This window comes from Pseudarthrobacter sp. NamE5 (assembly GCF_005796225.1).
GTDB lineage: Bacteria > Actinomycetota > Actinomycetes > Actinomycetales > Micrococcaceae > Arthrobacter.
The window spans coordinates 1-57,474 of sequence record NZ_VAHO01000011.1 but is presented as its reverse complement, the minus strand read 5'-3'; the positions used below and the strand labels follow the sequence as shown (position 1 = coordinate 57,474).

Below are 57,474 nucleotides of genomic sequence, written 5' to 3'. Positions count from 1 at the left end.
GGCCGAGGTCTTCCTGATCTCCGCGGTGGTGGCAGTGGTGGCGCTGGTCTCCGTGCTTTTCATCAAGGAGAAGCCGCTGCGGCGCACGGTGGACATCCGGCCTGAGCAGGCACCGGGACAGGTAAGCGTGGCGCCGGAATTTGCCTCCGCGGGTAAGTAACGGAGCGGAGTACTCCCCTCGGATGATCTTTTACGGGTCTGTTTCACGGCCGGGTCGAGTTTCGTAGAGTGGGAAGGCTAAGGGTGTCAGCCCCGGCTGCTACTACTTAAGCGCCAGGCTTTGCGAACTCATCCGCGAACAAACCTTAAGGACCCGTGGGCATGCTCCTCACCTTGATACGGCGGTTTTCCAAGCCGTATATGCCATACATCGTGGCAGTCGTTGTGTTTCAGCTTGCGTCCACGATTGCGGCGCTGTACCTGCCCAGCCTGAATGCCCAGATCATCGATGAAGGCGTGGCGCGCGGGGACACCGGCTTCATCTGGCGGACGGGCGCTGTGATGCTGGTGGTGGCATTCATCCAGGTGGGCACTGCCATTGCCGGTGTGTATTTCGGTTCGAAAACGGCCATGGCCATGGGCCGGGATCTGCGGCGCGGCGTTTTCCGGAAGGTCACCGGCTTTTCCGCCAAGGACGTCAATGCCTTTGGTGCCCCCACACTCATTACGCGGGGCACCAACGATGTCCAGCAGGTGCAGATGCTCGTACTGATGGGGCTGAACTTCATGGTGGCCACGCCCATCATGTGCGTCGGCGGCATCATCATGGCCCTGCGGGAGGACCTCAATCTGTCCTGGCTGGTCTGGGTCTCGGTGCCCCTCCTCACCGTGGTGGTGGGGTACCTGGTGGTCCGGCTCATGCCGCTGTTCCGGTCCATGCAAAAGAAGATCGACCGGATCAACGCCGTGCTCCGTGAACAGATCATCGGCATCAGGGTGGTCCGCGCGTTCGTCCGGGAGCCATACGAAACGGAGCGGTTCGGCGAGGCCAACAAGGAGCTGACCGATGTGTCCCTGAAGATCGGGGCCCTGTTCGTCCTGATGTTCCCCGCGATCAGCATGATCCTCCACCTGTCCACCGCGGCGGTCCTGTGGTTCGGCGGGCAGCGGGTCGATTCGGGCGAGATGCAGGTGGGAGCACTGACGGCCTTCCTGCAGTACCTGCTCCAGATCCTGGTCGCCGTCATGATGGGCACCTTCATGGCCATGATGATTCCGCGTGCCTCGGTGTGCGCGGACCGCATCGGCGAGGTGCTCGACGTCGAGCCCTCCATCAATGATCCGGAACGCCCCGAGAAGCCGGGCACGCTGCGCGGTGTGGTCGAGTACCGGAACGTCACCTTCGCCTATCCCGGGGCCGAGTCGCCGGTGCTGAGCAACATCACCTTCACTGCCCGTCCGGGGCAGACCATCGCGATCATCGGCTCCACGGGCTCGGGCAAGACCTCGCTCCTGTCCCTTCTGCCCCGACTTTACGACCCCGCAGAGGGGGAGGTGCTGCTGGACGGTGTTCCCGTCAGCAGGATGGACCGCGCTGAGATCACCAGGCGTGTGGCATTGGTGCCGCAGCGGCCCTACCTCTTTTCCGGCACCATCGAGCACAACCTCCGGTTTGGAAAGACCGAAGCTACGGAGCAGGAACTGTGGGACGCCCTGCGGGTGGCCCAGGGCGAAGAGTTTGTGCGGGCCAAGAAGAACGGCCTGCACTCCCGCATCGCTCAGGGCGGGACTAATGTCTCCGGCGGCCAGCGCCAGCGCTTGTGCATCGCACGGGCCCTGGTGACCAAGCCCCGGGTGTACCTCTTCGACGATTCCTTCTCGGCCCTGGACGTGGCCACGGACGCCCGGCTCCGGGCTGCGCTAAAGGGAATCACCGCGGACGCCACCGTGATTATTGTGGCCCAGCGGATCTCCACCATCACCGAGGCGGACCAGATCCTGGTCCTGGACAACGGGCGGATTGTGGACCGCGGGACCCATGAAGAGTTGCTGGAGACCTCGCCCACCTACCAGGAAATCGTCGAATCCCAGCTGAGTGTCGAGGAGATGGCATGAGCCCCCGCAGGAAAGACTCCCCGGACGTCGACAACAAGGGACCGGCCCAGGACAAGCTCGACGTGGAGCTGGTTGACGAACCGCTTGAGGACGACGGGTTTATCGAGGAGGAGTACAAGCCCTCCGAAGCCGACGGCGACATGTTCGGCGGGATGCCGGCCAAGAAGGCAGAGCACTTTTGGCCCTCGGCAAAGAGGCTGATGGGGCTGCTGAAGCCCGAAGCCCTTGGGATCTACGTGGTGGTGGCCATGGTGGTAGTTGCCGTGGTCCTGAACGTGATTGCCCCCAAGATCCTGGGCCAGGCGATGGACGTCATCTTCGCAGGCGTGGTGGGCAAGCAGCTTCCCGCGGGCGCCACCAAAGAACAGTTCGTGGCTGGCCTGCGCCAGCAGGGCCAGGACAACTTCGCGGACATGGTGGCCCGGATGGAGCTGGTACCCGGCGCCGGCATCAACTTCGACAGGCTCACCGGGCTCATCGCAGTGGTCCTGCTGATGTACTTCGTGGCCAATATCTTCCTGTGGCTGCAGGGCTACGTGCTGAACCGCATTGTGATGAAGGTGATCCGGCAGCTTCGCGACGACACCGAGAAGAAATTGAACCGGCTCCCGCTGAACTACTTCGATACCCGCCAGCGCGGCGACGTCCTCTCCCGGGTGACAAACGACGTCGACAACATCCAGCAGGCGCTCCAGCAGGCCTTCGCCCAACTGATCAACTCGCTGCTGACCGTCATCGGCATCGTGATCATGATGTTCATTGTTTCCTGGCAGCTGGCCCTGATCGCGCTCGTTGCACTTCCGCTCTCCGGCGTGGCAGCGGGCATGATCGGCGTGCGCAGCCAGAAGCTCTTCGCAGCCCAGTGGAAAAATACGGGGGCGCTGAACGGGCAGATCGAGGAATCCTTTTCCGGCCATGACCTGGTGCGCGTGTTCGGCCGGGATGCGGACATGCTGGAACGGTTCGAGGAACGCAACGAGGCCCTCTACAAGGCCAGCTTCGGAGCGCAGTTCGTCTCCGGCATCATCTTCCCGGTCATGCAGTTTGTTTCCTACCTGAGCTATGTGGGGATCGCCGTGGTGGGCGGACTCAGGGTGGCCTCCGGCTCCATGTCCCTGGGGGACGCCACGGCGTTCATCCAGTACTCCCGGGAGTTCACGCAGCCGCTCGGCCAGATGGCGGGCATGGCAAACATGCTGCAGTCCGGCGTGGCGTCAGCCGAGCGCGCCTTCGAGTTCCTGGACGCCGACGAGCAGGAGGTTGAAACCGCAAGCGAGCACCTCCCGGCCAGGACCGACGGCCACGTGCATTTCAGGAATGTCACTTTCAGCTACACCGAGGACAGGCCGCTTATCGAGAACCTGTCCTTCACCGCCGAACCGGGAAACACCGTGGCCATCGTCGGGCCCACCGGGGCGGGAAAGACCACCCTGGTCAATCTGGTGATGCGGTTCTACGAGCTCAATTCCGGCGCCATCATGCTGGACGGCGTGGACATCACCCACCTCAGCCGTTCCGAACTCCGGTCGAAAGTGGGCATGGTGCTGCAGGACGCCTGGCTGTTCGGCGGTTCCATCTACGACAACATCCGCTACGGCAACCTCGACGCCACTGAGGAACAGGTGCTGGCAGCAGCGAAGGCCACCTTTGTGGACCGCTTCGTGCGTGCCCTTCCGGACGGCTACAACACGGTAGTTGACGAAGAAGGCAACAACGTCAGCGCCGGTGAGAAACAGCTGATCACCATCGCGCGCGCCTTCGTGGCGAACCCGTCGCTGCTCATCCTGGACGAGGCAACAAGTTCCGTTGACACCCGCACTGAGCTGCTGGTGCAAAAGGCGATGGCCGCCCTCCGCACCGACCGCACCAGCTTTGTAATCGCCCACCGGCTCTCCACCATCCGCGACGCCGACACCATCCTCGTGATGGAAAACGGCAGGATCGTCGAACAGGGGAACCATAAGGTCCTGCTGGCCGCAGAGGGCGCCTACCGCCGCCTGTACATGTCCCAGTTTGCCGGGGCGGACGCCGGAGAACCCGCAGTGGATGATTCGACGGCGGTGCACAGCTGAGCGCGCACGGTGGACAGCGGATCGAGGTTCTTGTCCCCATGCGCTGGGGCGACATGGACGCCTATGGCCACATTAACAACGTGCAGATCGTCAGGATGCTGGAGGAAGCCAGGATTGCCGCCTTCGGACCGCCCCGGGGTGCGGGACTGCCCGGCGTCGAACCGCAGGTTTCCCTGTTCAATGATGTCCCCGATGGCATCATGGCTTTGGTGGTGGACCACAAGATCCGCTACGTCAGGACCCTTGAATACCGCAACGTGCCGGCCGTGGTGCAGGTGTGGATCGGTGCTGTCAAGGGGGCCAGCTTCGATATCCACTATCTGATCCAGGACCCGGTCACCCGGGAGGACTGCGTGAAGGCCAGCAGCCACTTGGCGTTCGTGGACGAAGCCACCGGCGGGGTCCAGCGGCTGACGCCCGTCCAAAAGGACCGGCTGGCCCCCTATAGGCACTAAGCCCCTGTACAGGACAGACTGCACATACTGGACTGGAACCACCACCACTACGAAGGGAAATCCGGATGGCCAAGAACAAGACCCGCGTCGCGAGGAAGAAGAAGACCTGGAACGAGATGTCGCCATCGTCCAAGGCCGGCACTATCCTGGTGGGCATCGCCCAGGTGTCGCTGCTGGTGGCAGCACAGCGGGACATCTCCAAGCGGCCGGCCTCCCTCGTCAACGGGCCCAAGGCCGCCTGGCGCGCCGCATCCTTCATCAACTTCATCGGTCCGATGGGGTACTTCATCTTTGGCCGCAAGCGGGGGACCGGAGCGCCGTAGCGCAACCCCGGGTCACAGCCGCGCGCGGGCTCCGGGCAAAGTGGTGCAGGGACGCTTGGAGCGGCCGCCCAGCTTGACCCTGTAAATTTGAGTCCATGACCCCCGCCTCCACTGCTGCCATGACCCGCGCCCTCGGCATCTCACGGGAGATCGAAGATGCGGCGTGGTTCGTGCTGGCACCAGGGCTGCTGGGCAGGCCCTCCGCCCTGGACGGCCGGACCCTGACCTGGACGTCGGAGGCTGCGGGACAGCTCCTGGAGAGGCTGGAACGGGGGACGCCGGACCCCAAGGCGCCCATGATGACCAACCTTCGCCAGAACCTCGAGGGCGCCTCCCGGGAGGCGAAGCTGCTGGCCGTGGAACTGCTCTTCCTGCAGTCCCTGCCCCTTGCCCACGAGGTGAAGTCGCTGAAGGTCAAGCGTGCCCGTGTTGCAGAGGCTGCTTCCTGGCTTGAGCCTCCGCTTGAGCTGCCCGAGGAGCTGTACCAGGGCATGACGGACCACGGCGTCATCCGAGACCGGACCGCGGAATTCAACTGGACCATCTGGGACCACCTGAAATGGCTGTGCCGGTTTGTGCAGCACGTGGACCAGCATCCTCCCACAGTCATTTCAGCAGCACTGCAGGACCCGCTGAAATTCCACCGGCTGGTGGCCGCCACCCCCGGCGATCAGCCCGCCATCCGCCGCAGCATCGAGTTCCTTGCCTGGCCCAGCTACTTCGAGCCGGTGGTGGCTGATGTGGAACGCCAGGAAATCCGGGATGCCTTCGCCTCACTGGTGGGCGGCGCCAAGGGTGACAGCGAAGAGGACATCACCGCGGACATCCACCGAATCCGGCTGCACCTGGACGAGCAGGCCGGCCAGCGCATTGACTGGTACGCGCGGCAGCTCGTCAGCCAATGGCGGAAAGTGGGCGACCCGGGGCACCGGGCCTGGCTTCTGCGGACCCACGGCGACAACACGGAACTGCTGACCACCTGGCAGACCGGGGAGAAGGTGACGCTCGACGTCGAACACCTCCGCCTGCTGGACCCGGGCGTGACGGCCGGCCTGGTGCAGCATGCCGTGGACGAGGACTACAAGCATCTCGGGTACGTGGAGCGTGAGGACACCAAGACGGCGGTTTTTGCCTTCCTCACTGTCATGAAGCCCGGCGACCTGGTGCTGTACCAGCACGCCGGCACGGTCCGCCTGGGAGGGGTGCTGGGCGAACCGGACTACAACGATGACAACCGGCGGCTGCGCCGCAAGGTTCGCTGGTTCGATGAAGGACACGCCACCGCCAGCCTGCCGAGGCATGTCCAGCGGCAGCTTGCCACCGCCGGCATCGTTGTGGACGTGACCCGCGTGCTGCAGGCACTGCAGGCCCTGCTTCCTCCGGAGGCGGAAACCGAGCCCGACGGCGACGCTGAAGCGGCCGCCGTCGTACCTCCCGTCCAGGAAGGCTTCCGCCCGCTGACGCGCGAGTTCGCTGACTCGCTGCACATGGACCTGGAGCCGCTGCAGGAGATCGCAGACCTGCTGGAGGAAAACCGGCAGCTGGTCCTCTATGGCCCGCCCGGCACCGGCAAGACCTTTCTGGCCAAGCACCTCGCCGCGGAACTGGCGGATGACACCACTGACGAGCGCGTCAAGCTGGTGCAGTTCCACCCGTCCTACGCCTACGAGGATTTCTTCGAGGGCTACCGGCCTGACAAGACGGATGACGGACAGGTGTCCTTCAAGCTGGTGGCCGGGCCGCTGCGGCGGCTCGCGGAGGAAGCCGCGAAGCCGGGCAACGAGAAGAAGCCGTACTTCCTCATCATCGACGAGATGAACCGCGCCAACCTGGCCAAGGTGTTCGGCGAGCTGTACTTCCTGCTCGAGTACCGGGACGACCGGATCTACCTGCAGTACAGCCCCAACGAACCGTTCACCCTGCCGGACAACCTCTACATCATCGGCACCATGAACACCGCGGACCGCTCCATTGCCATGATGGACGCAGCCATCCGGCGCCGGTTCTCCTTTATTGAACTGCACCCGCAAACTGAACCGGTGAAGGGCTCGCTGCTGCGGTTCCTGCAGGCCCGCCAGCTGGACACCACTCCCGCACTGCTGCTGGACGCGCTGAACAGTGCCATGGACGAATGGGACCGGGACCTGATGATCGGCCCGTCCTACTTCATGAAACCGGCGGCCCAGACGCCGGCCGGCCTGCGCCGGATCTGGAAATACGAGCTGATGCCGCTTTTGGAGGAGCACTACCACGGCCAGCTGACCCGGGCGCAGCTGGAGGAGCGCTTCGGCCTGGACCAGCTGCTGGGACGCCTTGCAGGCCGCTGACCCCGGAGCCCCTGTCCGGCACCTGGTGCTGGATGAGCTGTCCCGGGGGATCGTGGAGCGGCTCGATCCGGTCAGCGCCTCTTTCCTGAGCTCCAGCGGCCTGGCCAAGGCGTCGCCCATGGGCATGGGCCTTTACCGAATTGAGGCCGTGGGCAAGGTGGGCTCGGTCCGTACGGCCACAGTGCAGCTTGATGTCCGTCCCAAGGATCGGCTGGGGCTCAGCCGACTGCTGTTCCTGCTCAGCTACGCGGGGGAGCAGGGTTTCCGGGCCGACACCGTGGCCGCCGTGGAGGACCGTGAGCTGTGGAGTGCCCTGGCCGAGTCGCTGGCCCAGCTGGCCGAGCGGGCCCTTGGCCGCGGCGTGCTGCAGGGCTACCTCACCGTGGACGAGTCATTGCGGACGGTGAAGGGGCGGATCAGGATCTCCGACCAAATCTCCCGGCGCCCGGGCATGCTGGTGCCGCTCGAGGTTTCCTATGACGAGTTCAGTGAGGACATCGCCGAGAACCGGATCCTGCGCGCGGCGCTGGAGCGGATGGCGCAGGTGCCGCGGGTGCGCCCGGAGGTGCTGGGCCGGCTGCGTCAGCTCAAGGGAAAGCTCGACGGCGTCACGCGCCTACCAGCCGGAGCTCCCCTGCCGCCGTGGATGGCCACCCGGATGAACGTCCGCTACCACGCCGTGCTGCGCCTGGCGGAGCTGATCCTGCGCAACGCCTCGGCTGAGGCCGGCAAGGGCCCGCAGCAGACAGCCTCCTTCGTAGTGGACATGGCGCAGGTCTTCGAAGACTTCGTGGGTGCCGCCCTGCGGGAAGCGATGACAGCTTATCCGGGAGAGCTGAGGCTGCGGTACGGCGCACTCCTCAGCGAGGCCGTCCACGATGCTGACCGGCTGTCGGTGCGCCCGGACGCTGTGCATCTCCTGGGCGGGCGACCAACGGTGGTGTACAACGCAAAGTACAAGGCCGCCACGGACCAGGGCGCGTCCCTGACGGCGGACCATTACCAAATGCTGGCTCACTGCACCGCGCTGGCTGTGCCCACTGCCTGGCTCGTCTACGCGGGGTCCGGCGAGATGAAACTCCGCCGCATCCTCAACACGGATATCGACATTGTGGAGTTTCCCCTGGACCTTTCCCGGCCGCCGTCGGAAATCCTGGCGTCAGTCCGGGAACTGGCCCGGCAATCGTGGGGCGAGGTGGTCCGGCAGCATTCCGCCGGTTAGCTGGACCCACGCGTCGTCAAAGGGGCGGGTGGGGACTAGACCGGCACGCGGAACGTGAAGGTGGTCCCCTCGCCCAGGCTGCTGTCCACCGCTATTGTGCCGCCGTGGGCTTCAATGATGGCCTTGCTGATCGGCAGGCCGAGCCCCACCCCGGGGATGGCGGTCCGCCGGACGCTGCTGGAGCGGAAGAACTTGGCGAAGATTTCGGAGGAGTCTTCGGGGCTCATCCCCATGCCGGTGTCGGCCACGCGACATTCGAGGTGGCCGTCGTCCTGTTCCAGGGAGACCCTAATTTTCCCGCCGCCAGGGGAGTACTTGATGGCATTGGAGACGAGGTTGTCCAGGACCTGGGAAATGCGTGCCCCGTCCACTTGGGCCTCAAGCCGATCCGGCGTCTCCGCCTCCAGGTCGACCCCGGACGCTGCTGCCCGCGGCATGGCCGAGGAAACACTGGAGCGGACCAGCTCTGCCACGTCCACTGCTTCGGGCTTCACGATCAGCTGGCCGTTCCGGCTGGAGAGCAGATCTGAGACCAGTGTCAGGAGCCGCTCAGAGTTCCGGCGGATAATCTCCAGCATTTGGCGTTGGGACTCTTCCGGTTCGTCGGCGAGCAGGATTTCCACGTAGCCCAGGATGGAGGTCAGGGGCGTCCGGAACTCATGGGAGACGCTGGAAACGAAGTCGTCCTTGGCCGCCAGCGCGTTAACCAGGTCTGTCACATCGCTGAAGGCGATGACGGAACCGATGGCCGTACCATCGGGGTCTTTCATGGCCCGCGCAGTGGTGACAAAAGCGCGCTGCCCGCTGCCGACGCCCAACCAGACCAGGTCGTCGGTGAAAGTTTCCCCCAGCACGGCACGCCGGACCGGGCGCTCCTCAACCGGAACCAGCGTTTTCCGGTCCGGCCCGAAGACCAGCAACTCGGCTTCGGTCGGGTCCGCAATATCCTTGGGCCGCGCCAGTTCGTGGTTGATCCGCTGCTTCCGGTTCATGAGGACGTCGTGCCCGTTGCCGTCCACGGCCAGGACGCCCAGATGGACGGTGTCCAGGACTGTATTCAGCAACGCCTCCTGGCGCTGACTGGTGCGCAGGTTCGCCTGGAGCTGGGCGTCCTTTTCCTCCAGCGCCCGTTGCTGGCGCATCATGCTGAGCGTCAGCACGCTCACGGATACTCCGATGCCGAGCATGATCACCGGCAAGAGCAGGGCACGCGTGAACTCCTGGATGGTGGAAGCACCCTTAAGCAACAGGGGCACCCAGATGATGGCCAGCGGCCCCAGGAAGGACATCGACAAGGCTGCCCGCGGGTAGTATCCGGACGCGCACATCCAGATCACCGGGAACACGGAAAGCAGGCCGAGGGTTGTCAGGCTTTCCTGTCCGCCCTCCCTCGCGAAGCCGATGGAGACGAAGTCCAGCAGCGGGATCACCAAAAAGCTCGTATACGGCAGCTTCTCCCACGGCACCAGGTAGCAGAGGGCCATCAAGGCGAGCTGCGAGACGAGGAAGGTGACGAACAGCGGGTTGTCCATGGTTTCGCGGAAGAACGCCCAGACGAGGAAGGCGGTCAGGAGCGTGGTCACGAACAGCGGCATCTGGCTCAGCACCACGCGTTGCGTCAGCGTGTACTCGTGGAAGGGCCGCCGAAAAAACTTCAGCCGGCCCGCAGACCACGCTATGGGGTCAGTCATGGCGTGGAGTCTTGTGCGAGCAGGGTGTGCGGGCCATACCAGCAGGATATCGGCAGCCAGCTATACTTCTGACGTTGGCTGCTGAGGGGGCGCTATGAGTGATGCACGAGTGGGACTTGTCATTGAGGATGACCACGACATCCGGGAACTGGTACGCACGGTGCTGTCCCAGGCCGGTTTCGATGTCAGCGTTGCCAGCAGCGGCGCGGAAGGCGTCCTGGCCGCCAAGAACATCAACCCTGATGTCATCACCCTGGACCTTGGCCTGCCGGACATTGACGGCTTTGAGGTTTCCCGACAGATCCGCGAATTCTCCGACGCCTACATCGTGATGCTCACCGCGCGTACCGAGGAACTGGACACCCTGATCGGTCTGGAGTCAGGGGCGGACGACTACCTCACCAAACCCTTCAGGCCCCGGGAGCTCCGGGCCCGGATCGCCGCAATGATGCGCCGTCCGCGTTCCGTCAGTGATCCCACCGAGGTCCCGGCCGCAGACACCCACGCGGACGGGGGAGCCAGCTCTCCCGAACGGGGAAACTTCAGCCACAACGGCCTCGAGTTGAGCTACGCCTCCCGGACCGTGGCTGTTGACGGCAAGGAAATGAACCTCACCCGCACGGAGTTCGAGCTCCTGCACGCCCTCCTTGAGGCCGGGCGGACCGTACGGACCAAATCGGACCTGGTGCGCCGGCTGCGGGACGAGGACTACGACGTCGGAAGCTACATCAGCGAGGCCGACGAACGGTCCGTCGAGGTGCACATGGGAAACCTGCGCAAGAAGCTGGGCGACTCGCCTCAGAAGCCGCGCTGGCTCCAGACTGTCCGCGGAGTGGGCTACCGTTTGGCGCCGGAAGAGCACTGAGACTGCAGGCGGTGCATGGTCTGCCGGCTGCACTGGTGGATCGGCCGGAGGAACTCGGCAGCAAGCTGCGGCAGGACAACGGTTACGTTTGCCCGCCCGGACCCGGTACGGATCTCGCCCTCCAAGTCCATGGCGAGGCTGGCCAGGCGTTCGGCGCCCACCATCTGGCTGGAGGTTTTCAGGCTCAGGACAGCATCCACTGCGCCCTCCAGGTCTCCGGTGGTCAGCGCCAGGCGCAGGCGCCCGATCCGGTGCGGCAGATATTCGATGAAGTTCCCCACGAAGAGCCGGCAGTACCCCTCGTCCTCCTCCAGTTCTTCCCGCAGCCTGTTGAGGACTGACTGGTCAACCAGGGGCCGGGGGGCATGATCTGCGGCGCTCAATCTCGGTCCTCTCGGCGCTGGCTGTCCATAGCTGGACGGACAGTTATGTGGGGCATCAGGTTCACATCAGGTTAGGTGCGATGCCCTTGCTCAAAGAGGCCCGGAGAGGAAGATTGTGGTTTTCTTGATGAGACTGCGGGTTTCGCTGCTGCCGGATGATGCGCGTCGGTGCCGTGAGCACGTCAGTGGCCGGCCTCCAGGAACTGCACCAGCTCATCTTCCAACGCAGAGCTGTCCTTAAGCTCGCATTCCCATACCGTCAGCACGTCCCAACCGGCGTCCTCGAGCAGGCGGCGCTGGCTGGCGTCGCGTTCACGGGTCCGGGTTCGTTTAGCGGCCCAAAAGTCGGCGTTGGCCTGAGGCGCATGCTGGCCAACACGGCAGTCGTGGAAATGCCAGAAGCAGCCGTTGACGAAGATGACCTTGCGGCGGGCGGCGAAGACCAGATCCGGATTTCCCGGGAGCCGGGTACCGCCGGACCTGCCGTGCAGGCGGTACCGGTAGCCCCTGGCATGAAGCAGCCGCCGCACCAGCAACTCGGGCTTGGTGTTCTTGCCCCGGATGCGGGACATGTTCCAGCTGCGCTGCTCCGGGGTGAGCTTGTCCGCCATGCCTCCAGTCTAGGAGGGCGCTAGATGGCCCGTTCCGGCTGCTGCCCGCACTGGAAGTGCCGGCCGCTGACGCGGGAAGAAGCTGCACGCCGTTTCCAGGTTGTGGTTGTAGCGGTGGACTCCCGAGCTGGCCAGTTGGTCCACCTGCCGCTGGGTGAGCATGCCCAGAGAGCGGGCGATGTTGATGTCGACCTTTTTATTAATGCGGTCGATGGCGAACTTGATGATCAGGCAGGCGGAGGACCTCCACCAACTGGCTTCTGAGAGGCCAGCCCCTTGCTCCAGCACCTGGCGCTGGGCTGTCTCGAGGACGGGGTACTGCTGAAGCTCCTGCTGTCCTGCCATGGCCGTCCTTTTTTTGTGGCTGATATGTCCTTTTGACCGCCATTGCATGGAGGAATGACTTTTTGTAGAAGGGCAACAATGCGCTGATGCCGCATTTGTTTACATATGCAGTCAAGGCTTAACGCCTTCGAAACATCGTCGTGACCGGCGTGTCGATCTTGCTGGATAGCGTCACAGCAGATCCCTCAGAAATGAAAGTGACGCCCTATGAGCAAGGACAACGAGACAACCCAACTGCTGGAGCCAGCGGCACCGCCAGGCGCCGCCGTCGTCGGAAACCCTCCGGCGGCCACCAGTGCGGGCAACGCCGCAGCGCTTAGCGCCACCAAGGAAAGCCTGGAGGATTACACGCTCCGGTTTGCGCCGCGCTCGTACCGGAAGTGGAGCGCCGGCGTGGTGGCCACCAGCGCGCTGGGCGGCATCGCCTACCTGGCCGATTTTTCCATCGGTGCCAACATCGGCATCTCCTACGGCACCGTCAACGCCATCTTCGGCATCCTCGTGGCGGCAGTCATCATCTTCGCCACCGGCTTCCCGCTGGCCTACTACGCGGCCCGGTACAACATCGATCTGGACCTGATCACCCGCGGCTCAGGCTTCGGCTACTACGGCTCGGTGGTCACGAACGTCATCTTTGCGACGTTCACGTTCATCTTCTTCGCCCTGGAAGGCTCCATCATGGCCCAGGGCCTTGAAGTCGGCCTGGGAATCCCGCAGTGGCTGGGCTACGCCGCCTCCACCGTGATCATCATTCCGCTGGTGATCTACGGGATGAACACCCTCGCCAAACTGCAGGTTTGGACCACCCCGCTGTGGCTGCTGCTGATGGTGGTCCCGGTGGGTTACCTGCTGGTTTCGCACCCCGAGAGCATCAGCACCTTTTTCGCCTACACGGGGGAATCGGGCGACGGCGGGCCCAACCTCGCATCCGTGATGCTCGCTGCGGGAGTGTGCCTGTCCCTGATGGCGCAGATTGCGGAGCAGATCGACTACCTGCGGTTCATGCCGCCGCGAACCGAGGCGAACAAGGGTGCGTGGTGGCGGGCGGTGATCCTGGCGGGACCGGGGTGGGTGATCTTTGGTGCGATCAAGCAGATCGTGGGTCTGTTCATTGCCATCTACCTGATTGCGACGCTGGATCCTGCGGCTTCCGCCACTGCCAACGAGCCGGTGCACCAGTTCCTGGGTGTCTACCGCGAGATGATGCCCGCGTGGCTGGCGATGACGCTGGCGGTGGTGCTGGTGGTCATTTCGCAGATCAAGATCAACGTCACCAACGCCTACTCCGGCTCGCTCGCGTGGACCAACTCGTTCACGCGCATCACCAAGACCTATCCGGGACGCATGGTGTTCGTGGTGGTCAACCTGGCCATCGCCCTGGTCCTGATGGAAGCCAACATGTTCGACTTCCTCAACACCATCCTGGGCTTTTACGCCAACTGCGCCATGGCCTGGGTGGTGACGGTCGCGTCCGACATCGCCATCAACAAGTACCTGCTGAAAATTTCCCCCAAGGTTCCCGAGTTCCGCCGCGGCATGCTGTACGCGGTTAACCCGGTGGGCTTTGTCTCGATGCTCGCTTCCGCTGGGATTTCCATCGCGGTTTTCTTCGGTGCCTTTGGGTCTACCATCCAGCCGTACTCGCCGATCTTTGCTGTGGGCCTGGCGTTGGTCCTTCCGCCGCTGCTCGCCGTGCTGACCCGCGGCCGGTACTACCTGCGGCGGACGGACGACGGCATCGACCTTCCGATGTTCGACGCCGACGGAAACCCCAGCGACGCCAAGCTCCTGTGCCATGTGACCGGGATTGAGTTCGAGCGTCCGGACATGCTCCGTTCGGCAAAGGACGCTCCCGACGGCGGCCCGCAGTATGTCTCGTCGCTCGCCTTGTCGACGGACAAGACGGGGGAATTGGTGTTGCCGGCGCAAAAGTGAATGCACCCTTATCAGCGGGTCATAGGGGAAGCCGGGGCAATAGGAGCGCCGGCTTCCCTTATGGCTTTTTCTTTGAGTTTCCCCGGTGGTACATGCGTGGCGGGGCGGCTGTGGATAAGTTTGATCGCCAAGTTGTGACGTGGGCTACCCTTAAGTCACTGTCCGGAGCTTGCCGTCTTGAAACTACTACTGGGGGAATAGCGGCCCATGACATCACAAAAGGTCTCTAGTTTTTCTCGCGAGCGTTTTTCTGACCGGCCTTACCGGGCGGCAGCCCTGCTGATTCTTGCGGGACTGGCACTTGCGGGCTGTGCAGGCGGCGCACCGGCAGATCCAGGTACAGCATCCTCGGCGGCTGCGGAATCACCCAGCCCGTCGCCAAGCAGCCCTTCACCGACGCCGACACCCAGCGCTGTTTACAAGCCGGCGGACGCATCCGGCCCCGCCCAAAACGTCCCGGTCCCCGTGCTGCCGGAAGTGGCAAAGACGGAGACGAAGGAGGGGCTTGAGGCGTTCGCGAAGTATTGGTTCCAGCTCCTCAGCTATGGATACGAAACTGGTGAGGTCGGTCTGTTTGAGGGTGTTGAGCCGCGGTCATGCGGCGCTTGCCAAAAGGTCAAAGAAGTCATTGTAAATTGGCATTCTGAAGGGCGCTGGCTGGTAGGCGGTAAGCTCACGACACCGGTTGTAGATACGACCTTCGTGAAGGACCAGCAAGGCCAGTACAAAGTTGCGGTTCAAGTTCACCAAGAGCCTTTGTCTTATATGCGAGCCGATGGGAGCACGGCACGGACGGATCCGCAGGCGCCCGACCAAGGGAACCTACTTTTGGTTGCTTACGAGAACGACAGATGGGTCGTCACCGAACTCGGAAGCATTGTTGGCTAACTGTGGATAACAAACGCCTGCTCACTATCATCCTTGCAGCAGCCGTGGCGTTAAATTTGCAAGCTTTTCCGGTACTGGCGAGCGAAAATGATGACCCGGAATTCGGTGGCGAATGGAATCCTGGACTCCAACTCAATGGATACATCTGGGATTCAGTAGCAAAGGATTTCATTAGAGCTGATCCCAGCATGCCGAGCACCGACCCGAATGAGTACAAATACGAGCTCCAGTGCCATCTCGGCGGGGGAGACTTCGATACGCCCTGTCTCACCAGGCAGCTCGAGTGCAAGGACGGGCCCGACGGTGAAGATGGTATCCCAGTCACTTGGCTCTCGCGGCCGAGAGGTGTCCCCGGCGCTGTCTGGGCGCACCACTCCGGCCCCACCTGCCTTTATGACGCGAAGCCTGAGGACCTGCTGCCCCGAATCGCGGCGGAGATCCAGCGCCAGTTCCAAAGTCTGCCGGTCAACCCGGGAACGGTTGCGGCGCAGCCGAGCCCGCACACCCTGAGGGGTGCCGAAACCAACTTTTACGCCGAGGCCGGCGAGCAGCAGTTCGACGTCACCATGTTCGGCCAACAGGTACACATCGTCGCCACACCTGTCCAGTACACCTGGAACTACGGCGACGGCACGGTTTTCGGTCCGCAGCCCTCGATGGGTGGGCCGCTTCCGCAGGACCGCTGGGGCGAGAAGACCAGGACCAGCCACGCCTACGGAACCACCGGTGACTACCAGGTGGTGCTGACCACCACCTTCCAGGGAACGTACTCGGTCAACGCAGGCCCGCCGCTGCCGATCCCCGGGCAGGGACAGTTCAGCGCGCCTCCGCAGACCATCAGCGTGTGGCGATCGCTCACGCGCAACTACGCTGATGACTGCAACGCCAACACCCAAGGCCAAGGCTGTCCGGGCGCCCCACGGTAGCTGGGGCACCGGCAACAGGGACGCCAGGAAGCGGTTGTGATCCCTATCGCAACAGGAATAGTTGCAGGTGATTGCCGGTTGCCCAAGGCAGTACGTCTTCACCTTCGAAAGGAACCGCGCATGCTGTTTTCCCCCCTCACCCTCGGCGAACTTGAGCTTCCGAACCGCCTGGTGATGGCACCGCTGACGAGGCTACGTGCAGGCGAGGAAGGAATCCCGGGACCCCTCGTCGTCGAGCATTACCGCCAGCGTGCATCCCTGGGACTCATCGTCAGCGAAGGAACGTACCCCAGCCCTGCCGGCCGCTCCTACCCCGGCCAGCCGGGCATCGTCACCGTGGAGCAGGTGGCCGGGTGGAAGAAGGTCACCGACGCTGTTCACGCCGAAGGCGGGCGGATGTTCGCACAGATCATGCACGGCGGCCGGGTATCGCACCCCCAAATCACCGGCGGCCTCGAGCTGGTGGCTCCCAGCGCGGTCGCCATCGACGGCGTGGTCCGTACTCCGTCAGGAAAGCTGCCCTACCCGGTCCCGCACGCCCTCACCACAGACGAGCTGCCCATGGTCATGCAGGAGATTGTCAACGGGTCGCTGAACGCGATCGAAGCCGGCTTCGACGGCGTCGAACTCCATGCGGCCAACGGGTACCTGCTGCATGAGTTCCTGGCACCAAACTCCAACATCCGCACCGACAGCTACGGCGGCTCCCCGGAGAACCGCGCCCGGTTTGTCATCGAGACAATCAACGCAGTGGTGGCAGCAGTTGGCGCCAACCGCGTAGGTATCCGCATCTCTCCCGAACACAATGTCCAGGGCATCGCCGAAACCGATGCCGCTGACGTCCGCGCCACCTACGAAGTACTGGTGAACAGCATCGCCCCGCTCAATCTGGCGTACCTGAGCATCCTGCACCACGAGCCCTCCGGCGATCTGGTCCAAGACCTTCGCGCGCGCTTCGACGGGACCTTCCTGGTTAACACGGGCTTCGGCGTCGTCACCACCCGGGAAGAAGCTGTGAACCTCGTGGCCGATGGACTTGCCGACGCCGTCGTAGTGGGCCGTCCCGCCATCGCCAACCCGGACCTCGCCCGGCGCTGGAAGGAAAGCCTTCCCCTGAACGAGCCGGACGCGTCCACGTTCTATGCCGAAGGCGCCACGGGCTACACGGACTACCCCGCCTACCAGAACTAAGGCAGCGTAAGCACATACAAACGACGACGGCGGCACCTGCTTGGGTGCCGCCGTCGTTTGCTGCGCGGTGTCATCTCGGCAACAGGTGCCGAAGGCCATCCGACGACCTTCAGCTCACGTTCTGAAATTTGGCCCGCCGGTTCTCGGGGAAGCCGGCGGTGATCAGATGCTACTCCAGCGAATTGCCTTTCACTAGGCCTTTGCGGCGCCACTTTTTTCTGCCTGCCAGGCCGCTACATCAACGCCTCACGCCCGGTTCCTTCCGTCATCACCAGCTTGCCGTCCACAATTGATACCAGCACGCTCTTCGGCTTGCCGCTCACCTTGGTGATTGCCTTCAGGCCCCGGTTAGTCACCTCCACGCCCACGTGTGCGCCCTTTGCCGGCAGCTCCACCGACACCTCGTTGGCAATGCCGAGAATCGGGTTTGTGGACACCCCGAGGTCCCGCCGGGCCTGCTTGCCGTTGACCGTCACGGTAATGTTGGCTTCCTCGAACCCCTCCTGAAAGACGATAAGCAATTCCTGCATGGTTGCCTCTTCCTCGAGCACTGGGCGCCTGTGACGGCATCTCAACTACAGCACTTTGCCGGCCGGAGCGGAATACCCTTGCCGGCGGTGGAGCCGGGCAACGCGGTAGGGCAAAATGTTCTGGTGAACCAACTGCCGCACGCCCCTTCCGCTCCATCCGTTTCCGTGAGCCCGGACGATGCCATCTATACGCAGATCGCTGCGGAGCTGGGCGTCAAGGCCTGGCAGGTGAAAGCAGCCGTTGAACTGCTCGACGGCGGATCCACCGTTCCTTTTATCGCCCGCTACCGCAAGGAAGCCACCGGGACGCTGGACGATGGGCAGCTCCGTGAGCTCGACGAGCGCCTCCGCTACCTCCGGGAGCTGGCCGACCGCCGTCGTGCTGTCCTCGACGCCATCGAGGCGCAGGGCCTGCTGACTCCCGAGCTGAAAAAGGCTGTCCTCGCCGCGGACACCAAGTCCCGGCTGGAGGACATTTACCTGCCCTTCAAGTCCAAGCGCCGGACCAAGGCGCAGATCGCACGCGAAGCCGGGCTTGAGCCATTGGCCGATGCCTTGCTTAAGCGGCCGGAGCTGCATCCGGAACGTGAAGCCGCGAAGTACCTCAACTCCGGGCACGCCATCGCTGATCCAGCCGCCGCGCTCGCGGGCGCACGGGCCATCCTGGTTGAGCGCGCTGCCCAGGACCCCGATCTGGCAACAACCCTGCGCGAGCGACTGTGGACCCAGGGCCGCATGGTGTCACGTGTGAAAAAGGGAAAGGAAGGCGACGGACAGAAGTTCGCTGACTACTTTGAGTTCGCCCAGGCGCCGGCAGGGATGCCTTCCCACCGTGTGCTCGCGCTGCTGCGCGGGGAGAAGGACGGCGTCCTCGAGCTCGATCTGGCTGAAGCAGATCCCACGGACGACGACGCCCTTGCCGCCGCCCGTTCACGCTACGAGTCGGCGGTGGCCAGGTGTCTCGGGGCTGCCGACCGCGGACGTCCCGCTGATGCATGGTTGATGGAGACGGTCCGGCTGGCATGGCGGTCCCGCGTGTTGGCCAGGCTGACGGCCGACCTGCGCGGCAGGATGTTTGCGGCCGCCGAGGACGAGGCCGTCCGCGTCTTTGCAGCCAACCTGCGTGATGTGCTGCTCGCCGCTCCGGCCGGAAACCGTGCCACACTCGGCCTTGACCCTGGACTCCGTACCGGCGTCAAAGTGGCAGTGGTGGACGGCACCGGCAAGGTGATGGCCACCGATACTGTCTACCCGCACGCGCCCGCCCGGAAATGGGACGAGGCGCTGGCGACGCTGGAGCGCCTGGCGCGGAAGCACGCCGTCGAACTTGTCGCCATAGGAAACGGAACCGCTTCACGGGAGACGGACAAGCTCGCCGCTGAGCTGATCAAGCGGCTGCCGGAGGTGGACCGCAAGCCGCAGAAGCTGGTCGTTTCCGAGGCCGGGGCGTCCGTGTACTCCGCTTCCGCCCTGGCTGCCGCCGAACTGCCCGGAATGGACGTTGCCCTGCGCGGAGCAGTGTCGATCGCCCGGCGGCTGCAGGACCCGCTCGCTGAGCTGGTGAAGATCGATCCGAAGTCCATTGGCGTGGGCCAGTACCAGCATGACGTCACGGCCTCGAAACTGGACCGCAGCCTGGACGCGGTGGTGGAGGACTGCGTGAACGCGGTGGGCGTGGATGTGAACACCGCCTCGCCCGCGCTGCTCAGCCGTGTGGCCGGCGTCGGACCCTTGCTGAGCGAAAACATTGTGGCGTACCGAAACGAACATGGCCCCTTTGCCAGGCGGGCGGACCTGAAGAAGGTGCCCCGGCTTGGCGCCAAGGCTTTTGAGCAGTGCGCCGGCTTCCTCCGGATCACCGGGGGAGCGGAGCCGCTGGATGCGTCGAGTGTCCACCCCGAGTCCTACGCCATGGCCCGGAAGATCCTGGTTGCTGCCGGTTCGGCGCCCGCTTCCTCGCTGGACCCGCGTGACTTCGTGAATGAGACCTTCGGGCTGCCCACCGTCACGGACATTTTGTCGGAACTCGACAAACCGGGCCGGGACCCGCGTCCGGCGTTTGTAGCGGCAGCGTTTTCTGAGGGAATTGAGAAGATCTCGGACCTCAAACCCGGGATGGTGCTGGAGGGTACGGTGACCAACGTTGCCGCCTTCGGTGCGTTTGTGGACGTGGGCGTCCACCAGGATGGTTTGGTCCACGTCTCGGCCATGGCAAACCGGTTCGTCTCCGATCCCCGGGAAGTGGTGAAGTCAGGCCAGGTGGTGCGCGTCAAGGTGCTGGAGGCGGACCCGGACCGGAAGCGGATTTCGCTGACGCTTCGGCTCGACGACGATGCCTCCGAGGGGCCCTCCGCCAGGTCCTCCGCCCGGCCGTCAGCGGGGAATGTGGGAGCCGGTGCCAGCAAGGGCCGGCCTGGTGGCCGGCCGCAGAACGGCGACAGGGAGCGGGGCAGGAGCCAGGAACCGTCCGGACGCCAGGAGGCGAAGACAACGGGAGGTAGGACTTCGGGTGGCCGTCCGGCGGACCGGAGTCCTGGTGCAAAGCCGGCTCCTGTGAACACGGCCATGGCGGAGGCGTTACGGAAGGCCGGCTTGGGTAAGTAGTCTGGCGGCGGAGGGCTCAGGCGAGCGAGAGCACAAACGCCAGGACGAATCCTCCCGCAGTGCTGAGTGCCACGGCGGGGCCGCCGTGCTCGTAGGCTTCCGGCATCAGGGTGTCCGCCAGGGATGCGATCACGGCACCGGCTGCAAATGCGAGCGGTACAGAGATGGCTTCCGGGTCGGTGCCGGACAGCGGCCCTGCGCCGATGACGACGGCGATGACCAGCAGGGCCGCGCATCCGAGCCAGAGTCCAACAATGCTGCCTGTTGAACGTCCTTGGCTCCGCATTGAAGCCGATCCCACCAAAGCCTCCGGGAAGTTCGAGACGAAGATCGCAGCAAGCAGTGCCAGACCTCCTGTTCCTTCGCCCAACGAGATACCCAGGGCAAGATTCTCGGGCACGCCGTCAAGGGTGACGGCGGCCAGCAAGGCCAGCCCGGCGGCTCCGCGTGTAGATGCCGTGGTGGCGCGTTTGTCGCTGGCCGCTGCATCGGTATCGAGCTTGGCGCTGCCCTGGAAGTCATCCGCTGCTTTAGCCTGCTTTTGCTCGCCTGCCTGTGCCCACCGGTCCAAAAAGGCGCTGAGTACTGTGAAGACTACTGCTCCGGCCATCAGGCCGATTGCGGCCCGAATAATACCGCCGTGTTCGTAGGCGTCCTCGAAAAGTTCAAAAGCCAGGGCGGTCATGAGGGAACCGGCTGCAAAGGCGAGCAGCATCGCCAGAAGGCGCTTGGGAAGTTCGAACCGGACGCCGATGATGGCACCCAGGACCAGTGCGCTGGATGCTATGACGCCAAACCAGAGCGACATCATCATCCCGCAAGTATAGGAGCGGCGGGTTGACGTGGGAATACGCTGTTTTCGCAGCCCGTGGCGTCTACCGGTTTTTCGGGGCCAACTTTCCGCTTCCATGGGTTTCTGGAAGGGTGGGCTCATGACTTATTTCCTGGAGTACACGATTCCCGCTGCGTCCGACGATGCTGAGTTTGAGTTTCCCCATGATGAGATCAATGCAGGCACCACCATTCCGCTTTCCGAAACTGACGCGGAGATCGTCCACACGCCCGAACTTCCGGCGCGGACGGGAATCATCGGCGCCACGGTGCCGGAAGCAAAGCTGGAAGCGGAGCAGCTGATCGCCCACAGCCGCGCATCGGAGGGTTCCCTCTACTTTGACCCTTCCAATTCACTGCAAGCAGGAGTGGGAACCCTGGTGGCTACGTTCAGCGAAGGCCGTGGCTGGCAGGACGCCTAAGTGGCCAGCTGACGGCCGGGGCTGCTGACCAGTCTTGGCCGTCCGAACTGGGTCCGCACTCCGGGCGAGTACAGCACCGATTCAGGCGGCCCGCTGGCGCTGATCCCCGCGGACGCCACCAGATCATCCTCCAACTGGTGCAGCTTGGCGGAGCGCAGCAGCCACGGTTGATGGGTGTTTGGCATGTAGATGCTGCGTCCCCTGAATGTCCCGTGCATTCCAAACCGCGCCGTGAGGAAGACCGAGAGCGGGTCGTCGACTGTGGCACCCGACTGGGGAATGACGGCGAAGCTGCTCCTTGCTCCCTGTCTGAAACGCCTGACCGAGTAGCCGATCGTTTCATCCTTTGCAGAGTCCGGCATGGGCTGCTGGGAATAGTCGATCCGCGACCACACGTAGGGAACTTCTGCTGCCCGGGCGGCCAGGACGACGGGGAGCCGGTTCGCGTCCAAGCTGAGGAAAACCACGCCCCTGGTTCCGTTGGGTTCGCGTGAGTAGAGGCGCACGTTGACCTCGTGGAAGCGGCCCAGGTAAGGGATTCCTGGGCCGCGCCCAATTCCGGCATTCTTCATGCGGAAACCTATAAGTCCCACCCACGAACTGCCGTCGAAGACGTCGGGCTGTACTCCGGGCGGCAGGAAACCCGCCGCTAGATTTTCCGCGATGCGCCAGTGCAGGAAGATGGCGTCGGTCCAGCGCTGGTCGAACATGGCGGGCGCCGGCAGTTCAGGCGGATCAGGCCAGATGGCTGCTGCCTGCTGGTGCTTATCTCCCTGTGAGGCCTCCACGTATGAAGCCTAATGGAGGACCTCCCATTCAGTCGGCTGCCGCCACGGCAGACCCGGACTGGGGAGTTTCCTTCTGCCACGGCCAGCGCCCGGTAATTTCGAGCTCGAGGGAAAAGCTGAGGAACGTCCGGATAAGCACGATGATGGCCAGAACCCCGACGCTTTCGAACGTCGGCGTGACGGCAACGGTGCGGATGATGTCGGCGGCGACCAGCAATTCAAGACCCAGGAGTATCGACCTGCCCAGCAACTGCCGGTAGGAGCGGTAGAGGGTCAGCTTCTCCGCGCCGGCGGGAAGCTTGCGTGGCTGGTGTCCGCGAAGGGCCAGGGGAATGGAGACGAGGGCGCCGATGACCATGACGGCGACCCCCACAAAGTCAACAAATTCTCCGACCGTTTCAATGATGTGCCGAAAATCCATGTTTTATGCCTTCCCCGGGAGAGTGGAGGTCCAAACGGCCAGCCTAAACGCTGACGCGTGGATGCCGCCGTCTCCTAGGGATGCCGTACTCCGTTGCCGGTAAGGATGTCCCGGTACCCTTCCCGAAAAGAAGGGAACGCAAACTCAAATCCGGTGCCGCGCAGAAGCTGGTTCCGGCACCGTTTGTTGCCGCCCCGGGCTGGACCGGCATCCCCCACTGGGGGTTCCGGGAGGCCCATCTCAGCGGCAAGGAAACGCAGCACGGTGCCAAGGTCGGCGGGGTCGTTGTCCACACCAATGTAGGTCGGGGCCGGTGTTGACGGCATGCCGGCCAGATGGACAATGGCGGCGGCTGCGTCGTCACGGTGGATACGGTTGGTGTACCGGGGATCTTCAGGGATGACGGCGGTGCCTCCGCGTACCTGGTCTATCAACCGGGTCCTGCCGGGCCCATAGATGCCACCCAGCCGCAGGGATGTCGCTGTGGTGGCCGTTCCGTTGAACCGGTCCTGAAGGAGTTGTTCGGCCTCCACCAGGATCCGCCCGGAGAATCCGCCGGGAGCTGGCGAGGTGTGTTCGTCCACCCAACCGCCCTCTGCATCCCCGTATACAGCCGTGGAAGAGACGAAGAGCACCCGCCGGGGCACGACGCCGTCGCGCGCCAGGGCATCGAGAACATGGGTCAGGCCGTCCACATAAGCCGCGTGGTAGGCCTCCTCCGACGGCGAGTCGGCAGCTACGGCTATAACGACGGCGGTGGTGTCAGCCGGCACCGGCGGCAGGTTGGGTGCGCGCAGGTCCGCCGCCACGCCTTCGATGCCTGTCGGCAGTTTCGCAGGTGACCGGCGCCAGCCCACCACGTGATGGCCCAGCGCGTTGAACCGTAGTCCGGCTTCGGTCCCGAGATCGCCGCACCCGGCTAAGAGGATGGTCATGGTTTACGGGGCCTCGACCGGGAAGAATACCCGCGGGTCCTGCAGGAGGGCCGGGTAGGCAAACGCAGACCGGTCGATGATTTCCGTGACAGTGAAGTTTCGGCCGAACCTGCCGTCCGCCAGGGTGATGGGTCGGCCGACCACCTGTCCCACTACAAACTTTTCTCCATGCTCGAACGGGACGGCCAGGGGCGTCTTGCCCGGAAGTGTGGAGAAGGCTTCCTCCTGGGCCAGGCGCTTGCGGGTTGGCTTCTTCACCTGCTGCTTAAGCGGCGCCTTTCGCGGCTGCCTGGACGGGCGGCGTGAGCTGTCCTCAAGGTAGACGGGGGAGTAGTCGTCGTCGCCGGCGAGGGAAGCAGCAGCGCTGCGGCTCACAGGCGGCAGTGCCACGGTGTCCAGTGTCTGCGGATCGATGTCGCCGTGCGGGGAACGCAGGATCCACAAAATGTCACCCTCGGGTTCCTGCGGCAGGAACTCGTGCCTGGGTTCCGGCCAGACGTAGTCCATGTCCGGCACTGCGTCCGGGAAAACAGAACCATAGAACTTGGGTTCCTTGCGGAGCAGCTTGGAGCGGTGGCTCAGGTGGAATTCAGGATCTCCCAGCCAGGGCGGCATGGGAATTTTCGCCGCATAGTCGGGGTGGGCGGCCTGCGGCGCAAACTCCATGATGTTGGCGCGCGTGCTGTCCGGGTGTCCCCGCTTGGTCCATTCATCAACCATCGCCAGCCCGTACATAGTGAGGGCCGGCACGTAGCCCATCCACATACGGATCGCCGGGTGGGTCTGCCATCCGTAGCCGGGGATCACCAGGGCGCGCAGCGTCTGCAGCGCCTCTACCCGCTGCTTGCCCAGCCTGGCAGTGTCCAGGGCGGCGGCGCTTTGCCGGAAGTCGGGGTACGGAAGGAAAGTTTGCATCCATTCAGTCTGACGGCACCTGACGGATGTGCCAATTGCAGTGCCGCAGACCACTCGCCCTGACCGCCGCGGACGGGGCCGTTGTTCACATAGTGGACTCATGCATACGCAGATGACCTTGACCCACTAAGATCACCGCAACCACCCCCGCGTTTTGGAAGCCCTCTCATGACATCTACACCTGAAGAAACCACCGGAACCACCCCCGCGAGCAAGCCCCGTTACGGCCAGATGCTGAGTCCGGAAGCAAAGGGCATCCTGGTCCTTGATGAGTTCACCATCGATCCCGCCGCCGCCCGCAAGGAGCAGCACCGCTTCCGCGACGGCATGGCCGCCGTGGCCCGGACGATGCGCCGCATTGCGGCCCTCCGCGTGGTGATCGCACTCGTGGCGATCGGGAACCTGCCGCTGTTCCTGCTCTCCAGCGGCTGGTGGATTTACGGCGTTTCGCTCACCTTGGTGGTGGCAGTACACGCCTCCGTCACGTGGTTGAACCGCCACGAGCCGCGGCTCAAGCAGCGTTCGGCCCTGGAACTGCACTTGCACCGCGAACGCAGCGCCAACTACCGCAAGGTCCGGGACGCGGTGAAGTACATGATCGACACCCCAGCCCGGATGAACGAACACCTTTACCTGGAACTGCTTGCGGTCAAGCGGGTCGCACTGAATCTGACCCACGGCACTGTCGCCCTGCTAGATACCAGTGACGAGTCCGCGTGGCGGGTTCGGATCGTGCGGGAGCTTCCCGCCGCCCGCTAACTGCCCCGCCCGCAGCGGCCACAGTGGCGGGCAGGGCTGCACCAGTAATTGAAGAACGACGCCGGCACATCCCTTCTGGGGCTGTGCCGGCGTCGTTTGTGGTCAACGGAATTTGTCTATCGCCGACCTGTTATGGACCCCTGAAGGGGGCGACACTGTCCTCGTTACCAGGCGGGAAGCTGGAGGACCTGTCCCTCGAACACGAGGTTGGGATCGGAGATGGTGTCCAGGTTGGCGTCGGCAAGGTGCTGCCAGCCGCCCTGAATGCCCAGCTTCTCGGCGACGATGCTCAGGGTGTCACCGGCCTGCAGGGTGTACGTCTCACCGCTCAAGGCAACCGCTGTGACGTGCTTGGCGGCAGGCGCCTGGGTGACCGGCGCGGGGGGCTGAAGCGGTGCAGCCTGGACCGGTGCAGCCTGGACAGGTGCGGCCTGGACCGGAACGTTCTGGACCGGTGCGGTCTGCACGGCGCCGCTAGCGCCTCCGCTCAGGCCCAACTGGGCGGAACAGGACGGCCACGCGCCCCATCCCTGCGCAGCCTGGACCTGCTCGGCCACGGCAATCTGCTGCTCGCGGCTGGCGTCAGCGGCCGAACCGGTGCCACCATAAGCAGCCCAGGTGCTGGGACTGAACTGCAGGCCGCCGGCGTAGCCGTTGCCGGTGTTGATTGCCCAGTTGCCGCCGCTCTCGCACTGCGCAAGGGCGTCCCAGGTGGAGGTGCTGGTGGTTGCGTTCGCTGCCGTGGCGGAGAGGGCCAGGCCCGCCGCGGAGATGGCAGCTACGGTGACTCCGCGGCGCGCGGCAGTACGGAATTTGGTGTTGTTCATGATAGATGCTCCTGAAGGCCACCTGCGCTGGTTCCGTCCCCGGAGATCATCGCGCCACTGCCCGCCCCCGACGAATAGAGGTCAATTTCGGTGGCTGCCTGCTGGGCAGTTGTGGTGAAGGCAGCACCGGGCATGCATTGGCCCGCCAGCAGCGGGCATGGGTTTCACGCTAGGACATCAGGGCGTCGTTATCAAATCGAGATCTATCTGGGTGTTTGCTGGTGATTCCCTCGGAGGGCTGCGGACAGGTAGGGGGCGGTGCGGCTTGTGGGAGATGTGGCGACTGCGGCAGGTGTACCGGCTGCCATAATCCGGCCCCCTTTGTCTCCTCCGGAGGGGCCGAGATCGATGACCCAGTCGGCGGCGGCAACCACGGCCATCTCATGCTCAACAACCACCACCGAGTTTCCGGCGTCCACCAGGCCGTGGAGCTGCGCCATCAGCAGCTGTACATCCGCCGGGTGCAGGCCGGTGGTGGGTTCATCAAGCAGGTATAGGGTGTGGCCGCGCTGTGCGCGTTGCAGCTCGGTAGCCAGCTTGATTCGCTGCGCCTCCCCGCCTGAGAGCTCGGTGGCCGGCTGCCCGAGGCGCAGGTAGCCAAGGCCAACATCCTGCAGGCTCCTAAGGCTTCGTGCCGCGGCCGGGACGTGGGCCAAGAAACCTGCGGCGGCATTGACGGTCATCGCCAGGACCTCAGCGATGCTCTTGCCCCGGTACTCCACCTCAAGGGTCTCCGGGTTGTAGCGGGACCCCCTGCACTCAGGGCACGGGCCGTAGCTGCCGGGCAGGAAGAGCAGTTCGACGGCGACGAAGCCCTCGCCCTGGCAGGTTTCGCAGCGCCCGCCCGCCACATTGAAGGAAAACCTTCCGGCGGCGAAACCGCGCACTTTGGCCTGCTCCGTTGCCGCGAAGACTTTCCGGACGGCGTCGAAGAGGCCGGTGTACGTTGCGAGGTTGGAACGGGGAGTCCGGCCGATGGGTTTCTGGTCCACGGTCACCAGCCGATCGATCCGGTGGTTGCCCATAACGGACCCCAGCGACAGGGCGGCCGCGGGTTCATCCGGCTCAGCAACAGGCAGCTGAAGGCCTGCCCCCACCACCTCACCGAGGACCTTGCCCACAAGCGTGGACTTTCCCGAGCCCGAAACACCTGTGACGGCAGTCAGCACACCCAAGGGAAAACGGGCATCCAGCCCGCGCAGGTTGTGCCGCCTGATGCCGTTCAATTCCAACCAGTCCTCCGGCGCCCTGAGGGGGCTGGTTCCGGCACCGGTATCGGTGGCCCGTCCGCCGTCGTCGAACAGGAACGGCCGGGTGACTGATGCCTCTATCCCGGCCAGGCCCTCAACGGGTCCGCTGTACAGCACCTTCCCGCCGCCTTCGCCGGCGTGCGGTCCCACGTCCACCAGCCAGTCGGCCCGGCGCACCACGTCCATGTTGTGCTCCACCACGAACACGGAGTTGCCGGACGCCTTCAACTGCTCCAGCACCTCCAGCAGGGGCTCCGCATCGGCCGGATGAAGCCCCGCAGACGGCTCATCCAGGACGTAGATGACACCGAACAGGCCCGAACGCAGCTGGGTGGCGATCCGGAGCCGCTGCATTTCGCCCGGCGACAGGGTGGGGGTGGCCCGCCCCAGGGCCAGGTAGCCGAGCCCGAGGTCCAGCAGCACTGTGATGCGCTGGAGCAGGTCCCGGGTGATAGCCACCGCCACTTCGTTCACTTCCCCGGAAAGCTGCGTGCGCGAGGCCACCGCGGCTTCGTTCAACTCGGCAGTGGGACGGATGATTTCCGCCAGCTCCACCATGGGCAGCCGGTTAAGGTCTGCAATGGTCCTGCCTGCGAAGGTGACAGCCAACGCCGCCGGCGTCAGTCCGGTACCCAGACAGCGCGGGCAGGGGCCGGATTCCATGTAGGCGAGCACGCGTTCCCGCATGGTGGCGCTCTGCGAATCCGCCAGGGTATGCAGGACGTAGCTCCTGGCGCTCCAGAACCGCCCCTTGTACGGCTTGGCCACACGGTCGCGCTGGGGAGTTATCTCCACGACCGGATGTTCCTCCGTAAAAAGGATCCAGTCCCGGTGTTTTTTCGGCAGCTTGCGCCACGGGACGTCAACGTCGTAGCCCAGGTGGGTGAGGATGTCCCGCAGGTTCTTCCCCTGCCAGGCGCCGGGCCAGGCAGCGATGGCCCCGTCCCGGATGGACAGGGACGGGTCCGGGACCAGCGATGATTCCGTCACGGTATGGGCGGAGCCCAGGCCGTGGCAGTCGCGGCAGGCGCCGGCGGCAGTATTGGGCGAGAAGGCGTCCGAATCAAGTTGCGTGCTGTCGGCGGGGTAGGTTCCGGCGCGGGAGAAAAGCATGCGCAGGGAGTTGGACAGCGTGGTGACAGTACCCACCGTGGAACGGCTGCTGGGAGCGCCCCTGCGCTGTTGAAGGGCGACGGCGGGCGGCAGCCCGCTGATCAGTTCCACCTTGGGATTGTGGCCCTGCTGGATGAGGCGGCGGGCGTACGGTGCCACTGATTCAAAGTACCGTCGCTGAGCCTCTGCATAGATGGTGCCGAACGCCAGGGACGACTTGCCCGATCCTGAGACGCCGGTGAAGGCGACGATTGCATCACGGGGGACATCCACATTCACGTTGCGAAGATTGTTTTCCCGCGCGCCCCGGACCCGGACAAAACCGTAGTTTGTCGAGGGGAAAGCCGGGTCCTGCAGGTTATCAGCGTGCTTGGCGTTCTGCATTGGGTCGACTCTAGTGGTGATTCCGCTGTCGGGCATTATCCTGACCCGATGGAGAACTTTGTGGGCGGCACTGCCGAGCCTGAAACAGAACCGGACGCAGTTCGTGCGGAAGTGCTGGCCATTCCGCTCCCTGTGGCGGAGCTGCACCTGCACATCGAGGGGACCCTTCAGCCCGAGCTGATCTTTGCCTTGGCGGAGCGGAACGGCATCGAGCTGCCCTACGCAGGCCTGGACGAGCTGCGGGAAAGGTACGAGTTCACCGACCTGCAGTCCTTCCTCGACCTGTACTACGCGAACATGGCCGTGTTGCAGACGGAGCAGGACTTTGCCGACATGACCCGCGCCTATCTGGAACGGGCGGCAGTTGCGGGCGTGCGGCACGCCGAGATCATGATGGACCCCCAGGCACACCTCTCGCGCGGGATCCCGCTGGAAACCTGCGTCAACGGCGTGGCTTCGGTGCTGGCCACCTCACAAGAGGACTTCGGGATCTCCACCCTCCTGATCGCCGCCTTCCTCCGGGACCTGCCGGAGGAATCTGCACTTGGGGTGCTGGACGGCCTACTGGCCATGAACGCGCCGATTGCCGCGGTTGGCCTGGACTCTGCTGAGGTGGGCAATCCGCCGTCGAAGTTCGAGCGGCTTTATGACAAAGCGCGGGAAGCGGGTCTCCGGCTGACGGCGCACGCGGGCGAGGAGGGGCCGGCGTCGTACATTGTCGAAGCCCTGGACATCCTTGGGGTGGAGCGCATAGATCACGGCATCCGCTGCATGGAAGATCCGGACCTGGTGGAGCGGCTGGTGGATGCGCGCATCCCGCTCACCGTCTGCCCGCTCTCCAACGTCCGGCTCCGCGCCGTGGACACCCTCGCGGACCACCCTCTGCCCGCGATGCTGGCGGCGGGCCTCAATGTCTCCGTCAACTCTGATGACCCGGCGTACTTCGGCGGCTACGTGGATGACAACTTTGCCCAGCTTGGCATGGTGTTCGAACTCTCGGATTTCGACAAGGCCAGGCTGGCAGCCAACTCCATTCATTCATCCTTCGCTTCGGAGGAACGCAAGGCCGAACTGCTGGATGAACTGAACGGCAGGGAAGTGACGCACCCTTAGCGAAGTCCTGCCGGGCTCTCCCTCAAGCCCAAAGGTCCGGGGTACATGCCCATCCTGCAACGTGTCCCAAACAACAACCGCCCGGTCATGCCGCTAAACTGGGTGCCGCAGGCGTGTCTGGGAAGTGCGGAGCGGCACCCATGTCAGCGCTTACGGGTTGTGCAGTCAGCCCGTTTTCCCGAGACTTAAGCCTCAATTGTTGGGATGTCCGCTTCATAGTCGGTCACGACACGCAGTGTTAACCATTTCAAGTCGCGCGATTCAACCGGCAATTGGCAAGATGCCTAAGACCGATCGCTTTTTATAAAGGGGAATCATGGCCAAGTCCACCGCAGAAAACACCTTCCTCCGACTCAAGACCGTCCTGGATGTCCTGACCGAAGGTGTGTGGTCCGGTGAAACATTGAACGCCGGCCAGGTCCTTGCGGAGGCAACGGCCCGCGTGCCGTTCAACGAGCATGAGGCCGAGCTCCTCAGCGGCGGCATTCCCCGCGGCCATAAGACGCTCACCTCTGCCAGCGCCAAGCTGGTCAAGGCCGGCTGGCTGGTCAAGGGCCGCTCCGGCTGGACCATCACCGAGGAAGGCATGCGCGCCACGGTCGCCTTCCCGGACGCAGTTTCCTTCGCCACCGCCCTCGACGCCGGCGCTCCCGTCCCCGCCGAGGTTCAGGTTCCCACTGCTCCCGAAGGCTTCGTCCGCAAGACCACCGCCGTCCCCGCCCCTGCGCAGCCGGCTGAGAAGACGGAAGCCAAGAAGAGCGCCAAGAAGACTCCCGCCAAAAAAGCCGCCTCCGCGGTGGGCAAGGCAGCCAAGGCGCTCGAGGACGCCGTCGAGCCCGTTGTAAAGGCCGTCCGCAAGGGCAAGACGCCTGCCAAGACTGAGGAAGCTGCCGCACCGGTTGCTGCCGAATCCTTCGAGGGCCCGGACGTTGAGACACATCCGCAGCCTGAAGCTGTGGCTGTGGCCGGCGACTTCAACACGATCCTTGGTGCTCCCGAGAACTGGGCGCCGCAGTACGACGAAGCCCAGATGGAGTTCGACTTCCTGGACCAGCTCTGGAAGAAGAGCGCCGAACTGCCCGCCGGGCACTACACGTTCAAGATCGCCCTGAACCGTTCCTGGGATGAAAACTATGGCGCGTTCGGCACGTTCGACGGGCCCAACCACGAGCTGCACCACGCCGGCGGCACGGTGACGATCCGCTACAACCACAGCACCCGGGACATCACCATCAACTGAGTCCCGCGCCGCCTACCCAACTAGGTAGCAGTAACTGTCGTTTTGGACGCCCAAAACGACATCTGCTGCTACCTAGTTGGGAGGGGCGGCACTGACGGAGGGGAGGCACCATGGCCAGGCACGCAGGTTCGGGGTCTGGTTCGGCTGGTCCACCCGATGCGGAAACGGTGCGGCTGGATGCACGGGTCTACGGCATGGTGCAGGGCGTGGGCTTCCGCTACTGGACCATGGGCAAAGCCGAAGAGCTAGGCCTCACCGGGGAAGTCAGGAACCTCAATGACGGCTCCGTCGCCCTGGTTGCCGAGGGGCCAAAGTGGAAAGTTCACGAACTCCGCGAATGGCTGAACTCGGGCGGGACGCCCGGCCGGGTGGAGCGGGTGGAGGACGCGCTCTCACCGGCAGAAGGTAACTACCGGGGCTTCAGCGCCCGTTGAACTTACCTGCCGGATTGAGCCGGACGCTTCGTCCCCTCCGCTTCCGGCCGGGGGCTCAGCCCGATGAACGCCCCCAGTTCCTCCAGCGCAGCAGGCCTGTGCGGCATGTAGCTGGTGAGTTCGGGGGAGCGGATAATTACTGCCCGCCATTGCCCGCGTGACACAGCAACATTGATCCGGTTCCGGTTCAGCAGAAACTCGGCGCCCCGCGGCGCCTCGGCCACCGCTGAGCAGGCCATGGACACGAGCACCACGGGCGCCTCCTGGCCCTGGAACTTGTCCACCGTCCCTACCCGCACCTCCGGCAGACCCGCTTCTTCCAGCGCTTTCCGGATCAGGTGGACCTGGGCGTTGTAGGCGGCCACCACCAGGAGATCCTGCTGGTCCAATGGCCGGGATTCGCTGTCCGCGCCCGGCTTCCACTTCAGTCCGAGGTGCCGCCGAGCCTGGTGCACTACCTCAGCGGCTTCCTCCCTGGAGGCGGTGGTGTTGCCGGTGTGCTCAACGAACACGGTTTCGACGCCGGGCGGCAGGTCTTCGAGGCTGCGCAGGGATGCGGCGGGCGCGGACTGCAGCTTTCCCTCGTAGCTGAGCCGGGAGACGGCGCGGCAAAGCTCGGGATGCATCCGCCAGCTGTCCGCCAGGAAGTAACCCAGCGTCGCGGGCAGGGTTGCGTGCCCGGCGGCCAGCCAGCCAAGGGCCGACTCGTCCACCGGTTCGGGGTGCGCACCTTGGCTGACCTGGGGAAGCTGCTGCGGATCACCCAGCAGGAGCAGGCGCTTGGCCGCACGGGACACCGCCAGGGTGTTGGCCAGGCAGAACTGTCCCGCCTCGTCTATCACCAGCAGGTCCAGTGAGCCTGCTGGGACCTCTTTGCCGGTCATGGTCCATGCAGTTCCACCCACCAGGCAACCACCGTCGGACTCGAGAAGTTGCGCAACATCACCATCTCCGGCCAGGCTCCAGGGGACATAGTGTGGGGTGTTCAGCTTCTTGGCCACGACTGCCGGATCAACCCCGCCGGTGGCGATGGCACAGCAGAGCAGGTTCTCCACCACGTTGTGCGACTGGCCCACCACGCCGATCTTCCAGCCCTCGGCCACCAGCCTGCCGATGACGTGGGCGGCCACGAACGTCTTCCCGGTTCCGGGAGGGCCCTGCACCGCCAGGTAGGAGCAATCCAGGTCCCTGAGCGAGGCGGTGATGGCGGTTGCATAATCCGCCGTGCCCCCGTTGCCATGCAGGAGGTCCGCAGGGCCCGGCAGACTGCTGAACCGTGGCGGCTGTTTGCGGAGGATATCCAGCCCGGGCTGGGCGGGCAGGGACGGCAGAGTTGAACCCACGGTGCGGGCGATCTCGGCGATGGCAGTTTCGATGCTGGCGGTGGCGAGATGCTGGTCCTCCGTCAGTGCCACCGGCAGGTGCGGGTACGCGGCAACCTTGCCTGACTCACGCTCGGCAATGGTGATGATCGTGTGCTCAGGGTTGTCAGGCGCCGGCGCCACTTCGCTGATCCTTGTACCGAAGGAGAAGGCCCGGGCGCCGGGAGCAGCGTCAGGGGCGGCCATGCCGTCCGGCGGCGGAGCGTCGTAGAGCCGGCACCACGTGGAGTCCGCGCGAAAATCGGAGCCCTCGGTCATGGTCCCCCGGAGCCGAAGGACGCGCGTGCGCATGCGTTCACGGGGCTTCGCCAGGGCCCAGTCCGACGTGACCTCGGCCGAGGACACCAGGAAGACGTTCCGCTGGTCCGACCAGGTGTCGACGGGTGCCTCCACCCGGTCGAAGTGCTGCCACCAGAATTGCTTGCGCTCGCGCCGGTGGTAGCCGGTGGCAGCGGCCACCAGGGCGATGGCGCGTTCGTCATCGGTCCAGGGCCGGTCGTCCGGCAGGTCCGCCAAATATTCGCGCAGCCTGCTCTCCTCCGGAGTTTCCTCTGCGGGCGCAGGGCGCTCAGGGTGACCTGCCGGCATGGACCCGGCAGGACCCCCGGCAGCAGCTTCATCTGCCAGGGGTTCTGAGGCAGCCGCGCCGCCGGCGGCTGCCTCCACCTCCAGAAGCCAGTCCCGGAGGCGAAGGGTGGAGAGGCAGTCGTACTGGTTGTAGTCCGAGATGGAAGCCAGCACCTTGTCTGCTTCGGCATGGTGGCCGGCGTCCCGGGCCGCACAGTACGCGGCGTATGCCACCACGGACGCTCCGGCATCTTTAACGTCGCCGGAGCGCAAATTGCTGCCCATGTAGAGCGGTTCGAGTTTCTTGATGGAGTAGGAGGACTCCGAGATCCTCAGCGAATGCCGGACTGTGGCGTAAAGGTCCACCAGCAGCCCCTGCCGCAGCCAGTTGTCCACCGTCTCTTCCCCTGCCTGGTGGGCCAGGGAGAGGTTGCGCAGCGCCGTCTTTTCGTACGCGGCATAGTGGTAGACGTGCATGTCCGGGAAACGGGACCGCCGCTCCTCCACATACTCGAGGAAATTGAGGAAGGCGCGGCGCTCTTCACTGCGGGAGTGCGCCCAGAATGGACGGAACACCGGTTCCCCGGCGTCACCGGCAACGGGTGCCTCCACCACTCCAAACAGGTACTCGATGCCCCAGGCGCCGGTCGCAGGATCCTGCCACAGGGGGTCGCCCTCGAAGTCGAAAAAGATGTCACCGGGGCTGGGCGGCGGGAGTTGCCCAATGGTGTTCTCCGGCAGGACCGTGAATGACACTGTGTGCGGCTTGCCGTCCTTGGTGAAGGTCCGGGAACCAGCCACGGCGTCCAGGCCCAGCTGCATCCTCGCCTGCGCCCGCAACCGGACCACGGAGTTCCTGGCATCTTCGGCGGGCATGGCGGCGAGCTGGTCGATGGTGGTGATGTCCTGTTCGTGGAGTTTCCTCCGCTGAACCACGGACATTCCCGCCACCATCAGCAGGTCCCGGTGCACCTGCACCTGCTCGGCGCAGTAATCACACCGGCCGCAGTGAACCACTCCGGGCTGCTGCCACTGCACACCGGCATCCGCAGCCCGGTGCTGCGCAGTCAGCTCGCGGAAGCGCCGGCGTCGCTCACGGAACACGGGCCACAGGTCCGGAAGCGAATGGCTGCTGCGGAGCCAGTCCCCGCCCACGCGGGTGCCCAGGACCAGGGTCACCACCGGCGAGGGCTGGAGCCCCATCCCCAGCAGCTGGTCGCCGTAAGCCGCCAGCTGCAGCAGCGCGCCCACCTTTGCATGGCGGGCGAGCTTTGTGTCCCAGACCTCGTAACGGCCGGGGTCTCCCGTTCCAGCGGCTTCATTGACCAGGAAGTCCGCGTAGCCCAGGAACTCCCCGTCGAAGAAGGTTGCCTGGAACACCACGTCAGCGCCGGACCGCAAAGCAAGCTCGGTTTCCGCATGCTTGGCCTGCAGATCCGCGCGCAGGTTCTGGCCGCGCTCAAGCGAATAGACGCCACCGCCGCGGCTTGCGTCCCATTCGCCATACTTGTCGATCAGGCTGGCCAGCACCGTTTGTTCGTGCCGGTCGCCCAGCTGGCCGGCACGGACCTGCATCTCGTCGGCCGGGAACGCGGCCCTGGGAGAACGGCCAAGCTTTTCGTCCAGGATCCGAAGCGTGCGGTACTCACATTCGCTGGCGGCCACCAGATCACTGGCGGAAAAGACCAGGTCCGGCGGCGCACCGGCATTTGCAGCATCAAGCAGGAACACGGAACCTCCCCATCGACAGCCGGGCTGTAAAGACCAGAGCCTGAAACGTCAGGCCGCGGGACGGTTTCCCTGGCCATGGTTCAAACGTAGCAAGGGGCACCGACAAAACCGCCGGGCTCCAAAAGCAGCCAGCAGCAAGTGTCGTTTTCGCGGGTCAGTTCTCCGCGGCCGCCCGCACCTGGGCTTTGTCGTGCTCTGCATGGGCCTTGCGCAGCTGGTCCAGGAACTCGGTTTCGTTTCGGATGAGCTTCTTGTACTTCTCGGGGAGCTTACGAATCTGGTCCTCCTCACGGCACATCGCGGCGAAGATCTTGTCCCGCTCGTTCATGTCCGTCTCGTAATTGAGGTCCAGGTATTCGATGGCGTGGCGCCGGGCGCCGGAGACGGCGTTCTTGGCCTTGCCCTTGGGGCTGAAGATGGACGCCAGAACCGTGACCACCAGGACGCCGAGGATCACGCCGAGGGAAACGCCGGTACTGACTTCCACCACGTTGACGTGCTGGCCGTCGTTGATGAACGGCAGGGTGTTTTCGTGCAGGGCGTGCAGAATGAGCTTCACGCCGATGAAGCCCAGGATGGCGGCCAGGCCGTAGGACAGGTAGATCAGCCGGTCCAGCAGGCCGTCAATCAGGAAGAACAGCTGCCGCAGGCCCATCAGTGAAAACGCCGTGGCCGTAAACACGATGAACACGTTCTGGGTGAGGCCGAAGATCGCCGGAATGGAGTCCAGGGCGAAAAGGATGTCCGTGCCGCCGATGGCCACCATCACCAGGAGCATCGGGGTGAGGACGCGCTTGCCGTTCTCCACGGTGAAGAGCTTGTCGCCGTCAAAGTGTGCCGACGCCGGAAGATACTTCTTGGCGAGCCGGACCACCAGGCCTTCGGAGTCGTCGTCGTGGCTGTCCGGTTTGAGCAGGTTGCCGGCTGTGACCAGGAGGATCAGCCCGAAGATGTAGAACACCCACGCGAAGCTGTTGATCAGCGCGGCGCCGAGGAAGATGAAGCCGGTGCGGGCAATGAGCGAAAAGACGATGCCGAACAGCAGCACCTTTTGCTGGTCAGCGCGGGGCACTCGGAAACTGGCCATGATGATGAGGAACACGAACAGGTTGTCCACGGACAGCGCCTTCTCCGTGATGTACCCGGCAAAGTATTCCGCGCCCATGGTGGTTCCGCCGAACACCAGCACGCCGAGCCCGAAGAGCAGGGCAATGCCCACATACAGGGCCGACCAGATGGCTGATTCCTTGAGCGACGGCGTGTGGGCCTTGCGCACATGGAAGAAGAAGTCGAAGGCCAGCAGGCCAACGATCCCAATGACGGTCAGGGTCCAGACAAACGGAGATACTTCCACGCGGCGGGCCTTTCGTTGGAGTCTCCTTCCAGAGTACCCACCTATGCAGGCTTGAGGAGTTCGTTTTCCACGACCGCGGTACGCGAGAGGGTCTTGTATCCCTCATGCTCAAACAGCACCGTGATCACGTCGTCCTCGTGCCGCATCACCAGCCCAGGGCCCCACTCTTTATGGACCACGGCTGACTGGAGCGGGAACTGTTCCTCCGCTTCGCCGGCCCCGGCCGCCCCGCCGTCGTCGGCTGCAGGGTAGGCAGGCTGCTTCCCCTCGTTATCGGTGCAGGCATCACAGTTGCCGCAGGGCTCGGGCAGGTCCTCGCCAAAGTAGCCCAGCAGGAACTGGCGCCGGCAGCTGTCCGTTTCGGCGTAGGCGCGCATCATGGTGAGCCTGGACTGGTCCACGCGCTGCCGGGCCTCGGCGAGTTCGACGGCGTCCTGCACCAGGGTGGACAGCTTCGCCTTGGAAGCCAGGCGGACGCCGCGCCTGCCGGACGTGACGGCGCTGGTTTCCTCCAGCTGGTTCACCAGTGAGGTGATGCGCCGGGCCGGCAATCCCGTGAGCTCCGCCAGGGACGCCTTGGGGGCGGGCGTGCCGGCTGACTTGAGTACGTTCAGCACGGCAAGGAGTGAATCAGGATCGGGGGAGTGCGTTGCGAAGAACTTCCGCAGGCCAAGGTCCTCGGAGCGGTAGTGCAGGACGGCGGATGCCGGCTCCCCGTCCCGTCCGGCCCGGCCGATCTCCTGGTAGTAGGCATCAAGCGACTCGGGGATGTCCGCGTGGACCACGAAGCGGACGTTCGGCTTGTCGATTCCCATGCCGAAAGCGGTGGTGGCAACAACGACGTCCAGCTGGTTGTCCAGGAACTGTTCGTGGATGTGCTCCCGGTCCCCGGCGGAACGGCCGGCGTGGTAGGCCTCGGCGCGCAGCCCCTCCTCGCAGAGTTTTGCCGCGTACTTCTCGGTGTCCTTCCGGGTGGCCGCGTAGAGCAGGCCCTGTCCGTCGCGACCCATTGCGGCCACTTGCTCCAGCAAGGCGTTTCGTTTGCCTTTGTCCTCCTGGTGGCGGACAACGTCCAGGCTGATGTTGGGCCGGTCGAAGCCGCGCACCAGCACCAGCTGGTCCTTCATCCCCAGCCGCTCCACGATCTCATCCCGGACCGGGGGCGAGGCTGTGGCGGTGAGGGCGGCGACCGGAGGATTGCCGAGCCGTTCCCGGACGTTGCCGAGGCTCAGGTAGTCGGGGCGGAAGTCATGGCCCCAGGATGAGACGCAGTGTGCTTCGTCCACCACGAACAGGGAAATGTCCAGGGCTGCAATGCGTTCCACGGTTTCCTGCTTGGCGAGCTGTTCGGGGGCGAGGAACAGGAAGGTTGCCTTGCCGGTTTCGGCTGCCTGCCACGCGGCCTCCACCTCCGAATCGCTGTGGGAGGAGTTGACGGCGACGGCGGCGTTCTCGCCGAGGTCGCCGGACAGCCCGTCCAGCTGGTCCTCCTGGAGGGCTATGAGCGGGGACACCACGACGGCGGGCCGTCCGGTGGTGTTGTGCAGGTGCTGCGCCGCGACCTGGTAGATGGCGGACTTGCCGTAGCCGGTGGGCATGACGGCCAGGACGTCGCGGCCGTCCACCAGGGCGGACATGCCGGCCAGCTGGCCGTTACGGAGACTGGGCAAGGAAAAGGAGGACGCCGCAAGGGCGGCAAGGGCACGATCGTCGGACATTTGAAGGGCGGCTCCGCACTGTGGGTCCTGCGGCCGCTTGCTTCAGCCTAGTTAACCAGCTTACGCCAGCCGGGGGCCGCCGTCGTCCGTCTGGCCGGCGCTGGCCCACATGGAGGATGTGCGGGGACGGCAGGGGAGGCCACCTCCTTGACTTACCAGGCGCCCTGAACAAGTGTGGAAAGTGACCGATCCGCCGGTGTGCCGGCACCTGATCGGGCCGGAGGAACCCGAGGAGACCAGCCGTGACGCGAAAGAATCCTGAAGTCGAAGAGGCCGACGAATCCGAGATTGAGGTCAGCGGACACCCCAAGACCTGGGCAGCCGGCGTGCCGGGTGTCTACCACTCCATGCAGCCGGCGCTGAAGCACATGGGGCTGGAACGGTCCCGGAAAACGCTGCTGGCGCTGAACCAGAAGGACGGGTTCGACTGCATGAGCTGCGCCTGGCCGGACCCGGGCCACCGCAAGACCTTCGAGTTTTGCGAGAACGGTGCCAAGGCGGTCACCTGGGAGGCCACCCCCGTGGTGGTCGGCTCGGAGTTCTGGGCTGAGCATCCGGTCAGCGAACTGCGGGAGCGCTCCGAGTACTGGCTCGGCATGCAGGGGCGCCTGACGGAGCCGGTGTACAAGCCCGCCGGCGAAGACCACTACCGGCCAGTCGGCTGGGACGAGGCTTTCGGCATCATCGCGGACAAGCTGAACTCGCTCCCCAACCCGGACCAGGCGGCGTTCTACACCAGCGGCCGAACCTCCAACGAGGCCGCGTTCCTGTTCCAGTTGTTCATCCGCGGCTACGGCACCAATAACCTCCCGGACTGCTCCAACATGTGCCACGAGTCCTCCGGCTGGGCGATGGGCCAGACCATCGGCGTGGGCAAGGCCACCGTTTCCTACGACGACTACGCCAAGGCGGACCTGATCATCATCATGGGCCAGAACCCGGGCACCAACCATCCGCGGATGCTCACCGCCCTGGAGGATGCCAAGGAAGCCGGTGCCAAGATTGTTGCGGTCAACCCGCTGCCCGAGGCCGGCCTGATGCGCTACAAGAACCCGCAGAAGGTCAAGGGCATCATCGGGCACGGCACAGACCTGGCGGACCAGTTCCTGCAAATCCGGATCGGCGGGGACATGGCGCTGCTGCAGGCGGTGTCCAAGCGGGTCCTTGACGCAGAGGCCGCCAACCCTGGAACCGTGCTGGACCATCAGTTCCTCGAAGAGCACTGCGAGGGGCTGGAGGAATTGAAGGCGCACCTTGCCACGCTGGACGAAGCCACCGTCCTTGAGGCCACCGGGCTGCGCCCGGAGGAGATTGACGAACTCGCAAGCCGCTACCTGAACGCCGACAAGGTGATCATCACCTGGGCCATGGGGATCACGCAGCACAAGAAGGCCGTGGCCACCATCAAGGAGATGATCAACCTGCTGCTGCTCCGCGGCAACATCGGCAAACCCGGCGCCGGTGCCTCGCCGATCCGCGGCCACAGCAATGTCCAGGGCGACCGCACCATGGGCATTTGGGAGCAGATGCCGCCCGCGTTCCTCGATGCGCTGGGCAAGGAGTTCAGCTTCGAACCGCCCCGGACCCATGGGGCCGATGCGGTGGAAACCATCCGGCAGATGCGCGACGGCGGGATCAGGGTTTTCATCGCCATGGGCGGCAACTTCGTGGGCGCCATGTCGGACACCCGGGCTGCCGAAGCGGCAATGGCGAACACCGAGCTCTCCGTACAGATTTCCACCAAGCTCAACCACTCCCACACCGTGACCGGCGCCGAGGCCCTGATCCTGCCCACCCTGGGCCGGACGGAGATCGACCGGCAGGAGTCCGGTCCGCAGTTCGTCTCCGTGGAGGACACCGTCTGCGCCGTCCACCCTTCCCACGGAACCGTTGAACCGGTGGCACCGGGGCTGCTGTCCGAGGTGGCGATCGTGAGCCGGCTGGCGCAGCGGGTACTGGGCGACCGGATCACGGCGGACTGGGCAGGATTCGAAAAAAACTACGACCTCATCCGCGAGCACATCTCCCACGTGGTGGTTGGCTGCGAGGACTACAACCGGAAGATCCGGCAGGAGGGCGGCTTCGTCCTGCCCAACGGGCCCCGCGACTCCCGCACGTTCCATACCCCCACCGGCAAAGCGATCCTGACGGTGAACGAACTTGAGTACGTCCAGCGGCCGGCCGGGACGCTGATCCTGCAGAGCATGCGCTCGCATGACCAGTTCAACACCACCATCTACGGGCACAACGACCGGTACCGCGGCATCAAGAAGGGCCGCGAGGTGGTGTTCGTGAACCCGGCGGACCTGGCTGAACTTGGGCTGGAAGACGGACAGCACGTGGATATCCACGGCGTGTACGAGGACAACGTGGAGCGGGTGCTGCGGAACTACCGGGTGGTGTCCTACCCCTCCGCCCGGGGATGCGCCGCCGCCTACTACCCGGAGGCCAATGTCCTGGTGCCGCTGGAAAGCGTGGCGGAGGGAAGCCAGACGCCTGCGTCCAAGGCGGTCATCGTGCGGCTCGAGCCGGTTGCGGTGCGGCAGGAAGAGCCGTCCGCCACAGGATAACCACGGCGGGGGATGCCTCCCGGGACAGCTACTGGGCCGTGTCCGCCCAGCCCTTGCTGGCGGGACCGCCCTCGTGCCCGTCGTCGCACAGCTGCAGGGCCGTGTCCGCTGCCTTTGCCACCGCGGCGGCGGCATTCTCCCGGGTGCCGGCGCTGCCTGTCCCGGCTTGGAGGCCGGCCGCGTAGCCAACCAGGAACGTGGTCACCGGGGCCGCCGCGTGGATTACCGAGTCAGCCGACCTCCGCGCCAGCTCCAGCATCAACTCGTGGTCCACGTCCAGGTCCAGGATCTGCAGGGCCTGGGCCAACCGGTTGCTCCATTGGTCCAGGACCTGGGCCTCGTCCTCGCTGACAGCCATTTCCGCTCCAATCGTTTGCGCGCCTGCTGTGTCCGCTGCCGACACTACAAGGCTTCACGCCGGAAGTCACCGGATCTCCGGAACCCCCTAACCCAAATCAGGGTAGCCCCCGCCCCTGAAGACTCTGGAACTGCCTTCCCACCCTGCCTAGACTGGGCGAACCCCTAACTGGGAGCAATCTGTACCTGACGCCGAATGATCAGGAAAGAGCCAGCCGATCAGGACAGGCACTTCCCACGGGGAGCATCACCTACCAGTAATCATGGCCGCCCCACAGGGTAAGCGCCTGACAACAGGAGAAACAGATGGCAGGGAACAAAGCAGTTGCCTACAAGGAGCCCGGCAAGGTTGAGGTGATCGACGTCGATTACCCCACGTTCGAGCTCAAGGACGGGCCTGGCGTTAATCCGGCAAACGTCGGACGCACGGTCAATCACGGCGTCATCCTTAAAACAGTGGCCACCAATATCTGCGGCTCGGACCAGCACATGGTGCGCGGCCGCACCACCGCACCCACCAACCTGGTGCTCGGCCACGAAATCACCGGCGAAGTGGTGGAAGTGGGCCGCGACGTCGAGTTCATCAAAGTCGGGGACCTCTGTTCAGTGCCGTTCAACATCGCGTGCGGCCGCTGCCGGAACTGCAAGGAGCGCAAGACCGGCATCTGCCTTAACGTGAACCCGGACCGCCCGGGCAGCGCCTACGGCTACGTGGACATGGGCGGCTGGGTGGGGGGCCAGGCCAACTATGTGCTGGTGCCCTACGCCGACTGGAACCTGCTGAAGTTCCCGGACAAGGACAGGGCTATGGAGAAGATCCTGGACCTGGCCATGCTCTCGGACATCTTCCCCACGGGATTCCACGGTGCCGTTAGCGCAGGGGTTGGTGTTGGTTCCACGGTGTATGTCGCAGGTGCAGGTCCTGTTGGCCTCGCAGCGGCGACTAGCGCACAGTTGCTCGGTGCCGCCGTCGTGATTGTCGGCGACCTCAACGAGGAGCGGCTGGAACGGGCCCGCAGCTTTGGCTGCGAAACGGTGGACCTCACCAAGGGCGAACCCAAGGACCAGATTGAGCAGATCCTCGGCGTGCCCGAGGTGGACTGCGGTGTTGACGCCGTGGGCTTCGAGGCGCGCGGCCACGGCAAGGGAGCCCAGGAAGCACCCGCCACGGTGCTTAACACCCTGATGGACATCACGGCTGCGGGCGGTGCCCTTGGCATCCCCGGCCTGTATGTCACGGGCGACCCGGGCGGAATCGACGAGGCCGCCAAGAAGGGCTCCCTGAGCCTCAGCCTTGGCACAGGCTGGGCAAAGTCGCTGAGCTTCACCACCGGCCAGTGCCCGGTGATGAAGTACAACCGGCAGCTGATGATGGCCATCCTGCATGACAGGGTCAGCATCGCCAAGAACGTGAACGCGAAGGCGATCACGTTGGAGGAGGCGCCGCAGGGCTACGCCGAGTTCGACGCCGGCGCGGCCACCAAGTACGTCCTCAACCCAAACGGCTACCTGAGCTGATACCGGCGGCGGACGGTGGTGTCCGGCAGCGGGGACAGGTGCGGAAATAGGTGGCCATCAGCCGAGGTTAAGCTAAAGGACACACCGCATCGAAGGAGATCCCCTTGAGTGACATCACCGTCCGCCACAACCCCGGCCGCGACCGCTTCGAAGTCCTGGACGCCGGCAACGTCATCGGCAAGGCCGCCTACAAGGAGTACGACGGCGGCGCCTCACCGCAGCGGATCTTCTACCACACGGTGATCAATGAGGAATACGGCGGGCAGGGGCTCGCGGGGCAACTCGCCATGGTGGCGCTGGAAGAGACGGTGAAGGCCGGCCGGGGCATTGTTCCCGTGTGCCCGTTCGTCAAGAAGTTCCTCACCAAGCACCCGGAGTACGCAGGCAATACCGTCCGGGTGGCCCCGGCGCACCTCGAGTTCCTGGACTCCGCCCTGGCCGCTGCCCGCACCCGGGCCTGACACCAAGACTCACAGCCGGTCCGGTTTCGAGGCGCAGTTTGGTTTCGAGGCGCAGTTTCACCTTCCATGTGCAGGCTTCCGGGCGCACCCGGAATATAAGCCGCGCCGGGTAACGGGCGCGTCCCGGGCATGTTTTGCGCAGCGGTGCGAGGCGCGCCGGAACACGCTGGCCGGCCTTTCAGGGAGCTCCCAACCTTCGATGATCTAATCGGCGTCACATCGGCGCGCTGGGCGGGCCGAATGCTGCAGTGATCATCGAGTTGTGACAGGAGCCCCGTATGCCGGTGCACCCAGTACAGCCGCGGGCAGGGCAGCCTGTCCGGCCAGCACGCCGTGGGCGGAGAAATGTGGCACTGCTCCTTTGTGCCGTGGCGTTGGTGATTGCTGCCATTGTGGTGCTTGCCGTCGTCCGGTCGGAGCCCACCCGGAGCCGTGCGGAGACGGTACCGGCAGCTGCCCCCGAGGATCCGATCGCTGTGGCCCCGGATTCGCTGAAGGACAGCATCGAATCAATACTCGAGGACAACCCGGATTACCGGATCGGGCTTGCCCTGGCCGACGTTTCCGGCGATGCCGCGCTCGCCTTCGGGGCTCAGGAAGTTTTCGCCGCCGCCAGCACCGCGAAGATCATCACGGCCGCAGCCTACTACCACCTGGTGGAAGACGGGGAAGCGCGCATGGATGAACCGCTGGGGGACTACGACGCAGCCTTCCAGCTTGAAGCGATGGTGAACGAGAGCAACAACGACTCGTGGCTGCTGCTGATGGATGCGGTGGGCCATGAACGGTTGACGGAGTACGCAGCTTCCATCGGCGTCACCTACGACCCCGAGGAGAACCTGCTGACTCCTGCGGAGATGGCGCTGGTGCTCAAGCAGCTGTACGCCGGAGACCTGCTGAACCCGGACAACACCGCCCAGCTGCTCGGCTATATGCAGGACACCAACAACGAGGAACTGATTCCTGCCGGCTCCCAGGCCGGGATCGAGGTCTTCCACAAATACGGGGAGATCGGCGGCGAACTGCATGATGCCGCCGTCCTTTCCTATCGCGGTTCCACCTTCGTGCTGGTGATTTACACGGAGAATTCGGACGGCGCGCAAGATCCGGGCCAGGCCGACGTCATCCGGGAACTCACTAAAGTCGTGGAGAAGGCCCTGTTCCCGCCAGTGCAGCCGGGGAACCGGGCACCGTAGATCAGCAGAGTCGCTAACACCCGGGCCGGTGCAGCAGACTGTTTCCGTGAGCAACAAACCCCGGACTGCCCTGGCCCTCGCAGGCCTCAGCCTGGGCAGCGCCTTGAATCCGCTCAACTCCTCAATGATCGCCGTGGCCTTGGTGGTGCTCCGCGCGGACTTTGGGCTGGACGTTGCCGCCGTTACATGGGTGGTTACGTCCTTCTATCTCGCCTCGGCAGCGGGCCAGCCGGTAATGGGCAGGCTTGCAGACCGCTTCGGACCCCGGCGAATGTTCATGCTTGGCATGGCGCTGGTGGCAGTGACCTGCGCCTTGGCCCCGCTGGCACCGAACTTCGCGCTGCTCTGCGTGGCCCGCGCAGTGATGGCGCTTGGTACGGCCACCGCCTACCCGAGTGCCGTGGTGATGGTGGGTGCCATCGCGCACCGGGCCAAGGTAGAGCCGGCACGGCCGCTGGGCAGGCTGCAGATGGCCAATACCTCTGCCGCGGCCATAGGCCCGGTGGTGGGTGGCCTGCTGGTGGGTTTCGTAGGCTGGGAAGCCCTGTTCCTAGTCAACGTCCCGCTGGCGCTGGCCGCGCTGCTGCTCGTGCGCCGGGCCGCTCCGCCGGACGAGGCCCGGGAGCGGGGCAGCGTGGCGGAGTTGGTGCGGGACTCGGACATCCCGGGGATCCTGGCATTCGTGGCCGCGCTCCTGCTGGTGATGATGGCCGCCCTGAACGTGGCCCCGGACCTACGCTGGTGGATGCTGGCGGCCGGGACAGTCATCGGCGCAGTGTTTGCGTGGCGCGAACTGCGCTTCAACCGCCCGTTCCTGGACCTGAGGCTGCTGGGACGCAACCGGCCCCTGATGCTCATCTACCTGGCGTTCGCCGTGTTCAGCAGCGTCTATTACTTCGTCTTCTTCGGCCTGCCCCAGCTCCTGCAGGAGGCCGGCGGCTACGGTCCCGGCGTGGTGGGCCTGCTGATGCTGCCGCTTGCCGGCCTGTCCGTCCTGGCCACACCGTGGGCGGTGAAGGCCATGGGGAGGTATGGGGTGCGGCGGGTGCTGCTCGCCGGCGTCGTCCTGTTGACCCTGGTGGCGGCGCTGATGTGGCTGCTCACCGGCACCCTGGTGATCCCGCTGGTGGTGGTGTTGACTGCCCTGATGGGCGTTCCGTACGGAACCGTGGGCATCGCCACGAACCAGGGCATGTTCGTGTCCACCCGGCCCCAGGAACGAGGGGTGGCGGCCGGCATCTACCAGACCTGCCGGTACGTCGGTGCCATCACCGCAACCGTGATGATCGGCGTGTTTGCCGGCGGCGGCGTGGACCAGGGCAGCTGGGCCCGGATGGTGCTCGCCATGCTGGTGCTCTGCCTGGTGACGTTCGCCGTGAGCCTGCTGTGGAGGCAGCGGACGGACTAGCCTGGCCGCACCCACACCGCCTGCGGACGGGTTTATCGTGGAGGTATGGACTCTCCAAAGGTGCAGCTGTACTTGGATATCGCCGCCAAGGGCCTGTGCATCGTCGGCGCCGCCCTGATGATTTTTCTCCGAGGCGGATGGTTCTACGTCGGGGTGGTGGCCATGGTCCTGGGCGTGCTCCTGATGGGCGGCTCGCTGTTCGCCAGCCGCAACCTGCGCGGCCGCCGGTGGGACGGCACGCGCCGGACCTGATCCGGCGCGCGCTCTGCCCCGCCGCCACGGCCCCGCTGCCCCGCGCCCGCCCGTTCGAGGGCGGCGTCCACGGGCGCCATCGAAGGTGCTGGCCGCCGTCGGGCGTCCTAGCCGTACATCAGCGAGCCCGGCGTGGTCAGCTTCTCGCCGGTTTCCAGCCAGGTCTTCAGGCCGGAGAGGATCATGGGCCAGCCGCCGTAAAGCTGCTCGTTCGCTCCGTCGCGGAGGTCGCTGTGGGTGACGGTAAGCCGGCAGGAGTCCCCTACCGGCTCGATTTGCCAGGTGACCTTCGAGGTCCCCTCTGCCTTCACGTCCTCGCCCCACAGTGCGCGCATGGTCTGCACAAGCCAGCGGGGCGGGTCCACTTCCAGGTTTTCGCCCTCGCCCAGCGGGGCGCCGGCTTTGGCATTGTTCATGGTGAAGCTGCTGCCCGGGGTCCAGTCCGTGTCGATGGTGTTCCCGAACTGGTACTTGCTGCGGATCTCGCTGTCCGTGATGGCTTCCCAGAGCCGTTCCGGGGTTGTTTTGATATAGATTTCGAAGATCTTTTCCATGGGACTTTCCAATCTGGATTTGAGGTCGCTGAGGCCAGCGGCCCATGGTTCTGCATATTTGCCCACCCACCGGTCGTGGATAAGCCGGATGGGCACCGGGTTCAGGAAGTGCAGCTTTTCCCGCCCCCGACGCCGGGTCACCACCAGGCCTGCCTCCTCCAAAAGCCTGAGGTGCTTCGCGATGCCGAAACGTGTCATGTCGAAGCGGGCCCCCAGCGCACCCAGCGATTGGCCGTCCTCGCGGAACAGTTCATCGAGGAGGTCCCGGCGGGTGGGATCGGAGAGTGCTTTGAACACTTCGTCCATAGGAAAATGATAGGTGACCATTCGGTCACCTATCAAGAGCCTAGTTGCGCGAAGCCAGCGTCTGGTCCCGGTCCTGGAACACCTCATCCCCTGGTCCGGTGAAGGCGCGGGAGCGCTGGACTGCCTCGATCGATCCGGTGAACAGCTGTGACTCATGCGGGTCGGCAGGCTGCCGGGCACCGGCGGCAGCGGGCGAACCCAGCCCGCGCAGTGGCTGCTGGCGGCGGGCGGGAGTGCCGCCGTCGGACGCTGCCTCGGTCCAGCGCTGTTGCGGGAGGGCCTGCGGATGGCCCTGCTGCAGGAAGCCGACCATGGCCTCGCGGATGAGGCAGCGGAGGTCGAACAGGGCGGCGCTGTCCGCGGCGCTGACCAGGATCCGGACCCGGACGAAGCCGCCGGTGGCGTCGGTGATCTGCAGGATGCCCACCCGCTCGTCCCACAATTCGGTGCCGGCCAGGACCCTGCGCAGTTCGGCACGCATGTCCTCCACGGGGGCACGCCAGTCGAGGTCGAACTCCACCGTACCCATCACCTCTGACTGGCGGCGGGTCCAGTTTTCAAACGGCGTGGTGGTGAAGTAGGTGGAGGGCAGGATGAGGCGCCGGTCATCCCAGATATGGACCACCACGTAGGTGAGGGTAATTTCCTCGATGCGGCCCCATTCCTTCTGGACCACCACCACGTCATCAACACGGATCGCGTCAGTGAACGCGAGCTGCATGCCCGCGAAGACGTTCACCAGCGAGGTCTGTGCGGCCAGGCCGGCCACGATGGAAATGACACCTGCGGACGCCAGCAGCCCGGCGCCGAGGGCCTGGATGGCCGGGAAGGTCAGCATCACCGAGCCGACGGCGAGCACCACCACCAGCGCCACGCCGATACGCCGGGCCAGGATCATCTGCGTGCGCAGCCGACGGGCCCGCCGGTTGTCCGCCACATCCACGCTGTAGCGGCCCAGCACCACCGCTTCGATAATCAGCAGGATGGCCACGGCCAACCACCCCAGCGAACCGATGAGCGCGATCAGCAGCAGATGGTCGACGGCGCTGTGCCAGCTTTCGCCAGCGGCCGTGAGTCCCAGGGCGGTCCGGACGCCGATGAGGCACAGTGCCAGCCGCAGCGGCTGGCGGGCAACCCGGGACGTGGCCTGGAGTTCAGGGCGCCTGCGGTTGAGGCGGAGGATTATCTTGCGCAGCAGCCAGGACAGGACCAGTCCGGCGGCCACTGCCAGGGTGACGGCAATGAAGGGCATGGCGGGATTTAGTACGTCTTGCATCCTTTAACGTCTATCAATCCGCCGGCCCGAGCCCGAAACCGGCGCCAGTGGTGGCGTGTCCGTCCCTTCCAGCCCGGTTGCCCGGCGCCCACCGGCCTTGATGCCCGCCGAAAACGCCTGTGCGCGCGGATTCCAGGTTCCCGGGAATCGGTGGGCGCCGGAGCAACTGGGCTGGAACGCCCGCCGCGAAGCGATAATGTGCTCCGTGATGACTGAAAAGGGAGCGGCAGATCGCGGCGTTCCACTCCGGTTGGCCTGCCGCCGCCGCTTCCGGCAGCTTCCCCCGTGGCGGTCTTAACAGCCAGGCCTCTTGGCGGTAGGTCGATCGTGTCAGCAATCAGGCTTTGGTGTCCTGTGTGAGCAGGCCGCTGGGCTTGGACGGCAGCCGTCAAGCAGTGCGCGGCCCTCATCGAACATTCGAGGGTGGCGTCATGGCACACAACTCTCCGCTTACCCAGGGCAAGGGGACCAGCCCCTCGCCTGGACCCGAAGGCCGCAGGGCTCCCTGGCGGATCGAGGGTATGCCCGCCAGGACCGGCGACGACGGCCAAAGCGGCGGGCGCGGGCAACGTCTCAGGCCCTGGATCTGGCTCGCCGCGCTGTATTTGGGCTTCTTCCTGATCTTCTCCTTCCAGGACCGGGCGGCCGCCCCTGAGGCTGTGGCTTATTCCGAATTCAAGGCCCAGGTGCAGGACAACAACGTCGCCGAGGTTTTCTCCCGCGGCGACACCATCGAGGGCAAGCTGCGGCAGGAGAGGCCGCTGCCAGGGAACGAGGGCCAGAACTACATCCAGTTCGTCACGGAGCGGCCAACGTTCGCTGAAGACAATCTCTTGGCCGCGCTGGAAGCCAACGACGTAACCGTCCGGGCCACCCCGCTGGTGCAGGAGCGGGGCGTTCTGGTTAACCTGCTGATCTCCATTGCACCCATTGCGCTGCTGGTGCTGTTCTACCTGTGGCTGTTCAAGCGGCAGGCGGGGATGTTCGGGATGGGTGGGTTGGGCGGTCTCGGGAACAAGAAGTTCCAGCCGGTCAATCCCGAGAAGATCCGCGTCACCTTCAAGGACGTGGCGGGGATTGACGAGGTGGAGGGCGAAATTTCGGAAGTGGTGGACTTCCTGAAGGGGCCGGAGAAGTACCAGGCCATCGGTGCCCGGCCGCCCAAGGGCGTTCTGCTCAGCGGTCCGCCCGGCACCGGCAAGACGCTGCTGGCGCGGGCGACGGCGGGGGAGGCCGGGGTGCCTTTCTTCCACGTGAGTTCGTCCGAGTTTGTGGAGATGGTGGTGGGCGTGGGGGCCAGCCGGGTGCGGGAGCTTTTCCAGGCCGCCCGGGAGGCCGCGCCGTCGATTATCTTCATCGATGAGATCGATGCGATCGGCCGCAAACGCGGCGGCTCCCTTGCCGTCGGCGGGCATGACGAGCGGGAGCAGACCCTCAACCAAATCCTGACGGAGATGGACGGCTTTTCCTCGTCCGAAGGGGTGGTGGTCCTGGCGGCCACCAACCGGCCAGATGTGCTGGACCCCGCACTCCTCCGCCCGGGCCGCTTCGACCGTTCCATTACGGTGCACGCTCCGGACCAGGCGGGGCGATTGCAGATCCTCCAGGTGCATGCCCGCAACGTCAAGCTCGACGCCGGCGCGGACCTTGAAGCACTCAGCAGGGCCACGCCAGGCATGACCGGCGCTGAACTTGCGAACCTGGTCAATGAAGGCGCGCTCCTGGCGGTCAAGCGGGGGCACGAAGCGGTGAACCAGCGGGACCTGCTGGATGCCCTGGAGAAGGTGCAGTTGGGCACGGTGCGCAACGTTGTGATGCCGGCGGAGGAACGACGGCGGACCGCCTACCACGAGTCCGGCCATGCGCTGCTCGGGATGCTGGAAGAAGGCGCGGACCCGGTGCGCAAGATCTCCATCATTCCCCGCGGCCGGGCACTCGGCGTCACTCTTTCCACCCCTGATACCGACCGCTACGGGTATGACGAAAACTACCTGCGCGGGAGGATCGTCGGAGCCCTGGGCGGGATGGCGGCCGAGCGGCTGGTGTTCGGGGTGGTCACCAGCGGTGCCGAAAGCGACCTGCAGACCAGTACGCAGCTGGCCAGGATGATGGTGGGCCGCTGGGGAATGTCCCCCCGGATTGGCCCGGTCCAGGTGCTGCCCGAGGAAGGCGACCCCCGCGCACTGGGTGTCTCTGAAGGCATGCTGGACCTCCTGGCAGACGAGACACGCACACTGGTGGACCAGTGTTATGACCGTGCCCTGGCACTCCTGCGGGAGAACAGGTGGCGCCTGGAGTCGTTGGTGAAGGAACTGCTGGCCAAAGAGAGCCTGGATGAGCAGGAGATCTACGCCGCGGCTGGCCTGGAACGCCGTTCTGGCACACCCGCTCCAAGCGGGGCCGCCCCGATGCACCAGAGCTGAGGGGCCGCCAAACGCGCCTTGGCTAGGCGGTCTCGTCCACCTTTTCTGGAATCGGCCGCGGCTCGAGCCACACCCGCTCGCGGGAGCCCGGCGGGTAAGCGTACCTCTTGCCGGCGATCGTGATCACCAAGGCAACAACCACCGGCAGTGCGGCAGCCACGGGGACCAGCAGCGGCCCGGCAAGCACCAGCGCGGCAGAGCCGTAGAGCGCGCCCACGGTAATGCCGAGCTGGATGGTCAGCACCGTGAGTCCGTTGGCGGCCTCGCTGTAGTCTCCGCCGGCGCGAAGGATGGCGGACTGGTTGTAGATGCCGATCGCGCCGAGCCCGGCACCCCATACGGTCATGAGGACCAGGGCCACGGCAAGGTTGCCCGCCGCAAGAGGCAGGAACGCCATGGACAGGGCGATGGCCGCCGTCGTGATCAGCAGCGAGCGGCGGGGCCGGGAGTCAACGGTGAGGCCGGCGACCCAGATGCCCAGCAGCCCGGAGCCGCCCAGGACCGTCAGTGACAGGCTGATGGCGTAGTCGGGGAAACCTGCCTCGCGGATGAACGGCGCGATGTAGGTGAACAGCGCGAAGTGCGCCAGAATCAGAAGCGGCCAGGCAACGGCCACCGACTTGACCCCCGGCTGGGCAATGGCTTTCCGGAGTGAGGGGCGGACGGCGTCGGAAATGCGCTGGACGCGGGGCAGCAGGAAGAACGCGAGGACCGTCAGGACCAGGCCGAAGCCTGCGAGCACCATGAACGCGGCGCGCCAGCCGAGGAATCCGCCCAGCGCGGTGCCCACGGGCGCGCCGATGGCCAGGCCCAAACTGTTGCCGCTGAACACGATGGCCAGTGCCCTGCCCACCTTGTCCGGCGGAACCACCTTGGTGACGAACGGGGCCATGGTGGTCCACAGCAGCCCGTGCGCCAGGCCGCCCACCAGTCGGGCGATCATGGCGGCGGTGAAGTCGGGCGCCAGCCCCACCATGGCGTTGCTGGCGGCGAAGGTGAGGACTAGCCCCACCAGCAGCGCATGCCGGGGTACCTTCCCCAGCAACCGGGCCGCCGGAACCACCGTGACCACGATGACCGCGGCGTACGCTGCGGCCAGGTACCCGGCCACCGGCTCGGACACATTGAGGCCGCTACTGATCTGCGGCAGCAGCCCGGACGGCAGGAGCTCGGTGGTGATGGCGGTGAAGGCGATGGTGGCAAGGACCAGCATCGCGGCGTACGGAAAACGGGCAGGCGCCGGCGCGGAAATCGCGGAAGACATGGGGGGAGTGATCCATTCACGGGGAGGGGCTGGAACCCGGCTCTGCTCGCCCGACAATTCCTCCGTTTAAATTTACAGGACATGAGGTGCTGATTCTGACGTTGACCGCCCCGAGACTCGCATGGGCTGAAACGGTAGCTGTTGCTTCCGTAAGGAATTACCGTGGGGATGGACAGGACAATCGAAGGCGTTCCGGCAACGGAAGCAAGGGAGAACAAGTGGAATTCTTAGGACTGCCCAAGCACAAGCCCGTGGTGGCCGCGTGAGCGCCCCGCTGCGGGTCAGCCTGCCCACGCAGGAGCTGGTGGACGCACTGCAGCCACGTGACGGCGTCGAACTTCTCGTGTGGGACTTTTCCGGGCCTGCTCCCGCCGAACGGCTGGACATCGTGGTGCCGCCGTACATGCGCGGGCCGGAGGTGCTGGCGGCGCTCAAGTCCGTGGACATTGGCCTCATCCAGAGCCAGTCCATAGGGTACGACGGCGTGGCGGACGTCCTGCCGGATGGTTCCGTTTTCGCCAACGCGGCAGGCGTGCATGAAACGTCGACGGCGGAGCTTGCCGTGGGGATGATGATTGCCAGCCAACGGGGAATTCCGGACTTCGTCCGGAACCAGTCCTCCGGCGTCTGGGACAACGCCCAGCGCCCCAGCCTGGCCGACCGGCGCGTGCTGCTGGTGGGCTACGGCGGAGTGGGCAAGGCCATCGAGGCCCGCCTGCTGCCGTTCGAAACCGACGTCACCCGGATGGCGAGCCGGTCCCGCGAGGACGCCGCCGGCACGATTTATGGGATCGATTCGCTCTATGAGCAGCTGCCGCTGCACGAGATCGTGGTGGTCAGCGTTCCCCTGAGCGACGACACCCGGCAGCTGGTGGACGCAAAGTTCCTGGCCGCGATGCCGGACGGGTCCCTGCTGGTGAACGTGGCCCGCGGTTTGGTTGCCGACACCGACGCTCTGCTGGCGGAGACGTCCTCCGGGCGTTTGCGCGCAGCCCTTGATGTTACCGATCCCGAGCCCCTGCCCGGTGACCACCCGCTGTGGACCACGCCCGGCGTCCTGATCACTCCACACGTGGGTGGAGCCAGTTCGGCAATGTTCCCGCGAATGGTCCGGTTAATCCGCAAGCAGATCGGGCTGATGCTGGAAGGCAAGGAACCGGTGAACGTGGTGCTGGGCTAAAAAACTGGCTGGCCGCTTACCGGCAGGGCGGGATCAGGAATCAGGAAGAGCGGGAAGCAGGAAGTGGGTATCGCGATGCGGAAGATCATCCTGCAGAACGCAGTGTCCCTGGACGGGTTCTTCGAGGGACCCGGCAGGGACATCAGCTGGCACCGGGTTGATGAGGAACTGCACCAGCACATGAACGATGAACTCAGTGGTGTGGGTGGCTTCATCGCGGGGCGGGTGACGCACGAGCTGATGGCCGAATACTGGCCGGCAGCAGACCAGAATCCGGAGAGCAGTCCCGCCGAGGCCGGGTTCGCCCGCATCTGGCGGGAAATGCCCAAGTACGTCTTTTCCCGAACCCTCACTGAGGCGCCGTGGAACACCACCGTGATCGCCGACGTCGTACCTGAACAGATCGCGGAACTGAAGGCGCAGGCCACCGGCGACCTGGTGATGAGCGGGGCGGACCTTGCCGGAACATTCATGCGGCACGGCCTCATTGACGAGTTCCGGATCTACGTCCAGCCCGTGGTGATAGGCCAGGGGCGGCGAGTGTTCCAGTCGCCCGATTTCACCGTTGACCTGAATTTGGTGGAGAGCCGGAGCTTCGGCAACGGCGTGGTCCTGCTGCGCTACGAGGCTTCGGGCGTTCCCTCAGCTGCGTCTGCTTAGGCCACCGGCTCGCTCTTCCTGCGGAACACGATCCGGAGGTGGTCCCGGAAGCGGAGACTGTTCCTGCGGCTGACAATGACCACGGCGGCGACGGCTGACAGCAGGACAACCGCACCTCCGACGGCCACTGACCAGCGTGCGCCGAACTCGGATCCGATCCACCCCATCAGTGGTGCCCCCACCGCGGTTCCGCCCTGGAGGATTGCCAGGTACAGGGCCAGCACGCGGCCGCGGAACTGTGGTTCCACGGAGAGCTGGATGCTGGTGTTGCAGCTGTTCAGGAAGGTAATGGACGCGAGGCCCACCGGGATCAAGACCACGGCGTAGAGCCAGAACGACGGCGAGACGCTGGCCAGGAGCGTGAACGCGCCAAGTCCGAGCGCGCCGCCCAGCAGGAACCGCAGCCGCGGGCCGGCGCGGCGGGCGGCGAGCAGCGCTCCGGCGAGGGTGCCTACGGCCATGATGGAGCCGAGGAGTCCGAACTCGCCAGGGCCGACGCCGAACTCGGTGGTGGCCATGAGGGCGTTGGTGATGGGGAAGTTCATGCCGGCGGCGCCGAGGATGCCCACCAGGACCATGATCATCACCAGGTCGGGGCGGCGGCGCACGTAGTTCACGCCCTCGGCCACCTGGTGTTTGCCGCGGCCCGCCTGGGCTGCGGGAGCCAACCCTGCCGTGCTGATGAGTAGCAGGGAGATGATGACCGCGGCGTAGCTGGCAGCGTTGAGGAGGAACACCGGGCCGGTGCCCACCCAGGCGATCAGGACGCCGGCGATGGCCGGGCCGGTGAGCCGGGCGGTGTTGAAGGACGCGGAGTTCAGGGCCACGGCGTTGGGAATGTTGTCCTGCCCCACCAGTTCGGAGACGAAGGCCTGGCGTGCAGGGGCGTCGATGGCGCTGGCGACGCCTAGGCAGAGGGCAACCAGGTAGGCATGCCAGAGCTGGGCCGTTCCGGTGACCACCAGGAGTCCGATGGCGAGTCCGGTGATGAGCATCGCCAGCTGGGTCCAGAGGAGGATGACGCGCTTGCGGTAGCGGTCGGCCAGCACTCCGCCGTAGGGCCCCAGCAGCAGCATGGGGAGGAACTGCAAGGCGGTGGTGAAGCCGACGGCCGCGCCGTCGTGGTTGGTGAGCACCGTGAGGACAAGCCAGTCCTGGGCGATCCGCTGCATCCACGTTCCGATGTTGGACACCAGCGCCCCGCCGGCCCAGATGCGGTAGTTGCGGTTTTCGAGCGCCCGGAACATGGCGTTCATTTGCCGCTCATCTCCTGCATGATATGCGCCGCCCGGCTCAGGGTTTCCCGGTCCTCCTCGCTGAGTCCTGCCACCCTTTGGGCGAGCCAGGCGGTGCGCTGGTCCCGGGCTTCTGCAAGGACGGCACGGCCCGCATCGGTAATGTCCACGTGGACCTGCCGCCCGTCGTCGGGATGCGCGGAGCGGGTGGCAAAACGCTGCTCGACGAGGGCGTTGACGATCCGCGTCATGGACGGTGCCTGCACGTGCTCACTTTCCGCCAGTCCGCGGAGGGTTTGCGGTCCGTTGCCATCGAGGAGAGCCAGGACTGTGTATTGCCCCGGTGTGATGACGTCGCCTGTTGCCTCCACGCGGAGCCGGCGGGAGGTGCGCATCACGGCCGTTCGGAGTTCGATGGCCAGGGTGTCCGGCTGAATGGAGTCTTTCGTTGCCAGTTCGCTTGCTCGGGCCGGAGTCATGTGGCGGGTGCGCCTCCTAGGTACTTAGCAGTGCTAATTAGTGCTGCTAACCATTATGCTCCTACTTGCCAAGGGCGGCAAGCGGTTTGGGGAGGCGCAGCGGGGGCTGGTTGAGCGAACCCAGGCGGCGTAAGCTCTGGTGCACCATGACGGAACAGCAGCCTTATGAGTTGGTCCGGCGCTACCCCCACTTCGAACTGCGCCGCTATCCGGCGTACCTTGTGGCCGAAGTAACGGTCAATGAGTCTTTTGGCCGTGCCGGCAACGTCGCCTTCCGCCACCTGTTCAACTACATCAGCGGGAGCAATACGGCACGGCAAAAGCTGGCCATGACCGCACCGGTGATCCAGGAACCCGGACCGCCGCAGAAGCTGCCCATGACCGCGCCCGTACTTCAAGCCGGACCTCTGCCGGGGGCCGATGCGCCTGCTGAATATACGGTCGCCTTTGTTCTGCCGGCAGGCGTGACGGCCGAAACGGCGCCGGTGCCGACTGACCCTGAGGTGAAGGTGCGGGCGGTACCGGGGGCGCTGGCAGCAGTTGTGCGCTTCTCAGGCGGCGGCTCGGCAGCTGCCTTCGGCCGCCGGAACCAGGGGCTGCAGGCGGCGCTGACCCTTGCCGGGCTGACGCCGGTGGGACCGCCACGGTTTGCCCGCTTCGACCCGCCGTTCAAGCCCTGGTTCCTGCGCCGCAATGAGGTGGTGCAGGACGTGCAGGAGCCGGCAGAAGCGCAAGGGACGCCGGGGACCTGACCGGCAGCCGGACTTTCTGACAGACGGCCCGCCCGTGCCTCTACTGTCGCTGACGGCACCTCTGGTTAGGCTGGGGCATGGACTACGTTCTTCGCCACGCCACACCCGAGGACGCAGAAGCCGTGGTCCTCATGCACACGCTGGCGCATGAGGAAAGCTACGGCCACTTGCTGTCGCCCCACTTTTTCGCCGCCCGCCGTAAGGCAATTCCGGAACGCGTGGATCGGCGTCGACCCTATCTCGAAGGCCCTGGCCCGCGGATTCTTGCCCTGGACGCGAACAATGAACTGGTGGGCCTGGCCGACGCCGGCACGGGCCGTGAAGACGATCCGCCAGCTCCGCTGGAGCTGTACTCCATCTTTGTCCTCAACAGGGCGCAAGGGAATGGACTGGGGCAGGCGCTCCTCTCGGCCGCGCTCGGGGATTCGCCGGCATACCTGTGGGTGCTGGAGGCGAACGTACGGGCCCAATCCTTTTACCGCCGGCAGGGCTTCCGGCTGGACGGAGCGCGCGGAGTGCTGCCATCCGAGTGGGAAAACGTGCCGGAACTAAGGATGGTCCGGGACTGACGCGGATGGCATCCGTGGATTCCGGAATGTCTGACCCCCTTGGGATGATGTGGGTATGGGTGAGGCGGCAGTGGCGGGGGCGTTCGCGGCGATTGGTGGCGCCCTTGCTGTGTTGAATGCCGAGCTGGATGGTTCTGGTCCGGAGGTGTTGTTGGAGGCTGATCCGTTGGCGGGCCTGGCCGAGGGCTGCCTGGACATCCTCGGCGGCGATGCTGGGGTGCAGGCCAAGGTTGCCGGGCTGGTGGCCAGGGCCACGGGGACGTATGCGGACGCGGCACGGGCGGCTGCTCCGCCTAATGCCCCGGTGCAGGCGATGGAGATGGCGATCGCCGCGGAAATCGGCTGCGTCCTGGCCATCAGTGGCCGGGCTGCCGGCGCGCTGCTCGCCCAGGCCCATGCCCTGATGA

General features: G+C 65.1%; 48 protein-coding genes and 3 pseudogenes (1 of these 51 only partly in view). 30 read left to right on the top strand and 21 right to left on the bottom strand.

Translation table 11 applies throughout. From position 1 onward, the window contains the following. From FDW84_RS13675 to FDW84_RS13645, 7 genes and pseudogenes are all read left to right on the top strand, one after another. Window positions 1-109, top strand: a pseudogene (locus FDW84_RS13675) (MFS transporter); its annotated part reaches 1,445 nt to the left of the window's first position; the annotation flags it as partial. 212 nt (window positions 110-321) lie between these two features. After that, window positions 322-2,055, top strand: a complete 1,734-nt coding sequence (locus tag FDW84_RS13670) for an ABC transporter ATP-binding protein (RefSeq protein WP_138610079.1) — start codon at window positions 322-324, stop codon at window positions 2,053-2,055. Further along, window positions 2,052-4,127 (top strand): ABC transporter ATP-binding protein, encoded by a 2,076-nt coding sequence (locus FDW84_RS13665; protein ID WP_138610078.1) that lies wholly within the window; start codon window positions 2,052-2,054, stop codon window positions 4,125-4,127. The genes FDW84_RS13670 and FDW84_RS13665 overlap by 4 nt, the downstream gene beginning before the upstream one ends. Before the next feature lie 38 nt (window positions 4,128-4,165). Next, a complete protein-coding gene (locus tag FDW84_RS13660) occupies window positions 4,166-4,582 on the top strand; it encodes an acyl-CoA thioesterase (RefSeq protein ID WP_138610077.1) in 417 nt (138 codons plus the stop codon). A 65-nt stretch (window positions 4,583-4,647) separates the two neighbouring features. Next, entirely contained in the window at window positions 4,648-4,905 is a 258-nt protein-coding gene (locus FDW84_RS13655; protein WP_138610076.1) for a PLDc N-terminal domain-containing protein, read from the top strand. A gap of 95 nt (window positions 4,906-5,000) precedes the next feature. Then, window positions 5,001-7,232, top strand: coding sequence for an McrB family protein (locus FDW84_RS13650; protein WP_138610075.1), 2,232 nt, complete (start codon window positions 5,001-5,003; stop codon window positions 7,230-7,232). Further along, the gene (locus FDW84_RS13645) at window positions 7,219-8,454 is read left to right on the top strand and encodes a 5-methylcytosine restriction system specificity protein McrC (protein WP_171046782.1); all 1,236 of its coding nucleotides are present in this window, start codon (window positions 7,219-7,221) and stop codon (window positions 8,452-8,454) included. Before FDW84_RS13650 ends, FDW84_RS13645 begins: the two co-directional genes overlap by 14 nt. A 35-nt stretch (window positions 8,455-8,489) precedes the next feature. Here FDW84_RS13645 and FDW84_RS13640 read toward each other — a convergent pair whose 3' ends face one another. Further along, window positions 8,490-10,145 carry a sensor histidine kinase gene (locus FDW84_RS13640; RefSeq protein WP_138610074.1) on the bottom strand — a complete coding sequence of 552 codons (1,656 nt, stop codon included), beginning with the start codon at window positions 10,143-10,145 and terminating at the stop codon, window positions 8,490-8,492. A 94-nt stretch (window positions 10,146-10,239) separates the two neighbouring features. On the opposite strand from FDW84_RS13640, the gene FDW84_RS13635 reads away from it, so the two are divergent. Continuing rightward, complete coding sequence (locus FDW84_RS13635) at window positions 10,240-11,010, top strand: response regulator transcription factor (RefSeq protein WP_171046781.1); 771 nt, start codon at window positions 10,240-10,242, stop codon at window positions 11,008-11,010. On the opposite strand, the gene FDW84_RS13630 is transcribed toward FDW84_RS13635, so the two are convergent. The 3 genes and pseudogenes from FDW84_RS13630 to FDW84_RS13620 all read right to left on the bottom strand — a co-directional run. Then, window positions 10,983-11,393 carry an Hpt domain-containing protein gene (locus tag FDW84_RS13630; protein ID WP_138610073.1) on the bottom strand — a complete coding sequence of 137 codons (411 nt, stop codon included), beginning with the start codon at window positions 11,391-11,393 and terminating at the stop codon, window positions 10,983-10,985. The genes FDW84_RS13635 and FDW84_RS13630 overlap by 28 nt on opposite strands. A 182-nt stretch (window positions 11,394-11,575) precedes the next feature. Then, a complete protein-coding gene (locus FDW84_RS13625; RefSeq protein ID WP_138610072.1) occupies window positions 11,576-12,004 on the bottom strand; it encodes a very short patch repair endonuclease in 429 nt (142 codons plus the stop codon). 72 nt (window positions 12,005-12,076) lie between these two features. Continuing rightward, window positions 12,077-12,229: pseudogene (locus FDW84_RS13620) on the bottom strand (biotin synthase BioB); the annotation flags it as partial. Between the two features lie 327 nt (window positions 12,230-12,556). Between FDW84_RS13620 and FDW84_RS13615 the strand changes: the two are divergent. The 4 genes from FDW84_RS13615 to FDW84_RS13600 all read left to right on the top strand — a co-directional run bounded on the left by FDW84_RS13615 (window position 12,557) and on the right by FDW84_RS13600 (window position 17,289). Next, on the top strand, window positions 12,557-14,284 hold the full coding sequence (locus FDW84_RS13615; protein ID WP_138610071.1) for a purine-cytosine permease family protein: 1,728 nt from the start codon (window positions 12,557-12,559) through the stop codon (window positions 14,282-14,284). 207 nt (window positions 14,285-14,491) lie between these two features. Continuing rightward, entirely contained in the window at window positions 14,492-15,172 is a 681-nt protein-coding gene (locus tag FDW84_RS13610) for a DUF6318 family protein (RefSeq protein ID WP_240721516.1), read from the top strand. Window positions 15,173-15,360: 188 nt separating this feature from the next. After that, the gene (locus FDW84_RS13605; protein WP_240721515.1) at window positions 15,361-16,098 is read left to right on the top strand and encodes a PKD domain-containing protein; all 738 of its coding nucleotides are present in this window, start codon (window positions 15,361-15,363) and stop codon (window positions 16,096-16,098) included. A gap of 120 nt (window positions 16,099-16,218) precedes the next feature. Then, on the top strand, window positions 16,219-17,289 hold the full coding sequence (locus FDW84_RS13600) for an alkene reductase (protein WP_138610070.1): 1,071 nt from the start codon (window positions 16,219-16,221) through the stop codon (window positions 17,287-17,289). Between the two features lie 233 nt (window positions 17,290-17,522). On the opposite strand, the gene FDW84_RS13595 is transcribed toward FDW84_RS13600, so the two are convergent. Further along, window positions 17,523-17,819, bottom strand: a complete 297-nt coding sequence (locus FDW84_RS13595; RefSeq protein WP_240721514.1) for a hypothetical protein — start codon at window positions 17,817-17,819, stop codon at window positions 17,523-17,525. Between the two features lie 123 nt (window positions 17,820-17,942). On the opposite strand from FDW84_RS13595, the gene FDW84_RS13590 reads away from it, so the two are divergent. Next, window positions 17,943-20,423, top strand: a complete 2,481-nt coding sequence (locus FDW84_RS13590) for a Tex family protein (RefSeq protein WP_138610068.1) — start codon at window positions 17,943-17,945, stop codon at window positions 20,421-20,423. Window positions 20,424-20,439: 16 nt separating this feature from the next. On the opposite strand, the gene FDW84_RS13585 is transcribed toward FDW84_RS13590, so the two are convergent. Beyond that, entirely contained in the window at window positions 20,440-21,237 is a 798-nt protein-coding gene (locus tag FDW84_RS13585) for a ZIP family metal transporter (protein ID WP_138610067.1), read from the bottom strand. A gap of 118 nt (window positions 21,238-21,355) precedes the next feature. Here FDW84_RS13585 and FDW84_RS13580 point away from each other — a divergent pair, with 118 nt between their 5' ends. Continuing rightward, window positions 21,356-21,676 carry a hypothetical protein gene (locus FDW84_RS13580; protein ID WP_138610066.1) on the top strand — a complete coding sequence of 107 codons (321 nt, stop codon included), beginning with the start codon at window positions 21,356-21,358 and terminating at the stop codon, window positions 21,674-21,676. On the opposite strand, the gene FDW84_RS13575 is transcribed toward FDW84_RS13580, so the two are convergent. The 4 genes from FDW84_RS13575 to FDW84_RS13560 form a co-directional block, all read right to left on the bottom strand. Then, window positions 21,673-22,386: a YqjF family protein gene (locus FDW84_RS13575; RefSeq protein WP_138610138.1), complete on the bottom strand. Its 714-nt coding sequence runs from the start codon at window positions 22,384-22,386 to the stop codon at window positions 21,673-21,675. The genes FDW84_RS13580 and FDW84_RS13575 overlap by 4 nt on opposite strands. A 106-nt stretch (window positions 22,387-22,492) precedes the next feature. Beyond that, window positions 22,493-22,885, bottom strand: a complete 393-nt coding sequence (locus FDW84_RS13570; protein WP_138610065.1) for a DUF1622 domain-containing protein — start codon at window positions 22,883-22,885, stop codon at window positions 22,493-22,495. A 74-nt stretch (window positions 22,886-22,959) separates the two neighbouring features. Next, window positions 22,960-23,820, bottom strand: a complete 861-nt coding sequence (locus FDW84_RS13565) for an SDR family oxidoreductase (RefSeq protein WP_138610064.1) — start codon at window positions 23,818-23,820, stop codon at window positions 22,960-22,962. Between the two features lie 3 nt (window positions 23,821-23,823). Next, a complete protein-coding gene (locus tag FDW84_RS13560) occupies window positions 23,824-24,735 on the bottom strand; it encodes an MSMEG_6728 family protein (RefSeq protein ID WP_138610063.1) in 912 nt (303 codons plus the stop codon). Between the two features lie 168 nt (window positions 24,736-24,903). Between FDW84_RS13560 and FDW84_RS13555 the strand changes: the two genes are divergently transcribed. Next, complete coding sequence (locus FDW84_RS13555) at window positions 24,904-25,494, top strand: hypothetical protein (protein ID WP_138610062.1); 591 nt, start codon at window positions 24,904-24,906, stop codon at window positions 25,492-25,494. 164 nt (window positions 25,495-25,658) lie between these two features. Here FDW84_RS13555 and FDW84_RS13550 read toward each other — a convergent pair whose 3' ends face one another. Both FDW84_RS13550 and FDW84_RS13545 read right to left on the bottom strand, forming a co-directional pair. Beyond that, complete coding sequence (locus FDW84_RS13550) at window positions 25,659-26,321, bottom strand: LysM peptidoglycan-binding domain-containing protein (RefSeq protein ID WP_138610061.1); 663 nt, start codon at window positions 26,319-26,321, stop codon at window positions 25,659-25,661. 203 nt (window positions 26,322-26,524) lie between these two features. Further along, window positions 26,525-29,068, bottom strand: a complete 2,544-nt coding sequence (locus FDW84_RS13545) for an excinuclease ABC subunit UvrA (protein WP_138610060.1) — start codon at window positions 29,066-29,068, stop codon at window positions 26,525-26,527. Window positions 29,069-29,116: 48 nt separating this feature from the next. Here FDW84_RS13545 and FDW84_RS13540 point away from each other — a divergent pair, with 48 nt between their 5' ends. The 3 genes from FDW84_RS13540 to FDW84_RS13530 all read left to right on the top strand — a co-directional run bounded on the left by FDW84_RS13540 (window position 29,117) and on the right by FDW84_RS13530 (window position 31,855). Beyond that, a complete protein-coding gene (locus FDW84_RS13540; RefSeq protein WP_171046780.1) occupies window positions 29,117-30,181 on the top strand; it encodes an adenosine deaminase in 1,065 nt (354 codons plus the stop codon). 316 nt (window positions 30,182-30,497) lie between these two features. Continuing rightward, window positions 30,498-31,421 (top strand): pullulanase X25 domain-containing protein, encoded by a 924-nt coding sequence (locus FDW84_RS13535; RefSeq protein ID WP_138610059.1) that lies wholly within the window; start codon window positions 30,498-30,500, stop codon window positions 31,419-31,421. A 110-nt stretch (window positions 31,422-31,531) separates the two neighbouring features. Beyond that, window positions 31,532-31,855, top strand: a complete 324-nt coding sequence (locus FDW84_RS13530; RefSeq protein ID WP_138610058.1) for an acylphosphatase — start codon at window positions 31,532-31,534, stop codon at window positions 31,853-31,855. Window positions 31,856-31,857: 2 nt separating this feature from the next. Here the strand turns inward: FDW84_RS13530 and FDW84_RS13525 are convergent, their stop codons facing one another. From FDW84_RS13525 to FDW84_RS13515, 3 genes are all read right to left on the bottom strand, one after another. Then, entirely contained in the window at window positions 31,858-35,535 is a 3,678-nt protein-coding gene (locus tag FDW84_RS13525; protein WP_138610057.1) for a TM0106 family RecB-like putative nuclease, read from the bottom strand. A 154-nt stretch (window positions 35,536-35,689) separates the two neighbouring features. Then, window positions 35,690-36,889: a TerC family protein gene (locus tag FDW84_RS13520; RefSeq protein WP_138610056.1), complete on the bottom strand. Its 1,200-nt coding sequence runs from the start codon at window positions 36,887-36,889 to the stop codon at window positions 35,690-35,692. 41 nt (window positions 36,890-36,930) lie between these two features. Next, on the bottom strand, window positions 36,931-38,607 hold the full coding sequence (locus FDW84_RS13515; RefSeq protein WP_138610055.1) for a RecQ family ATP-dependent DNA helicase: 1,677 nt from the start codon (window positions 38,605-38,607) through the stop codon (window positions 36,931-36,933). Window positions 38,608-38,849: 242 nt separating this feature from the next. On the opposite strand from FDW84_RS13515, the gene FDW84_RS13510 reads away from it, so the two are divergent. Further along, entirely contained in the window at window positions 38,850-41,177 is a 2,328-nt protein-coding gene (locus FDW84_RS13510) for an FdhF/YdeP family oxidoreductase (RefSeq protein ID WP_138610054.1), read from the top strand. A gap of 28 nt (window positions 41,178-41,205) precedes the next feature. On the opposite strand, the gene FDW84_RS13505 is transcribed toward FDW84_RS13510, so the two are convergent. After that, window positions 41,206-41,535, bottom strand: a complete 330-nt coding sequence (locus FDW84_RS13505; protein ID WP_138610053.1) for a DUF6457 domain-containing protein — start codon at window positions 41,533-41,535, stop codon at window positions 41,206-41,208. Window positions 41,536-41,840: 305 nt separating this feature from the next. On the opposite strand from FDW84_RS13505, the gene fdhA reads away from it, so the two are divergent. The 5 genes from fdhA (at window position 41,841) to FDW84_RS13480 (ending at window position 46,369) form a co-directional block, all read left to right on the top strand. Next, on the top strand, window positions 41,841-43,052 hold the full coding sequence (gene fdhA, locus FDW84_RS13500) for a formaldehyde dehydrogenase, glutathione-independent (protein ID WP_138610052.1): 1,212 nt from the start codon (window positions 41,841-41,843) through the stop codon (window positions 43,050-43,052). Window positions 43,053-43,156: 104 nt separating this feature from the next. Continuing rightward, a complete protein-coding gene (locus FDW84_RS13495; RefSeq protein ID WP_138610051.1) occupies window positions 43,157-43,513 on the top strand; it encodes a GNAT family N-acetyltransferase in 357 nt (118 codons plus the stop codon). A gap of 347 nt (window positions 43,514-43,860) precedes the next feature. After that, window positions 43,861-44,709 (top strand): serine hydrolase, encoded by an 849-nt coding sequence (locus FDW84_RS13490; RefSeq protein ID WP_240721513.1) that lies wholly within the window; start codon window positions 43,861-43,863, stop codon window positions 44,707-44,709. Window positions 44,710-44,755: 46 nt separating this feature from the next. Continuing rightward, window positions 44,756-46,117 carry an MFS transporter gene (locus FDW84_RS13485; RefSeq protein WP_138610049.1) on the top strand — a complete coding sequence of 454 codons (1,362 nt, stop codon included), beginning with the start codon at window positions 44,756-44,758 and terminating at the stop codon, window positions 46,115-46,117. Between the two features lie 45 nt (window positions 46,118-46,162). Further along, the gene (locus FDW84_RS13480; protein WP_138610048.1) at window positions 46,163-46,369 is read left to right on the top strand and encodes a hypothetical protein; all 207 of its coding nucleotides are present in this window, start codon (window positions 46,163-46,165) and stop codon (window positions 46,367-46,369) included. 107 nt (window positions 46,370-46,476) lie between these two features. On the opposite strand, the gene FDW84_RS13475 is transcribed toward FDW84_RS13480, so the two are convergent. Together FDW84_RS13475 and FDW84_RS13470 are read right to left on the bottom strand one after the other, a co-directional pair. Then, window positions 46,477-47,229, bottom strand: a complete 753-nt coding sequence (locus FDW84_RS13475) for an ArsR/SmtB family transcription factor (protein WP_138610047.1) — start codon at window positions 47,227-47,229, stop codon at window positions 46,477-46,479. 40 nt (window positions 47,230-47,269) lie between these two features. Further along, window positions 47,270-48,505 carry a mechanosensitive ion channel family protein gene (locus FDW84_RS13470; protein ID WP_240721512.1) on the bottom strand — a complete coding sequence of 412 codons (1,236 nt, stop codon included), beginning with the start codon at window positions 48,503-48,505 and terminating at the stop codon, window positions 47,270-47,272. Window positions 48,506-48,936: 431 nt separating this feature from the next. On the opposite strand from FDW84_RS13470, the gene ftsH reads away from it, so the two are divergent. Next, on the top strand, window positions 48,937-50,928 hold the full coding sequence (gene ftsH / locus FDW84_RS13465; RefSeq protein ID WP_138610046.1) for an ATP-dependent zinc metalloprotease FtsH: 1,992 nt from the start codon (window positions 48,937-48,939) through the stop codon (window positions 50,926-50,928). A gap of 22 nt (window positions 50,929-50,950) precedes the next feature. Here ftsH and FDW84_RS13460 read toward each other — a convergent pair whose 3' ends face one another. After that, entirely contained in the window at window positions 50,951-52,192 is a 1,242-nt protein-coding gene (locus FDW84_RS13460) for an MFS transporter (protein WP_138610045.1), read from the bottom strand. 262 nt (window positions 52,193-52,454) lie between these two features. Here FDW84_RS13460 and FDW84_RS13455 point away from each other — a divergent pair, with 262 nt between their 5' ends. Both FDW84_RS13455 and FDW84_RS13450 read left to right on the top strand, forming a co-directional pair. Continuing rightward, the gene (locus FDW84_RS13455; RefSeq protein ID WP_138610044.1) at window positions 52,455-53,372 is read left to right on the top strand and encodes a 2-hydroxyacid dehydrogenase; all 918 of its coding nucleotides are present in this window, start codon (window positions 52,455-52,457) and stop codon (window positions 53,370-53,372) included. A 63-nt stretch (window positions 53,373-53,435) separates the two neighbouring features. Beyond that, entirely contained in the window at window positions 53,436-54,032 is a 597-nt protein-coding gene (locus FDW84_RS13450) for a dihydrofolate reductase family protein (RefSeq protein WP_240721511.1), read from the top strand. Here the strand turns inward: FDW84_RS13450 and FDW84_RS13445 are convergent. Further along, window positions 54,029-55,288, bottom strand: a complete 1,260-nt coding sequence (locus FDW84_RS13445; RefSeq protein ID WP_138610042.1) for an MFS transporter — start codon at window positions 55,286-55,288, stop codon at window positions 54,029-54,031. The two genes, FDW84_RS13450 and FDW84_RS13445, sit on opposite strands and share 4 nt — an antisense overlap. Next, the gene (locus FDW84_RS13440; RefSeq protein ID WP_138610041.1) at window positions 55,285-55,746 is read right to left on the bottom strand and encodes a MarR family winged helix-turn-helix transcriptional regulator; all 462 of its coding nucleotides are present in this window, start codon (window positions 55,744-55,746) and stop codon (window positions 55,285-55,287) included. The genes FDW84_RS13445 and FDW84_RS13440 overlap by 4 nt, the downstream gene beginning before the upstream one ends. Before the next feature lie 146 nt (window positions 55,747-55,892). Between FDW84_RS13440 and FDW84_RS13435 the strand changes: the two genes are divergently transcribed. From FDW84_RS13435 to FDW84_RS13425, 3 genes and pseudogenes are all read left to right on the top strand, one after another. Continuing rightward, window positions 55,893-56,498, top strand: coding sequence for an SOUL family heme-binding protein (locus FDW84_RS13435; RefSeq protein WP_138610040.1), 606 nt, complete (start codon window positions 55,893-55,895; stop codon window positions 56,496-56,498). 77 nt (window positions 56,499-56,575) lie between these two features. Further along, window positions 56,576-57,067, top strand: a complete 492-nt coding sequence (locus FDW84_RS13430) for a GNAT family N-acetyltransferase (protein WP_138610039.1) — start codon at window positions 56,576-56,578, stop codon at window positions 57,065-57,067. Window positions 57,068-57,122: 55 nt separating this feature from the next. Beyond that, a pseudogene (locus tag FDW84_RS13425) lies at window positions 57,123-57,474 on the top strand (endonuclease); the annotation flags it as partial.

Coding starts and splice junctions, on each gene's coding strand:
- FDW84_RS13560 (WP_138610063.1), bottom strand. CDS start 24,735: ATGCAAACTTTCCTTCCGTACCCCGACTTCCGGCAAAGCGCCGCCGCC.
- FDW84_RS13440 (WP_138610041.1), bottom strand. CDS start 55,746: ATGACTCCGGCCCGAGCAAGCGAACTGGCAACGAAAGACTCCATTCAG.
- FDW84_RS13435 (WP_138610040.1), top strand. CDS start 55,893: ATGACGGAACAGCAGCCTTATGAGTTGGTCCGGCGCTACCCCCACTTC.
- FDW84_RS13460 (WP_138610045.1), bottom strand. CDS start 52,192: ATGTCTTCCGCGATTTCCGCGCCGGCGCCTGCCCGTTTTCCGTACGCC.
- ftsH (WP_138610046.1), top strand. CDS start 48,937: ATGGCACACAACTCTCCGCTTACCCAGGGCAAGGGGACCAGCCCCTCG.
- FDW84_RS13550 (WP_138610061.1), bottom strand. CDS start 26,321: ATGAACAACACCAAATTCCGTACTGCCGCGCGCCGCGGAGTCACCGTA.
- FDW84_RS13670 (WP_138610079.1), top strand. CDS start 322: ATGCTCCTCACCTTGATACGGCGGTTTTCCAAGCCGTATATGCCATAC.
- FDW84_RS13505 (WP_138610053.1), bottom strand. CDS start 41,535: ATGGCTGTCAGCGAGGACGAGGCCCAGGTCCTGGACCAATGGAGCAAC.
- fdhA (WP_138610052.1), top strand. CDS start 41,841: ATGGCAGGGAACAAAGCAGTTGCCTACAAGGAGCCCGGCAAGGTTGAG.
- FDW84_RS13545 (WP_138610060.1), bottom strand. CDS start 29,068: ATGCAGAACGCCAAGCACGCTGATAACCTGCAGGACCCGGCTTTCCCC.
- FDW84_RS13635 (WP_171046781.1), top strand. CDS start 10,240: ATGAGTGATGCACGAGTGGGACTTGTCATTGAGGATGACCACGACATC.
- FDW84_RS13595 (WP_240721514.1), bottom strand. CDS start 17,819: ATGCAGGAATTGCTTATCGTCTTTCAGGAGGGGTTCGAGGAAGCCAAC.
- FDW84_RS13665 (WP_138610078.1), top strand. CDS start 2,052: ATGAGCCCCCGCAGGAAAGACTCCCCGGACGTCGACAACAAGGGACCG.
- FDW84_RS13610 (WP_240721516.1), top strand. CDS start 14,492: ATGACATCACAAAAGGTCTCTAGTTTTTCTCGCGAGCGTTTTTCTGAC.
- FDW84_RS13430 (WP_138610039.1), top strand. CDS start 56,576: ATGGACTACGTTCTTCGCCACGCCACACCCGAGGACGCAGAAGCCGTG.
- FDW84_RS13580 (WP_138610066.1), top strand. CDS start 21,356: ATGACTTATTTCCTGGAGTACACGATTCCCGCTGCGTCCGACGATGCT.
- FDW84_RS13605 (WP_240721515.1), top strand. CDS start 15,361: ATGCCGAGCACCGACCCGAATGAGTACAAATACGAGCTCCAGTGCCAT.
- FDW84_RS13625 (WP_138610072.1), bottom strand. CDS start 12,004: ATGGCGGACAAGCTCACCCCGGAGCAGCGCAGCTGGAACATGTCCCGC.
- FDW84_RS13575 (WP_138610138.1), bottom strand. CDS start 22,386: ATGTTCGACCAGCGCTGGACCGACGCCATCTTCCTGCACTGGCGCATC.
- FDW84_RS13650 (WP_138610075.1), top strand. CDS start 5,001: ATGACCCCCGCCTCCACTGCTGCCATGACCCGCGCCCTCGGCATCTCA.
- FDW84_RS13530 (WP_138610058.1), top strand. CDS start 31,532: ATGGCCAGGCACGCAGGTTCGGGGTCTGGTTCGGCTGGTCCACCCGAT.
- FDW84_RS13475 (WP_138610047.1), bottom strand. CDS start 47,229: ATGGACGAAGTGTTCAAAGCACTCTCCGATCCCACCCGCCGGGACCTC.
- FDW84_RS13555 (WP_138610062.1), top strand. CDS start 24,904: ATGACATCTACACCTGAAGAAACCACCGGAACCACCCCCGCGAGCAAG.
- FDW84_RS13600 (WP_138610070.1), top strand. CDS start 16,219: ATGCTGTTTTCCCCCCTCACCCTCGGCGAACTTGAGCTTCCGAACCGC.
- FDW84_RS13540 (WP_171046780.1), top strand. CDS start 29,117: ATGGAGAACTTTGTGGGCGGCACTGCCGAGCCTGAAACAGAACCGGAC.
- FDW84_RS13470 (WP_240721512.1), bottom strand. CDS start 48,505: ATGCAAGACGTACTAAATCCCGCCATGCCCTTCATTGCCGTCACCCTG.
- FDW84_RS13615 (WP_138610071.1), top strand. CDS start 12,557: ATGAGCAAGGACAACGAGACAACCCAACTGCTGGAGCCAGCGGCACCG.
- FDW84_RS13480 (WP_138610048.1), top strand. CDS start 46,163: ATGGACTCTCCAAAGGTGCAGCTGTACTTGGATATCGCCGCCAAGGGC.
- FDW84_RS13535 (WP_138610059.1), top strand. CDS start 30,498: ATGGCCAAGTCCACCGCAGAAAACACCTTCCTCCGACTCAAGACCGTC.
- FDW84_RS13565 (WP_138610064.1), bottom strand. CDS start 23,820: ATGACCATCCTCTTAGCCGGGTGCGGCGATCTCGGGACCGAAGCCGGA.
- FDW84_RS13640 (WP_138610074.1), bottom strand. CDS start 10,145: ATGACTGACCCCATAGCGTGGTCTGCGGGCCGGCTGAAGTTTTTTCGG.
- FDW84_RS13570 (WP_138610065.1), bottom strand. CDS start 22,885: ATGGATTTTCGGCACATCATTGAAACGGTCGGAGAATTTGTTGACTTT.
- FDW84_RS13515 (WP_138610055.1), bottom strand. CDS start 38,607: ATGTCCGACGATCGTGCCCTTGCCGCCCTTGCGGCGTCCTCCTTTTCC.
- FDW84_RS13655 (WP_138610076.1), top strand. CDS start 4,648: ATGGCCAAGAACAAGACCCGCGTCGCGAGGAAGAAGAAGACCTGGAAC.
- FDW84_RS13585 (WP_138610067.1), bottom strand. CDS start 21,237: ATGATGATGTCGCTCTGGTTTGGCGTCATAGCATCCAGCGCACTGGTC.
- FDW84_RS13445 (WP_138610042.1), bottom strand. CDS start 55,288: ATGAACGCCATGTTCCGGGCGCTCGAAAACCGCAACTACCGCATCTGG.
- FDW84_RS13660 (WP_138610077.1), top strand. CDS start 4,166: ATGCGCTGGGGCGACATGGACGCCTATGGCCACATTAACAACGTGCAG.